General features: G+C 66.7%; 50 protein-coding genes (1 of these 50 running past the window's edge). 26 read left to right on the top strand and 24 right to left on the bottom strand.

Annotated elements, in window-relative coordinates:
• Both OHB12_RS29600 and OHB12_RS29595 read right to left on the bottom strand, forming a co-directional pair.
• Positions 1-297: the 5' portion of a GNAT family N-acetyltransferase gene (locus tag OHB12_RS29600; protein ID WP_327112774.1), read on the bottom strand. Its footprint begins 219 nt before the window's first position; only the first 297 of its 516 coding nucleotides appear in the window; it begins with the start codon at positions 295-297; its stop codon lies beyond the left edge, outside the window.
• Between the two features lie 59 nt (positions 298-356).
• Positions 357-1,718: a helix-turn-helix domain-containing protein gene (locus OHB12_RS29595; protein ID WP_327112772.1), complete on the bottom strand. Its 1,362-nt coding sequence runs from the start codon at positions 1,716-1,718 to the stop codon at positions 357-359.
• Positions 1,719-1,942: 224 nt separating this feature from the next.
• Here OHB12_RS29595 and OHB12_RS29590 point away from each other — a divergent pair, with 224 nt between their 5' ends.
• The 5 genes from OHB12_RS29590 to OHB12_RS29570 all read left to right on the top strand — a co-directional run bounded on the left by OHB12_RS29590 (position 1,943) and on the right by OHB12_RS29570 (position 4,656).
• Positions 1,943-2,443, top strand: coding sequence for a DNA-directed RNA polymerase subunit beta (locus OHB12_RS29590; RefSeq protein WP_327112770.1), 501 nt, complete (start codon positions 1,943-1,945; stop codon positions 2,441-2,443).
• Positions 2,436-2,681 carry a hypothetical protein gene (locus tag OHB12_RS29585; protein ID WP_327112768.1) on the top strand — a complete coding sequence of 82 codons (246 nt, stop codon included), beginning with the start codon at positions 2,436-2,438 and terminating at the stop codon, positions 2,679-2,681. Before OHB12_RS29590 ends, OHB12_RS29585 begins: the two co-directional genes overlap by 8 nt.
• A 232-nt stretch (positions 2,682-2,913) precedes the next feature.
• Positions 2,914-3,138, top strand: coding sequence for a hypothetical protein (locus OHB12_RS29580; RefSeq protein ID WP_327112766.1), 225 nt, complete (start codon positions 2,914-2,916; stop codon positions 3,136-3,138).
• A gap of 244 nt (positions 3,139-3,382) precedes the next feature.
• Positions 3,383-4,324: a hypothetical protein gene (locus tag OHB12_RS29575; RefSeq protein WP_327112764.1), complete on the top strand. Its 942-nt coding sequence runs from the start codon at positions 3,383-3,385 to the stop codon at positions 4,322-4,324.
• The gene (locus tag OHB12_RS29570; protein ID WP_327112762.1) at positions 4,321-4,656 is read left to right on the top strand and encodes an ArsR/SmtB family transcription factor; all 336 of its coding nucleotides are present in this window, start codon (positions 4,321-4,323) and stop codon (positions 4,654-4,656) included. The genes OHB12_RS29575 and OHB12_RS29570 overlap by 4 nt, the downstream gene beginning before the upstream one ends.
• 143 nt (positions 4,657-4,799) lie before the next feature.
• Here the strand turns inward: OHB12_RS29570 and OHB12_RS29565 are convergent, their stop codons facing one another.
• Positions 4,800-5,108: a DUF6802 family protein gene (locus OHB12_RS29565; protein ID WP_327112760.1), complete on the bottom strand. Its 309-nt coding sequence runs from the start codon at positions 5,106-5,108 to the stop codon at positions 4,800-4,802.
• 74 nt (positions 5,109-5,182) lie between these two features.
• Positions 5,183-5,374: a PspC domain-containing protein gene (locus OHB12_RS29560; RefSeq protein WP_327112758.1), complete on the bottom strand. Its 192-nt coding sequence runs from the start codon at positions 5,372-5,374 to the stop codon at positions 5,183-5,185.
• Between the two features lie 147 nt (positions 5,375-5,521).
• On the opposite strand from OHB12_RS29560, the gene OHB12_RS29555 reads away from it, so the two are divergent.
• Entirely contained in the window at positions 5,522-7,177 is a 1,656-nt protein-coding gene (locus tag OHB12_RS29555) for an ABC-F family ATP-binding cassette domain-containing protein (protein WP_327112756.1), read from the top strand.
• 120 nt (positions 7,178-7,297) lie between these two features.
• Here the strand turns inward: OHB12_RS29555 and OHB12_RS29550 are convergent, their stop codons facing one another.
• The gene (locus tag OHB12_RS29550) at positions 7,298-8,251 is read right to left on the bottom strand and encodes an AraC family transcriptional regulator (protein ID WP_327112754.1); all 954 of its coding nucleotides are present in this window, start codon (positions 8,249-8,251) and stop codon (positions 7,298-7,300) included.
• Positions 8,252-8,346: 95 nt separating this feature from the next.
• Here OHB12_RS29550 and OHB12_RS29545 point away from each other — a divergent pair, with 95 nt between their 5' ends.
• Genes OHB12_RS29545 through OHB12_RS29535 form a run of 3 tightly spaced genes read left to right on the top strand, consistent with a single transcriptional unit; the run spans position 8,347 to position 12,154 of the window.
• Positions 8,347-9,633 (top strand): SGNH/GDSL hydrolase family protein, encoded by a 1,287-nt coding sequence (locus OHB12_RS29545; RefSeq protein WP_327112752.1) that lies wholly within the window; start codon positions 8,347-8,349, stop codon positions 9,631-9,633.
• 54 nt (positions 9,634-9,687) lie between these two features.
• Entirely contained in the window at positions 9,688-10,686 is a 999-nt protein-coding gene (locus OHB12_RS29540; protein WP_327112750.1) for an alpha/beta fold hydrolase, read from the top strand.
• Positions 10,687-10,729: 43 nt separating this feature from the next.
• Complete coding sequence (locus OHB12_RS29535; protein WP_327112748.1) at positions 10,730-12,154, top strand: MFS transporter; 1,425 nt, start codon at positions 10,730-10,732, stop codon at positions 12,152-12,154.
• Between the two features lie 61 nt (positions 12,155-12,215).
• Here OHB12_RS29535 and glmM read toward each other — a convergent pair whose 3' ends face one another.
• The 5 genes from glmM to OHB12_RS29510 form a co-directional block, all read right to left on the bottom strand.
• Complete coding sequence (gene glmM, locus OHB12_RS29530; RefSeq protein WP_327112746.1) at positions 12,216-13,592, bottom strand: phosphoglucosamine mutase; 1,377 nt, start codon at positions 13,590-13,592, stop codon at positions 12,216-12,218.
• 276 nt (positions 13,593-13,868) lie between these two features.
• A complete protein-coding gene (gene rpsI, locus OHB12_RS29525; RefSeq protein ID WP_327112744.1) occupies positions 13,869-14,378 on the bottom strand; it encodes a 30S ribosomal protein S9 in 510 nt (169 codons plus the stop codon).
• Positions 14,375-14,818: a 50S ribosomal protein L13 gene (gene rplM, locus OHB12_RS29520; RefSeq protein ID WP_327112742.1), complete on the bottom strand. Its 444-nt coding sequence runs from the start codon at positions 14,816-14,818 to the stop codon at positions 14,375-14,377. Before rplM ends, rpsI begins: the two co-directional genes overlap by 4 nt.
• 179 nt (positions 14,819-14,997) lie before the next feature.
• Entirely contained in the window at positions 14,998-16,863 is a 1,866-nt protein-coding gene (locus OHB12_RS29515; RefSeq protein ID WP_327112740.1) for a hypothetical protein, read from the bottom strand.
• 106 nt (positions 16,864-16,969) lie between these two features.
• Complete coding sequence (locus tag OHB12_RS29510) at positions 16,970-19,444, bottom strand: FHA domain-containing protein (protein ID WP_327112738.1); 2,475 nt, start codon at positions 19,442-19,444, stop codon at positions 16,970-16,972.
• A 12-nt stretch (positions 19,445-19,456) separates the two neighbouring features.
• Between OHB12_RS29510 and OHB12_RS29505 the strand changes: the two genes are divergently transcribed.
• On the top strand, positions 19,457-20,992 hold the full coding sequence (locus OHB12_RS29505; protein ID WP_327121593.1) for a neutral zinc metallopeptidase: 1,536 nt from the start codon (positions 19,457-19,459) through the stop codon (positions 20,990-20,992).
• A gap of 99 nt (positions 20,993-21,091) precedes the next feature.
• Here OHB12_RS29505 and OHB12_RS29500 read toward each other — a convergent pair whose 3' ends face one another.
• Complete coding sequence (locus OHB12_RS29500) at positions 21,092-22,486, bottom strand: FHA domain-containing protein (protein ID WP_327112736.1); 1,395 nt, start codon at positions 22,484-22,486, stop codon at positions 21,092-21,094.
• A gap of 145 nt (positions 22,487-22,631) precedes the next feature.
• Here OHB12_RS29500 and OHB12_RS29495 point away from each other — a divergent pair, with 145 nt between their 5' ends.
• The 7 genes from OHB12_RS29495 to OHB12_RS29465 all read left to right on the top strand — a co-directional run bounded on the left by OHB12_RS29495 (position 22,632) and on the right by OHB12_RS29465 (position 30,297).
• Positions 22,632-23,837 carry a DUF7373 family lipoprotein gene (locus OHB12_RS29495; protein WP_327112734.1) on the top strand — a complete coding sequence of 402 codons (1,206 nt, stop codon included), beginning with the start codon at positions 22,632-22,634 and terminating at the stop codon, positions 23,835-23,837.
• Between the two features lie 118 nt (positions 23,838-23,955).
• Complete coding sequence (locus OHB12_RS29490; RefSeq protein ID WP_327112732.1) at positions 23,956-25,155, top strand: DUF7373 family lipoprotein; 1,200 nt, start codon at positions 23,956-23,958, stop codon at positions 25,153-25,155.
• A 10-nt stretch (positions 25,156-25,165) separates the two neighbouring features.
• A complete protein-coding gene (locus OHB12_RS29485) occupies positions 25,166-26,371 on the top strand; it encodes a DUF7373 family lipoprotein (RefSeq protein WP_327112730.1) in 1,206 nt (401 codons plus the stop codon).
• A gap of 6 nt (positions 26,372-26,377) precedes the next feature.
• Positions 26,378-27,574, top strand: coding sequence for a DUF7373 family lipoprotein (locus OHB12_RS29480; protein WP_327112728.1), 1,197 nt, complete (start codon positions 26,378-26,380; stop codon positions 27,572-27,574).
• Positions 27,575-27,673: 99 nt separating this feature from the next.
• Positions 27,674-29,209, top strand: a complete 1,536-nt coding sequence (locus OHB12_RS29475) for a serine/threonine-protein kinase (RefSeq protein WP_327112726.1) — start codon at positions 27,674-27,676, stop codon at positions 29,207-29,209.
• A 431-nt stretch (positions 29,210-29,640) separates the two neighbouring features.
• Positions 29,641-29,970, top strand: coding sequence for a WXG100 family type VII secretion target (locus OHB12_RS29470; RefSeq protein WP_327112724.1), 330 nt, complete (start codon positions 29,641-29,643; stop codon positions 29,968-29,970).
• Positions 29,971-30,000: 30 nt separating this feature from the next.
• Entirely contained in the window at positions 30,001-30,297 is a 297-nt protein-coding gene (locus OHB12_RS29465) for a WXG100 family type VII secretion target (RefSeq protein ID WP_327112722.1), read from the top strand.
• A 108-nt stretch (positions 30,298-30,405) separates the two neighbouring features.
• Here OHB12_RS29465 and OHB12_RS29460 read toward each other — a convergent pair whose 3' ends face one another.
• The gene (locus tag OHB12_RS29460; protein ID WP_327112720.1) at positions 30,406-31,845 is read right to left on the bottom strand and encodes a type VII secretion-associated protein; all 1,440 of its coding nucleotides are present in this window, start codon (positions 31,843-31,845) and stop codon (positions 30,406-30,408) included.
• On the bottom strand, positions 31,845-35,876 hold the full coding sequence (eccCa, locus tag OHB12_RS29455; RefSeq protein ID WP_327112718.1) for a type VII secretion protein EccCa: 4,032 nt from the start codon (positions 35,874-35,876) through the stop codon (positions 31,845-31,847). Before eccCa ends, OHB12_RS29460 begins: the two co-directional genes overlap by 1 nt.
• 171 nt (positions 35,877-36,047) lie before the next feature.
• On the opposite strand from eccCa, the gene eccD reads away from it, so the two are divergent.
• Positions 36,048-37,514, top strand: a complete 1,467-nt coding sequence (gene eccD / locus OHB12_RS29450; protein ID WP_327112716.1) for a type VII secretion integral membrane protein EccD — start codon at positions 36,048-36,050, stop codon at positions 37,512-37,514.
• On the top strand, positions 37,511-38,923 hold the full coding sequence (mycP, locus tag OHB12_RS29445; RefSeq protein ID WP_327112715.1) for a type VII secretion-associated serine protease mycosin: 1,413 nt from the start codon (positions 37,511-37,513) through the stop codon (positions 38,921-38,923). Before eccD ends, mycP begins: the two co-directional genes overlap by 4 nt.
• A 74-nt stretch (positions 38,924-38,997) precedes the next feature.
• Here the strand turns inward: mycP and eccB are convergent, their stop codons facing one another.
• Entirely contained in the window at positions 38,998-40,485 is a 1,488-nt protein-coding gene (gene eccB, locus OHB12_RS29440; RefSeq protein ID WP_327112713.1) for a type VII secretion protein EccB, read from the bottom strand.
• A gap of 114 nt (positions 40,486-40,599) precedes the next feature.
• On the opposite strand from eccB, the gene eccE reads away from it, so the two are divergent.
• From eccE to OHB12_RS29425, 3 genes are all read left to right on the top strand, one after another.
• A complete protein-coding gene (gene eccE / locus OHB12_RS29435) occupies positions 40,600-42,243 on the top strand; it encodes a type VII secretion protein EccE (protein ID WP_327112711.1) in 1,644 nt (547 codons plus the stop codon).
• Positions 42,244-42,961: 718 nt separating this feature from the next.
• A complete protein-coding gene (locus OHB12_RS29430) occupies positions 42,962-44,188 on the top strand; it encodes an MFS transporter (RefSeq protein WP_327112709.1) in 1,227 nt (408 codons plus the stop codon).
• Between the two features lie 34 nt (positions 44,189-44,222).
• Positions 44,223-44,930: a DUF6875 domain-containing protein gene (locus OHB12_RS29425; protein ID WP_327112707.1), complete on the top strand. Its 708-nt coding sequence runs from the start codon at positions 44,223-44,225 to the stop codon at positions 44,928-44,930.
• Here OHB12_RS29425 and OHB12_RS29420 read toward each other — a convergent pair.
• Complete coding sequence (locus OHB12_RS29420; RefSeq protein ID WP_327112705.1) at positions 44,927-45,550, bottom strand: NADPH-dependent FMN reductase; 624 nt, start codon at positions 45,548-45,550, stop codon at positions 44,927-44,929. The two genes, OHB12_RS29425 and OHB12_RS29420, sit on opposite strands and share 4 nt — an antisense overlap.
• 224 nt (positions 45,551-45,774) lie before the next feature.
• Positions 45,775-46,704: a zinc-binding dehydrogenase gene (locus OHB12_RS29415; RefSeq protein WP_327112703.1), complete on the bottom strand. Its 930-nt coding sequence runs from the start codon at positions 46,702-46,704 to the stop codon at positions 45,775-45,777.
• 78 nt (positions 46,705-46,782) lie between these two features.
• On the opposite strand from OHB12_RS29415, the gene OHB12_RS29410 reads away from it, so the two are divergent.
• A complete protein-coding gene (locus OHB12_RS29410; protein WP_327112701.1) occupies positions 46,783-47,433 on the top strand; it encodes a TetR family transcriptional regulator in 651 nt (216 codons plus the stop codon).
• Between the two features lie 100 nt (positions 47,434-47,533).
• A complete protein-coding gene (locus OHB12_RS29405) occupies positions 47,534-48,364 on the top strand; it encodes an NAD(P)H-binding protein (protein ID WP_327112699.1) in 831 nt (276 codons plus the stop codon).
• A gap of 29 nt (positions 48,365-48,393) precedes the next feature.
• Here OHB12_RS29405 and OHB12_RS29400 read toward each other — a convergent pair whose 3' ends face one another.
• Positions 48,394-49,203, bottom strand: a complete 810-nt coding sequence (locus OHB12_RS29400; RefSeq protein WP_327112697.1) for an S-methyl-5'-thioadenosine phosphorylase — start codon at positions 49,201-49,203, stop codon at positions 48,394-48,396.
• Between the two features lie 243 nt (positions 49,204-49,446).
• Between OHB12_RS29400 and OHB12_RS29395 the strand changes: the two genes are divergently transcribed.
• Positions 49,447-49,755, top strand: coding sequence for a metal-sensitive transcriptional regulator (locus tag OHB12_RS29395; RefSeq protein ID WP_327112696.1), 309 nt, complete (start codon positions 49,447-49,449; stop codon positions 49,753-49,755).
• A 44-nt stretch (positions 49,756-49,799) separates the two neighbouring features.
• Here OHB12_RS29395 and OHB12_RS29390 read toward each other — a convergent pair whose 3' ends face one another.
• The 5 genes from OHB12_RS29390 to OHB12_RS29370 form a co-directional block, all read right to left on the bottom strand.
• Positions 49,800-50,777, bottom strand: coding sequence for a TAXI family TRAP transporter solute-binding subunit (locus tag OHB12_RS29390; RefSeq protein ID WP_327112694.1), 978 nt, complete (start codon positions 50,775-50,777; stop codon positions 49,800-49,802).
• Positions 50,774-52,195 (bottom strand): sensor histidine kinase, encoded by a 1,422-nt coding sequence (locus OHB12_RS29385; protein WP_327112692.1) that lies wholly within the window; start codon positions 52,193-52,195, stop codon positions 50,774-50,776. Before OHB12_RS29385 ends, OHB12_RS29390 begins: the two co-directional genes overlap by 4 nt.
• A gap of 37 nt (positions 52,196-52,232) precedes the next feature.
• Positions 52,233-52,892: a response regulator transcription factor gene (locus tag OHB12_RS29380; RefSeq protein WP_327112690.1), complete on the bottom strand. Its 660-nt coding sequence runs from the start codon at positions 52,890-52,892 to the stop codon at positions 52,233-52,235.
• 46 nt (positions 52,893-52,938) lie between these two features.
• Positions 52,939-54,351, bottom strand: coding sequence for an MFS transporter (locus OHB12_RS29375; RefSeq protein WP_327112688.1), 1,413 nt, complete (start codon positions 54,349-54,351; stop codon positions 52,939-52,941).
• Positions 54,352-54,545: 194 nt separating this feature from the next.
• On the bottom strand, positions 54,546-55,379 hold the full coding sequence (locus OHB12_RS29370) for an LLM class F420-dependent oxidoreductase (protein WP_327112686.1): 834 nt from the start codon (positions 55,377-55,379) through the stop codon (positions 54,546-54,548).
• A gap of 171 nt (positions 55,380-55,550) precedes the next feature.
• On the opposite strand from OHB12_RS29370, the gene OHB12_RS29365 reads away from it, so the two are divergent.
• Positions 55,551-56,003, top strand: a complete 453-nt coding sequence (locus OHB12_RS29365) for an Hsp20/alpha crystallin family protein (protein WP_327121591.1) — start codon at positions 55,551-55,553, stop codon at positions 56,001-56,003.
• A gap of 73 nt (positions 56,004-56,076) precedes the next feature.
• On the opposite strand, the gene truA is transcribed toward OHB12_RS29365, so the two are convergent.
• Positions 56,077-56,988: a tRNA pseudouridine(38-40) synthase TruA gene (truA, locus tag OHB12_RS29360; protein WP_442799880.1), complete on the bottom strand. Its 912-nt coding sequence runs from the start codon at positions 56,986-56,988 to the stop codon at positions 56,077-56,079.
• A 79-nt stretch (positions 56,989-57,067) separates the two neighbouring features.
• Complete coding sequence (gene rplQ, locus OHB12_RS29355; protein WP_327112684.1) at positions 57,068-57,589, bottom strand: 50S ribosomal protein L17; 522 nt, start codon at positions 57,587-57,589, stop codon at positions 57,068-57,070.
• Positions 57,590-57,671 lie beyond the last annotated feature (82 nt).

The following is a 57,671-nucleotide window of genomic DNA, read 5'->3' as shown; positions in this document are numbered from 1 at the left end:
CATGAGCTCGCTGAGTGCGAAGGTCCTTGTCCCGTTCTCGGAGGTGAACTCCTCCTGGGGCTGTCCAGGGTCCAGCACGAGCCCTGTCCACCATGTGGTGTCGACACCCAGCGGCCAGCCGAACGCTTGGCCGACGGGTTCTCCGTCAACAGTCGCGAGAACCATCGAAAAGCCTGGTATGGCCGAGTAGACCTCGAACCGCTCCATGAATGCTTCGGTGGACTCGAAGGGATTACCGGTTGCTATGGCATCGACATACCCGCGGGCCTGGACGTCCGCGATCGTATCGCCGATCATGCGTGCCGCATCACCAGAAAGTGACTGTAGGACAACATCTTTCGCCATCGACACCCACCTCATACTCGGACCGAGAATTGATCGTATCGTTCTTGGAAGTCTTCGTGGCGAGGATTGGTTGCGGCTGCGCGGACTGGTTCCAGCACGCGTAGCGTGCGGCTGGAGGAGATTCCGTCGGCGAGGTTGGCGATGACGTCGGTGGCCACGGTGATGGCGTCGTCGATGTCGCCGACTTCTGCCAGCGAGGATGCGAGCCAGGCGCGATAGGTGGCGGAGTTACGTTGCCCGGCGCGCTCAGTAGCAACTTGTTCGAATAGCTCGGTCGCCCTGGAAGCCTCACCGAGGTAGCTGTAGCCGCACGCTTCGTGGTACCGGACTTCGTTGTGGCACATGAATTTCAGCCAGTCAGGGCACCGTTCGAACGGTTCGTGGTCGTATGCCAGGTCCATCTCCCGCCATGCGGTAGCAACGGCCCGGGTGAAGGCCGACCGATCACCGAGGCACGCGTATGCAGTTGCCTGCCTTGACGCGATCAGTGCATGGATTCGGCCGGAGGATTGTCGTCGTGTGAGGTCGGCGGCCCGCAGCGTGGACCGTAAGGCGTATTGCGGGTGTGCTTCACCACGCCGGGCTTGGGCGATGGTCTGGAGGGCGACGTTCAGGCATGTGTGAGCGGCCAACTCGTCGTCCCCGACGTGGTTGGCCAACGCCATCGCGTCGCTGTAGCAGCGAGTGGCCGCACGTTGGTCGTCGGCATCGTAGAACAACCATCCAGCTGTGACCGCCATATTTCCAGCTGCCGAGGTAAACACCGGTGCCGCGACGCTGTCGATTTCGCTGGTCGCCAGCACCATCTTGGCGTGTTCGAGGTCGGTTCGGGCAGCTGTGGCCAGCGCACCACCCCCGACCTTCTGTTCAATGGTGACGTAGCCGTCTACTCTCTCCGCTAGGCGTTCGGCGTCGGACATGCCGATGCGGGCAGGAAAGTGTTGGTGGGCAAGTACGGTGAGACCGGCCGCGGTCCCACCGACGAGCAGTTGTCGCCGTTTCATGTCGTCGTCCTTCTCTGCTACATGTTCCCAGCCGACTTGGTGGGTGACGTCGGATTCGATGGCGCCCGGCCGATCCCGTTTCGTAACGGGCATTCCACCGTCGACGCCGCCAGTTGATCCCACGCCCAGCAGCGCCTCGATAACAGTGGCCTCGAAGCGAGCCAACTGCGCCGCGTCGAGGCTTGCCAGCTGGGTGTCCATCGCAGCTGCGGACTGCCCTCGGAGCGGGCGCGACGCAGGAGTGCGCTCCCACTTTCGGACCGTCGGAGGCTGAAAGCCCAAGACTTCGGCGAACTCTTCCTGGGTCATCCGACACGCGGCCGTGCGGAGGGCTCTGACCTCCACGCCTGTCCACTTGCTGACAATCATTGCCGCCCCTGTCCGTGCCTGCAATGCCGTATGCCGGAAGCGTATTACTTCCGTGCGGTTTTGTGCCTGGGATCGGACCAGCCGACCAGCGACTCTCAGAAGTGCACCCGACGCCGGGTTGATGCCGCCTCGCAGCGGCACACCGATGGCCGTGAGCGGTCCGTCGGTGGCGCTTGCTCCTCGGCGTCGGGTGCACCTCACACGACGAGCAAGGAGATACGGGGATGGGGTTGGACGACACACGGGTTTCGCCGCTGGTGCAGGCCGATACGCCGACGACGCGGTGCCGGTTCTATCGGCAGAGTTGTGGGCTACCGGCCATTGTTCAGCCGGAGCTGGGCGGGCGCATCATCGTGCCTGCGGGCAGTGTCGGCGCGATCACCATGCCGATGCGGCTCGGCGGTGCGGTGAAGAGCCGTATGCAGAGTCAGGGGGTGCGGTTGGGGCCGATTGTCTCGCATCCGCGTTCGAAACGGTGGACGTTCATCGTGGTGCCGGACGTACCCGACGAGACGACGTTGTTCGCCGAGTTGTTTCGGCTCAATGTCTCCGTCTCCCGCGTGGGCGCGCAGATCGCGTTGCCGTCGCCGGTCGCCCGCAGCGCCGGATTCCGGGTCTGGGTAACGCCACCTCGCGACGAGTTCCGCCCGTCGGGAATGGCGGTGGTCGAAGCGATTCGCAACTGCGACGGACCGGCATCCCGGAGAGCGGCAGTGCATGCCTGAGGCAGCGCCTGGGCCGTCGATTCGGTTGTCGGCCTGTGTGGGTGCGGTTTTCGACGCTGACGTCCTCGTCTTCGTTGGGTGCTCACGCTGCGTCGGTGTGGCTCCCGTAGCCGATGGCGTAATCGGCGAGCACACCGGACTGGCGGGCAACGGCTGCTCCTACACCGGCGCCCGTGTAATCGATGACCTGTTCAATCCCGGGCTGGCGACCGACGAGATCGGATGCGGTGATCGGTGATGGATGCCGATCCGGTGCTGGCATCTCTCGATGACTCACGGCGAGCGCAGGACGACCGACAGCGCCACGACAATCCGCATTGGCCGGTGCGGAGCCGACACGATGCCGTGGCCGCGATACACCAGCATCGGGAGTGCGCCGACAAGCCCGGCGAACAGATCGCATGCGCGACATTCGTGGCCGCTGTCATCGTGACACGCAACGACTTCGATTTCTTCCGAGATCGGGGCCGGTGAAGATCGTGAGCGTCGACGCATCCCCGCGGCCGGAAGAGCCGGACGTACACCTGAGCATTCATCTACATGGCGTGCGCATGGACTTCGTCGCTTGCCTGACCGCTGCATTCCGGTTCGCGCAGGACTGGCACATCCGCCAGGGTCACGGCGCGGTGACTGTGATTCCCGGCGATACGGATGGGCTTCGGCGCCTGCCGAATGAGCGGCTCTATCTGCTATGACCGGGACAGCGCAGCGTAGACCTCTTTGTCGGAGCCCTCGCGGATACCCCAGGTGCGCAGCAGGTGTCCGGCTTTGTCCCGGCGGGCGTAGCGGGAGGCGGACAGGGTTTTTCCGATTCCTGCTGCGCCGTAGCAGATTCCGATGGTGCGGTCGCGTTTGACGGTGTCGGCGAACTCGACGAACCGGCGGTGTTCCTTTGTGTGTCATGTATTCTTCCATTCAAATATTTGAATGGAGCAAAAAATGCGGGTTCTGATAGTTGGTGACGGCGCGCTCGGCCAGGTTTTCGGAATGCGGCTCGGGTTCGGTGGCGCGTCCATGAGTTATCTGGTCAAGCCCGGACGGACTGGATGGGCCAACACGGGCCGCACGCTGTATCAGCTGCGCAGGCTCGGAAAACCGGTCACCCAACAGCTCCGGCCCGAGGGGGTGCACGCCGAGATCCCGGACGGGACGTGGGATATGGTCTGGCTGTGCGTGTCCTCGACCGCGCTGCGCGGGTCGTGGTTGTCCGACCTGCGGAACGCGATCGGCGCCGCGACCGTGGTGAGCATCGGTCAAGATCTTCACGACCGCGCCGTACTGGAGGAAGTCTGGCCTGCTGAGCAGGTCGTGCAGGTCGTGCCGTCCATGCTCGCCTACTCCGCACCGTTGACCGCTGAGGTTCCGGCACCGGGAATCGCGTATTGGATGCCCCCCGGCTCGACTCTGAAGGTTCTCGGTGACCGGGCCGACCGGACCCGGGTCGAGGCGGTGGCGACCGCCCTGCGGGCCGGTGGCCTGCGTGCCCGGCCCTCCACTCAGGCCGGTGCCAGCGAGGGCATCGCTGCACTGACCATGCCCTACATCGCAGCCTTGGAAGTGGCGAGCTGGTCGCTTCCCGCTCTGCTCTCCGACGTCGGTCCGGCGGCCGAAGCCAGCGCTGAAGCGTCGGCGATCGTGGCCGCGCAGACCGGAGGACGCCAGAGCCGCGCGCCGAAATTGGTGGTGAAGATGGCGCTGCGGTTGTTGCCTGTTCTGACCCCGTTCGACCTGGCTCGGTACCTTGAAGCCCATTTCACCAAGGTGGCCGATCAGACCAGACTGATGCTCGCTGGCTGGATCGCCGAGGGCGAGGCTCATGCGTTGCCGGTGACCCGGCTGCGCGAGCTCCGAAGCAGTCTCTCGGATCGGGCGACGATGTGACCGCCGCCCAGGGCATTCTGGCCAAGTTCACCGAATGCCAGCCGTTGTTCACCGCACTCGGAGACGACCGACGCCAGGCGATCATCGCCCTGCTGCTGAAAGCCGGGGAAAAGTCCAGCGTGGGAGAGATCGCCGCGCAGCTCGCCCTCTCCCAACCAGCGGTCTCGCATCACCTGAAGATTCTGCGAGCAGCGCGACTGCTCACCGTCGAACGCCAAGGCACGCTTCGGCTGTACGCCCTGAACGGCGACGAACTCGCCGACATCCTGGCCCCGCTGCGCGAGCTCGTGGACCAGATCACCTCCTGCTCAGACACCGGTGCATGCGAGTGACTTCTTTTACGCTCAGCCGCTATTGGCGCGGTTCCACGACTCGATGACGTTGAGCCCTTCCTCGATCCGGATGGGCTTCGGCGCCTGCCGAATGAGCGGCTCTATCTGCTATGACCGGGACACGGCGCAGCGCGTGTGTCGGGTCAGTTGCCGATCTTGCCCTTGTCCGTGCGGAGCCACTCCGAGGTGCCGTCGGGGTGGCGGTGGAACTCCCAGGCGGCGTAGTCGCCGTCTTTCTCCACTACGGTGACGTGGTCGGCGAAGCCGTCGTGGTCGTAGTCGGTCCAGACCTGCATCGCCTCGTCACCGGTGGTGGTGACGGAATCGAGGGTGCCGTCACCGTCGATGTCCTGGGTGGGGTGGTGCAGTTCGACCGCACCCAGGCCGTCGAGTGGCGAGGACGCGTCGACGCCGGGTAGATCCAGACCGGGGAATTCGCCCGAGGTGACCAAGACTCCTCCTCAGCGGGACTCATGCGGTGCCGCGAGCGGCATCGCCCCATCCTGTCATCCCGCACAGGCTCGAGTCACTTTTTGGGCATCAGCAGCCACAGCACCAGGTAGATGACGAACTGCGGGCCGGGCAGCAGGCACGACACCACGAACAGCAGACGGACGACGTTGGCGTTCCAGCCGAGATAGTCGGCGATGCCACCGCAGACACCTGCGATCCACTTGTCGTGGGCGGAACGGACGAAACGACGGGTGGGGGCGGTCATTGGTCTTCCTTCTCTGGTGGTGATCGCTACGAACTCCACTCTGCCGGGCGACGCGCGCCGCGACATCGGCCCGGCGACCGATACCGACCCTGATTTCTCCAGGGCCCGCTCTCAGGGTTCAACCCCGAGCACGGCAGACTCGTCCAGGTGAGCACCACTCTGCATGCCCGCGGGCTGTCCGCGGGTCACGGCGAACGCACGCTGTTCGCCGACCTCGACCTCACCCTCGCGCCAGGTAATGTGATCGGTCTGGTCGGCGTGAACGGTGCGGGCAAGTCGACACTGCTGCGCATGCTCGCCGATCGACACGCGCCGACCGGCAGCATCACATTGAGCCCGCCGGACGCCACAGTGGGCTACCTGGCGCAGGAGCCGGAGCGGGTGCCGGGCGAGACAGTGCTCGAATTCCTCGGTCGCCGAACGGGAGTCACCGCGGCGCAACAGATAATGGACGCGGCCGCCGAACGACTCACCGAGGGCGGCGCGGACGAATACTCCCCCGCGCTGGAGCGCTGGCTCGCACTCGGCGGCGCGGACCTCGACCAGCGCGCCCACGAGGTGGCGGCCGATCTCGGCCTGGCCGACAGTCTGCCGAACGGCCTCGATACGCCGATGACCGGCCTGTCCGGTGGCCAGGCCGCCCGCGCCGGATTGGCGTCGGTCCTGCTGTCGCGCTTCGATATCCTGCTGCTGGACGAGCCGACCAACGATTTGGATCTGGACGGCCTCGCCCGGCTGGAACAGTTCGTCACCGGCGTGCGTGTTCCGCTGGTGGTGATAAGCCACGACCGGGAGTTCTTGGCGCGCACCGTCAATCGGATCGTGGAGCTGGACCTGGTGCAGCAGCAGGTGGGCATGTACGACGGCGGCTACGAGTCATACCTGATGGAGCGGGAGATCGCCCGTCAGCACACGCGGGAGACCTACGAAGAGTTCGCGGACACCAAGGCGGGCCTGGAGTCTCGCGCGCAGATGCAGCGCAACTGGCTCGAACACGGCGTTCGCAACGCCCGCCGCAAGGCGCGCGACCCCAGGAAGGTGGACTCGGACAAGGCAGGCCGCAAGATGCGCGCCGAATCCACCGAGAAACAGGCCGCCAAAGCCAGGCAGACCCAGCGCCGCATCGAACGGCTGGAGGTGGTGGAGGAACCGCGCAAGGAGTGGGAGTTGCGTATGAGCATCGCCGCCGCCCCGCGCAGCGGCTCGGTGGTGGCCACGCTCTCGAACGCGACCGTCACGCGCGGCGATTTCACCCTCGGGCCGATTACCACCCAGATCGACTGGGCCGATCGCATTGTGCTGACCGGCGCGAACGGCTCCGGCAAGTCCACGTTGCTCGCCTTGCTGCTCGGAAGGATTTCGCCGGACAGCGGTGCCGCGAGCCTCGGCTCCGGCGTCGAGATCGGCGAAGTCGACCAGGCGCGCGGCCTGTTCCGCGGGACCATCGCGCTGGCCGACACCTTCGGCGCCGAGATGCCGGACTGGCCGGACGCCGAGATCCGCACGCTACTGGCCAAATTCGGCCTGCGCGGCCCGCATGTACTGCGCCCCTGCGACACCCTTTCTCCCGGCGAACGCACCCGCGCCGCCCTCGCCCTGCTCCAGGCCCGCGGCGTCAACCTGCTCGTGCTCGACGAACCGACCAACCACCTCGACCTCCCCGCCATCGAACAACTGGAGCAGGCAGTCGAATCCTTCACCGGCACACTGCTGCTGGTCACCCACGACCGCCGCATGCTCGACACTATCCACGCGACCCGCCGTTGGCACATGGAAGCGGGCACCCTCACCGAGACGCTCTGATCGGAATCCGGCGCAGTCGGCGCAGGTAGGCGTCCCGTCGGGCGTCAGCCCATTATCTGTGGCAACCCTGGTTCTGTTGATCAGTGCTATCTGACGCGCGATTACGGCATGGGCGGATATTCATGTTGCCATGGTCTGTGGGATCCACCGTTGCGTTGCCGTGGCGGGACGCTGGCGGCGGTATTGGTTCGGGGGGATGCCGTATTCGCGCTTGAATGCTTTGGAGAAGGCGTATTCGGAACGGTATCCGCTGCGTTGGGCGATGGTGTGGATGGGGGTGTCGGTGTTGTGCAGTAGCCGGGCAGCGGTGGTCATCCGCCACCAGGTGAGGTAGGTCAGGGGTGGCTGGCCGACGGCGGCGGTGAAGCGTTTGGCGAAGGTGGCGCGGGAGATACCGGCTCGTTTGGCCAGTTCTTCGACGGTCCAAGGTTTTTCGAATTGGTGGTGGATGTGGTGCAGGGTGGTGGCGATCGCTGGGTCGGTGAGTGCGGTGGCCCATCCGGTGGTGTGGTCGGCGTGTTCGTCGAGCCAGGCCCGTAACACGTGAAGCAGCAGCATGTCGATGAGGGCGGGCAGGATGGCGTTGGTACCGGAGCGTGGTTGGTGTAGCTCGGTGCCGAGCATGTCGACGGTTGTGCGCAACGCGCTGTGGTTGCCGACTCGGGCGGGGAGGTGGATCTCCGGCGGCAGGGTGTCGAGCAGCGGGTGCGGCCGTGCAAGGTCGAAGGTGTAGCAGACGCACAGCATTTCGGTGGTGGCACCGCGGCCGGGGATGTTCAGTTCCACGACGGAGTAGCCGCTACCGCGGTTGGGCTGGAAGTCGACGGCCGGACTGTCGGGTTGGTCGGACAGCGTGTGAGCGTGTTGGGGCCCGGTGAACAGGATGTCTCCGACGCCCATAGGCACCGGGGCGCCGCCGGCCGGGATGAGGCTGCAGCCGCCTTGCAGGACGATGTGACAGCAGGCCGCGTCGCTAGCGGGGAACCGCACACCCCACGGGGCGCTGCAGGTACTGCGACCGGCGTACGGCTGGCCCGCCCGCATGGCGGCGAGCACGTCGCTGAGAACGTCCACGCAGATATCCTACCGTCGGCTTATCCAGACGATCAGACAAAAAATCAAGACGTCAGGCCATTCATCATCCGGTCTTTGGTTCATACGGTCATGTCATGGGTGAATCCAAGATCGTCGACGGCGGCGCGCGGTCGACCAGTCGAGGGGCACGATCGATCATCGCCACGGCCGATCCAGATCGGGCTGCGGTGTCAGTTGGTGTGGTGGCCGGGGATCGGTGGGCTGCGGCATGGGCGACGTCGTTGCAGCGGCCGAGTGCCGGCTTCGACCCGAATTGGTCCGAGGAGGGTTTCACTGATCAGACGCTGCGCCAGGTGCTACGGCTCAGCGTGGGCGGTGACAGGTTGCGTGTTCGATTGTCGAACGCCTTCGGTGGCACGCCGCTGGTGGTCACCGCGGCGACCGTTGCCGTCAGCCGTGGCGGCGGCGCGGTCGAGCCGGGCACCGTGCGGCACCTGAGCGTCGATGGGGCACCGAGGTTCGCGATCCCTGTTGGCACCGAAGTCGCGAGCGACCCGGTGGCTTTCCGGTCGGCGCCGCTGGATTCGATTGCCGTGACGATGTACCTGGCCGCGCCGACCGGCCGCGCCACCTTTCACGCTCAGGCCTTGGCTACCAGTTATCGCGCTGCGGGCGGCCACTGCGCCGACAGCGATGGCGGAGTGTTCACCGAGACCTCGCAGTCCTGGTATTACCTGAGCGGAGTGGACGTGGCCGGCGGTCCGGCTCGGTCTGCCGGCGTGGTGGTTTTCGGTGACTCCCTGACCGACGGAACGTTCAGCACCCCGGACGCCAACCGCCGGTTTCCGGACATGCTGGCCGAGCGTCTGGCGAACACAGGTCGGCCGCGCGCGGTGTTGAATCACGGCATCGGCGGCAATCGGCTCACCGTCGATTCCGCGTGGCTCGGTGCGAAGGCGACCTCCCGATTCCGCCGCGACGTCCTGTCACAGCCTGGCATCGGCACCGTCGTCATCCTGTTGGGTATCAACGACATCGGCCTCAGCGAGGTCTCCGAGACCGCCCCGCTGCCGATCTTCGAGCCGTACACCGCGGTGTCCTGCGACGAGGTCATCGCCGGACACCGCGATCTGATCCGCCAAGCCCGCGCCGCCGGCCTGCGGGTGGTCGCCGCCACGCTGTCGCCCGCGAAACCGTCGCCGTTGTCCACCGCTCGTAGCGAGGACAAACGCGCCGCGATCAATGCGTGGATCCGAACCTGCGGCGAGTACGACGCGATCATCGACCTCGACGCCGCCCTGCGCGGACCCACCGACCCGGACCGGCTGCATGCGGCTTACGACTCCGGAGACCACCTGCACCCCAACGACACCGGCTACCGGGCTATGGCCGCAGCGATCGACCCCGCCGCCTTCGATTGAGTCGGTTCGAAACCATCACTTTCCCAATTGAATTCGACCAGAAGGAACGAACTGATGACTGCCGTAAAACGTGAGCAAGTCGAAGTCGCCCACCGCACCGTCGACGTCGACGGACTTCGGATGCACATCGCAGAGGCCGGAACCGGGCCGCTGGTGCTGCTGCTGCACGGCTGGCCCGAGTCGTGGTATTCGTGGCGGCACCAGATTCCCGCGTTGGCCACAGCCGGCTATCACGTCGTCGCCCCCGACCAACGCGGCTACGGCGACACCGACGTGCCCGAGCGCGTGCAGGACTACACCATCAAGCATCTCGTCGGTGATGTCACCAGACTCATCGACGTGCTCGGCAAACAGCGGGCGACGGTGATCGGCCACGACTGGGGCGCCATCGTCGCCTGGGAGATGGCAAAGATGTATCCGCAGCGGGTAACCGGCGTGGCCGGGCTGAGCATTCCCGACCGGTTCGCCGAACCTCGAGGTGGCGCGGCCACACCCATTGCCGATGTGCGTGCCACTCTCGGTGAGGCCTTTTACATCGTGCACTTCCAGCAGCCCGGCGTCGCCGACGCGGCATTGGCATCGGCCCTGGAACACGACCCGGAGGGGTTGTTCCGGCGGATCTTCCGCACTGCCTCCGGTGACGGACCGGGGTGGAGCGGAATGGTTCCCGGCGGCGGCACGATCGTCGACTCCCTAGCCGATGAAACGCCGACACTACTGGACTGGGAGGGCGAGCAGGACGCGAAAACCTATGCGGCCCAATTCCAGAAGTCCGGTTTCACCGGCGGCATCAACTGGTACCGAAACCTCGACCGCAACTGGGAACTGTCCGCGGCGTGGCGGGACAACCGAGTCCACGCACCGGCGCTGTATCTCATCGGTGGCCGCGACGGCGCACTGGCTCTGCCCCAATCCCAGCAACTGATGTCGGGCGGCAGCGGCTTCCTCAACCTACGCGAGACCGTCGTGCTGCCAGGGGTCGGCCACGCCATTCAGCAAGAACGACCGGACCGGGTGAACGAGGTGCTCATCCGGTTCCTGCAGTCGTTGTGAACCTTCCGAAACTCGCCACTGATACCCGCAGAGGAAACCCCGGATGACCTCTCCCACGCAGCCACGGCACGCATTCACCCTTGTGCTGCTAGCTTTTGCCCAGTTCATCATCGCCATCGACTACAACATCGTCTACGTCGCCCTCCCCGGCATCGGCCACGACCTCGGCTTCTCCACCCAATCCCTGCAATGGGTGGTCAGCGCCTACGCCGTCGGACTCGGCGGACTGCTGCTGCTGGGCGGACGCGCGGTCGACCGGCTCGGCCGGCGCCGCCTGTTCATGCTCGGCCTGACCGTCTACGGCGCGTCCTCGCTGCTCGGCGGTCTGGCGGTCGCACCAGGCATGCTGATCGGCGCCCGCGCGATCCAGGGATTCGGCGGCGCACTGCTCACCCCGGCCACCCTTGCACTGATCGCCACCGTCTTCGCTGAAGGACCGCAACGCAACCGAGCGATGGCCGTCTGGGGTACGGCGGGCGGCGCCGGCCTCGCCGCCGGTTCCCTGCTGGGCGGTGTGCTCGCCGACACCCTGGGCTGGCAATGGGTGTTCTTCGTCAATATTCCATTGACGGCGGTCGCGGCGCTGGCGGCGCAGCGCCTGCTGCCCGCCGATCCGTCGCCACGTATCCGCGACGGATTCGACCTGCCCGGAGCCTTGGTCGCCACCCTCGGCGCCTCCCTGCTGGTCTTCGGGTTGGCAAGCGGGCCAGAGGCCGGCTGGACGAGCCCGCACGGTGCCGGGGCCATTGCCGCCGGCGCTGGTCTGCTGACGCTCTTCGTACTTATCGAGCGAAGGGCCCGCGATCCGTTGATGCCGCTGCAACTGCTGCGCATCCGCAGCCTCACTACGGCAATGGCGGTCATGTTCATCTTCATGGGCACACTCAGCGGCCAGTACTACGTCTTCACCGTCTACCTGCAAAACGTGCTCGGCTTCGACGCATTGCATGCGGGCCTGGCGTTCCTCCCTTTGACCCTGATCGCCATCGTATCCACCGAGCGATTGGTGGCCCCGCTGCTGCAACGCTGGGGCCTGCGCACCACGCTGTGGGTCGGCCTGCTTGTCAACGCGATCGGCATGCTCGCATTCACTGCCGCGATAAGCGCCGGCAGCTCCTACTGGGCACTGCTGCCGGGCATCGTCATCTGGGGCGCAGGCTCTTTCACCTACGCGACCATGTTCGTCGCCGCCGCAACCGACATCGTCCCCGCCCAACAGGGCATCGCCTCCGGACTCGCCAACACCACCCTGCAGATCGGCGGCGCCGTCGGCTTGGCCGTCCTGGTAGCCGTCACCAACACCACCAGCGACCCGGAAACCGCAGAAGGCATCACTGCAGGCCTGCGCGCTGCCGGATGGACAGCCGCGGCGGCCCTGCTGTGTGCGGCCGCGATCGCAGCCACGCTCGAACCATCGGTATCGGTGGCTCCGACACACAGCGATCAGCACGAACACGTTCAGCCATAGGACACGAAATTCGACACCTGTCGACGCCCGTTGCGGTTAGCCGGCAAGAGTGCGCTGCAAATCAAACAGAGCTGACTCGTTTGGCGAGGTCGTCCGCCAGTTGCCGTGCCTGCGCCAGGTCGGTGGCCTCCACCATCACTCGCACCAGTTCCTCGGTTCCGCTGGGCCGCAGCAGAACTCGCCCGGAATCGCCGAGAATCCGTTCCGCCTCCAGGACCGCGTCGCGCACCTCGGGTGCGGTGGCGACCACGGACTTGTCGCTCACCGACACGTTCACCAATATCTGCGGCACGGTCTGCAAAACGCCGGCCAGATCGGCGAGAGTGCGCGCGGTCTCCGTCATCCGGGCCATCAGACGCAGTCCGGTCAGGATTCCGTCCCCGGTGGTGCCGTAGCGGGGGAACACCACATGTCCCGACTGCTCGCCGCCCAGCGTGTACCCGCCGCGCCGCAGTTCCTCTAGCACGTAGCGGTCACCGACCGCGGTGGTGCGCACGGTGATTCCGGCCGAGCGCATGGCGATGTGCAGGCCGAGGTTGCTCATGACGGTGGCGACCAGGGTATTGGCCGCCAGCTCGCCCGCCTCGTGCATGGCCAGCGCCAAAATCGCCAGGATCGCGTCGCCGTCGACCACGTTGCCTTCGGCGTCGACGGCCAGACAGCGGTCGGCGTCACCGTCGTGTGCGAGGCCGAGATCGGCGCCGTGCGTCAGCACAGCCGCACGGACTTGGTCGAGGTGTGTCGAGCCGCAGCCGTCGTTGATGTTCAGCCCGTCGGGCTCGGCGTTGATGGCGATCACCGTCGCCCCGGCCTCGCGGTATGCGGCGGGCCCGACTTCCGCGGCGGCACCGTGTGCGCAGTCGACCACCACGGTCAGCCCGGACAGGTCCTGTCCGGTCGCCTCCACCAGGTGCTCGACGTAGCGCTCGTGCGTGCCCGCGACACTGTACAGATCCGGGATGACCAGCCCGTGGTCGCGCGCACCGGAGGCATTGCGCACCCGCCCGATACCATCGCCGGTCGGCCGGAACGGCGCGTTTTCGGTGATGAGCGCCTCGATCCGATCCTCGATCGCGTCGTCGAGTTTGTGCCCGCCCGCGGCGAAGATCTTGATCCCGTTGTCCGGCATGGGGTTGTGCGAGGCGGAGATCATGACGCCGAGGCAGGCGTCGTAGAGACCGGTGAGGTAGGCGACGGCGGGCGTTGGCAGCACCCCCAACGAGAGCACATCCACTCCCGCCGCGGTCAGTCCGGCGGTCACGGCGGCCTCCAGCATCTCCCCGCTGGCCCGCGGATCACGGCCGACCACCGCGAGAGCACGCTTCTTGCCGCGACTCAGAATCTGCGCGGCCGCGCCCGAAACGCGCAGCGCGAGTTCCGGACTCAGCGACTCATTGGCAAGCCCACGGACCCCGTCGGTGCCGAACAACCGTCCCATACCTCGCCCCTAATCGGTGGATCTGCGGCGTGAGCGACAGGCCCGGAGGCGGCAGCCCGTGTAACTACGAAGGGGCCCCGCGAACGCCGCAAGTACATACAGCAAGAGCAGGCAACCAGCCGTTCGCCGGAAGCCTGCTCTCGTACAGCTGCCACGTCGACCGTACCCAGCGTGAGCGGTCCTCATGGTTACGCAGGCTACCGCCTCCGGCCTGACCACTCCCGCAGACTCCGGCACCGCCAGGGTGGTGGATGCCGGAGGTCGACGACGCCGAAATCAGCGCTTCGAGTACTGCGGCGCCTTGCGCGCCTTCTTCAGACCGTACTTCTTGCGCTCGGTGGCACGCGGGTCACGGGTCAGGAAGCCTGCCCGCTTCAGCGCGGGACGATCGTCCGGGGTGACCTCGATCAGCGCGCGGGCGATGGCCAGACGCAGGGCGCCTGCCTGGCCCGACGGGCCGCCGCCGACCAGGCGGGCGTGCACGTCGAAGGACTCGGTGCGCTCGACGGTCACCAGCGGCGACTTGACCAGCTGCTGGTGCACTTTGTTCGGGAAGTAGTCCTCGATGGTGCGACCGTTGAGCACGAAGTTGCCGGAGCCGGGGAGTAGCCGGACGCGGACGACGGCCTCCTTGCGGCGGCCGACGGTCTGCACCGGACGGTCGATCACGATCGGAGCGAAGGTCGCCGAGACCTCAGAGTCCTCGTAGCCCGCGCCGTCCTCGACGGCCTCGACAGCGTCGAATTCCTCGACGGCGTCTTCGTTGAATTCCTCAGGAGCGGTCACTGGGCCACCTGCTTGATCTCGAACGGAATGGGCTGCTGGGCGGCGTGCGGATGCGTCGGGCCCGCGTAGACCTTCAGCTTGCCCGCGATCGCGTTGCCGAGCTTGTTCTTCGGGATCATGCCCTTGACGGCCTTCTCGACGAGCCGATCGGGACGGGCCTCCAACACCTGACCGACAGTGCGCGACTTGAGGCCGCCCGGGTGCCCGGAGTGGTGGTGGATCAGCTTGTCCTGCCGCTTGTTGCCACTGATGGCAACCTTGTCGGCGTTGATGATGATGACGAAATCGCCACCATCGACGTGCGGGGCGTAGGTCGGCTTCGTCTTGCCACGCAGCAGATTCGCTGCTTGGACGGCGAGACGGCCGAGCACTACGTCAGTGGCGTCGATGACGTACCACTTACGGGTCACGTCACCCGCCTTGGGGCTGTACGTAGGCACAGTGCTTCCCTGTCTGTCGTTGGTGTTGCCAGCCGAGCGTGTGGTCGAGATGTTTTTCCGGCGGCCGGTGGAGACCCGGGACTCGATGGACGACCGGACCGATCCGAACGCAATCGACCGAGCGTTCCACACGCCAACGAGCGACGATACCAGCGGTGCCCGGCCGGAAAGAAATCGCGTCAGATCTCGAACGGCGGACCGGGGTCGATGGCTCCGGGCGGGCCGGGCACCACGTAGCGCAGGGTGTCGATGCCGGGCCGTCCGCATTCCGGGACGCCGCTCTCGTCGGCCTGCGCTCCCGACTGGCTGCCCCTGGCGGTGGCGATCCCCGGCTTCGGCTGGTTGATGGCGTGCGGGGTCAGCTCGCACATGATCGGCTCCGTCCCGCCCGGCGCCACCTCGTTGTCCAGGGCGACTGAGCCCACATGGCCGGCTACTGCTCGCAGGTCGCTCGAGATAGCACCGCTGGCTTCCGCGGCAAGCTCGACCCGATCACCGCCGGAGGGCAACGCGATCATGGCGAGCGCCACCGCGCCGACCACGGTGTTGGCTCCGAACAAGTTGCCCTTCATCTTGTTCCAGCGCTTTCCCTTGCGGGACCGGTCCTCGTCGTCGGACTCCCTGCCGGGTTCCTGCTGGTGCCCGCCGCGCTGCTGCGCCTGCGCACCCTGGTACGGCTCCTGTGCTCCCTGGTACGGCAGTTGCTGGTCCGGCGCGCCCTGGTATGAGGGCCGCGGGCCGAGCGGCGGCACCGGGCCACCGGGAAGCGGCCCCTGCGGCGGGCCGCCGAGATCGCCTTGCCGGCGCCTCTGCTGCTCGTCGGGGTGCTGGCTCGGTGGACGTGTGAAGCGGCTGCCCAGCTCGGCGAGGTTGGGCGGGAGGCCGTGCGGCACCTGCTCGCGCCCGATCGGGGTGGTCGGGTCCTCCTGCTGGCTGGGATACCCGGGGCCGTACTGGACGCCGGGGACCGATCGGAACGGCGGCTGCTCCGTTCCGCGCTGCCCGGTGTCCGGCTGCTGCGGCGGCCGTTCCTCCGGCCGCCGCGATCCGGTCTCGGTTCGACGGTGCCCCGCGTCGGCTTGCTGCTGAGCGGCGGCTTGCTGCTGAGCGTATTCGGCCTGCTGCCTGGCGGTATCCACCGGGGACCCAGGGCCGGGCGCTGGTTCGGCCTGCCTGTCCGCCGACACCGGCTCACCCGACTCGGTGTCGGTCACCAGCAAGTGCGCGGCACCGAGCACGAGCGCGTGCATCGGATGGTCGGCCACCTGCAGCCGATGTCCGAGATGATTCTGGAAGGCCAGGCGCAGCGCGTCGTTGAAGCACACATTGCCGGACAGCAGGACCGTAGAGGTATCCGCGCCGATCGAGCGGGCCGCGGCCATCACCTCGATCACCACGTTGTCGGCCGATCGCGCGTCGCGCATGGCCTCGGCGTCGACCGGGACATCAACCGACTCGGTGGGCTGCTCGTCGTCGCCATGCACGGCGACCACCAGCATGGTCCTGCCGTCGGAGTACACGCCCGTCGCGCCGATGCCGTGCGGCCTGGCCTGGTCCGGCGGATGCACCAGCCCGAGCGCGCGCACGTAGCCCGACAGCGCGACGCTCTCCGGCAGCGGCTCGACGGTGACGTCGAGTTGTTCCACCAGCGTGGCGTAGACATCGACCTTGTCGTCCGGCCAGCCGTCCGGGAAGGGTAGCGCCACCAGGTCCGGCTTGCCACGCACGTGCTTGCCGATCTCCGCGAGCGGGTTGTACAACCGCGCGCGGAACACCAGCTCGGCGGGCCATGTCGCGCCCGCCACCACGATCTGCGGATGGCCGAGGATGTCGCGCACGTCGGCGATCGCCATCCCCAGATCAGGCCTCCTCCGTTCCGCACCCGCGGTGTACAACCGACCCGACGAATCCGCCAGCACATAAGCCGGCGGTGTCCACATACCCTCCACCTGCACCGGGCGGATGGGGGTGCCCCCACCGCCCGCGGCCACGGACACCACATCCCATCCGAGATGTACTGCCCCTACTCGCACCGTCACAGGCATAAGTGTGCCCGCTTCCCGGCCGAGATGCTGAACCTCGTGGTCAGCCCCGGTTCGTCGCCGCTTTCGCCCGGCGGAGCCGGGTCACTCGCTGTCGGTTCGGGAAGCGTCACGCCGCCGACTTCTTCAGTCGCAACCGGCGCCACGTGATGATCGCCAGCACCGCGGTGATCACCAGCAGGATCCCGACGTCCAGCGCCCAGATCTCCGGCTTCTGCTGCCACAGCGTGTCGGGCTGTGCGCTGAGGAACACCTCGCGGATATTCACCGTCGACGCACCGGATGCGTAACCCCAACGGGCCGGGAACAGCCAGGACACCTGCTCGAGCGCTACCCGGCCGGTGACCGGGATGAGACCGCCGGCCATCACCAGCTGGCACATGATCGCCACCACCAGCAGCGGCATCACCTGCTCGTTCGACTTCGCCAGCGAGGAGAGCAACAGACCGAGAACCACACAGCAGACCGCGGTCAACGCGATATCGATGTACAGCTCCGCGCTGCCGGAAGCCAGCACCGCACCCTCACCGGGCTGCTTCTTGCCCGCGAGCACGATCCCCACCAGCACCGCCGACTGCAGCAGCGCGGTGCAGCTGAACACCGCGATCTTCGCCATCAGATATGCCGAAGGCAGCAGGCCCACCGCGCGTTCCCGCTGGAAGATCGTCCGCTCGCCGACCAGGTCGCGCACCGTCAATGTGGAGCCCATGAAGCAGGCACCGAGGATCAGCACCACCAGCAGCTGTTGTGTCTCGCCGCCGCCTTCCGGCACGAACGTGCCGTCCGGTAGCGCCTTCAACGCACCGCGCTGGAAGCCGTTCTTACCGGGAACCACCAGGGAGAGCCCGCCGAGGATGAACGGCAGGACCACCAGGAACACCAGATAGCCGCGGTCGGCGAGGATCAGCCGGAACTGTCTGCGTGCCAGGGTCGAGAACTGCTTGCCACCGCTGGACTGTGGCGGACTGCCCGCCGACCCGTACGGCTGCGGCGGTGGCGGAGGCGACGGCGCGAACGCCTGCCGGGAGCGGTAGGCCGCGAACGCCTGATCCGGGTTTGCCGCGACGTTGGCGAAGATCTCCGCCCAGTCGCTGGTGCCGAGGGTCGCGCCGACTCCGGCCGGGTTGCCGCAATAGGCGGTCTTGCCGCCGGGCGCGAGCAGCAGCACCTGATCGCACATGTCCAGGTGCGCCACCGAGTGGGTCACCACGATCACCACGCGGCCCGCGTCGGCCAGCTCGCGCAGCATCACCATGACTTGCCGGTCCAGCGCCGGGTCCAGGCCCGACGTCGGCTCGTCCAGAATGAGCAGCGAAGGGCCTGTCAGCAATTCCAGCGCCACCGAGGCGCGCTTGCGCTGGCCGCCGGAGAGCCGGTCGACCCTGGTGTCGGCGTGCTCGGTGAGCGAAAGCTCCTTCAGCACACCGTCGATCACCGCCTGGCGGTCTTCCCTGCTGTTGTCCCGGGGCAGCCGCAGTTCGGCCGCGTAGCCGAGCGCCTGGCGCACGGTGAGCTGACGGTGCAGCACGTCGTCCTGCGGCACCATGCCGATGCGGGAACGCAGCGCCTCGTATTCGGCGTGCAGGTTGCGGCCCTCGAAGGTGACCACACCGCCGGACGGACGGGTGGTGCCGGCGATCAAGCGCGAGAGCGTCGACTTACCCGCGCCGGACGGGCCGATCAGCGCGGTCAGCGTCCCTCGGCTCGCCGACATGTTCACGTCGACGAGCAGCTGCTTGTTGCCCTCGACGGTGAACCCGACGCCGTGCACCGCGAGGCCCTGTTCGGCGACCGGCTTCTGTCGGTGCACCAGCGTGCCCTGCTGCACGACGAAGTCGACGTTGCCGATGGTGATGATGTCGCGCTCGCGCAGTACCGCGTGTTGCCTGCGGTGCCCGTTGACGAAGGTACCGTTCGCCGAACCGAGATCCTCGATGGTCAGCCCCTCGGCGGAGGCGACGAGGCGGGCGTGCTTGCGGGAGGCCAGCGGATCGTTGACGACGATCTGGTTGTCGGTGGTGCGGCCGATGGCCAGACCGCTCGGAGGAACGCGATCGGGGCGGGCGATCGGCGCGGTGGACACCCTCGCCCGGACCGGCGGAACGTTCGAGGTGCCTGCCCTTGTCGTCATGTTGATGTTCGGCGGCGGCGCGGACGCGGCCTGCGGAGGCTGATACTGCGGAGGCTGGAACTGGTGCGCGGAAGGCTGACCCGGATGCGGTTGCGGCGCGGGCTGGGGCGGCCGTATCGAAGGCCGCTGCGGGGGTTGGGGATTCGCGGGTAGCAGGTGTAGGAGCGGACCGCTGATCGCGTCACCGAGCCGCACCTGGGTGGGGCGATCGATCGACACCGGCTGAGTGAGTCTGCGCGCGTCCACGAACACGCCGTTCGTGCTCTGATTATCGGCCAACACCCAAGCGCTGCCCTGCCAGGCGAGCGTCGCGTGAACCCGCGAGACGAGCGGGCTGTCGACGAACAGCGTCACCTCCGGCGCCCGGCCCATCGTGACCTTCTGGCTCGAATCGAAAATCCGCTCGGTTCCATCATGGCGCACGGTGATGGTCTGCGCCCCCGGTGAAGACATGCAGCGGATACTATTCCATCACCCGGACACCGGCGGTGCCCCCGACGCGCCTTTTGCCCCGATCCGGGCGACCGACGTGAACGTGATAACGGCCGACCAGGGGGAGCCTTGCCGACATACAAAGCGACCGCGGTTATTACGGTGATACTGACCGTTCTGGTGCTGGTCGGAGGCTGCACCAGGCTCGTCGACGGCAGGGCTGTCTCCATCTACGACGACCCGTTCAAGGTCGCTGGGCTGCCCACGACCAGCGGTCCGAGCGGACCGCGCGACAGCGTCCCGGACAGCACACTGACCGCGACGAACGGCGACGGCGGCGCGATGGACAGGCTGGCGCTCAACGCCGTCGACGACATCCAGACCTACTGGCGCGACGAATTCGGCAAGGAATTCCAGGGTGAGTTCAAGCCGGTCGGCAAGCTGCTGTCCTGGAGCGCGAAGTCCCCGCGCACCGACGCGGTCGAGTTCTGCAAGGAGTCCACCTACCACCTGGTGAACGCCGCCTACTGCCGACTGGACAATTCCATCGGCTGGGATCGGTCGGTCCTACTTCCCACCATGGAGGAGACCTTCGGCAAGATGGCCGTGGTCATGGTGCTCGCGCACGAGTACGGGCACGCGGTGCAGACCATGGCCAAGATCGTCGGCACGAAGGACCCGGTGATCGTCAAGGAGCAGCAGGCCGACTGCTTCGCGGGCGCGTTCATGCGGCACGTCGCCGAGGGCAAGGCCGCGCACTTCACGATCAACACCTCCGACGGACTCAACTCGGTGCTCGCCGCCACCGTCGCCATCCGCGACTCCAACCCTGACGACCCGGAGAGCGTGCACGGCTCCGCCTTCGAACGGGTCACCGCCGTCCAGGTCGGCTTCACCGACGGACCGCGAGCATGCAAGGGCATCGACATCGACGAGATCAACCAACGCCGCGGCACTCTGCCGACGAGCTTCGACGGAGAGTCGGGCGAGTACGAGATCACCAAGAACAATCTGATCGAACTCAGCAAGGCGTTAGCCGCGATCCTTCCGATACCCGAGGAACCGACCTACGACTACAGCGGGGCGAAAGTCGACTGCCGCAGCGGCGTCACGACCGAACCCGTGTCCTATTGCGCGGCAAAGAACCTCATCGCCACGGACATTCCCGGACTTGCGCAACGCGGCACGGTGAACTCGGACCCGGATGAGCCGCTACCGGTCAAGGTGACCGGCGACTACAACGGCTACATGGTGTTCATCTCCCGATACACGCTGGCGGTACAGCGCAATCACAAGCAGCAACTCGTCGGTCCGAAGGCCGGACTGCGCGCGGCGTGCCTTTCCGGGGTGGTCACCGGAAAGCTCGCGGAGACCGGACGTCCCGTGAACCAGGGCGACATCAAGCTCGCCGCAGGTGATCTCGACGAGGCCGTCTCGGGCTTGCTCAGCGACGGACTGGCCGCCAGCGACGCCGAGGGCAAGACCGTGCCGAGCGGTTTCGCCAGGGTGGACGCGTTCCGGGCCGGCGTTCTCGGCGGGCAGAACACCTGTATGGCTCGCTACTCGTAGATTCAGAACTTCGTTCCGGGGGATTCAGAACTTCGTTCCGGGGGATTCAGAACTTCGTTCCGGGGGATTCAGAACTTCGTTCCGGGCTTCCCCCGCGTGTCAGCGGCCGAACGGTGGCGGGGCCGCGTGTTCGAAGCGGAGCACGCGGTTGCCGAGCATGATTTCAGTGCCGGGGATCAGCACCATGGACTGGTTCGGGGCCAAGCGCACCCAGTCGCGGTAACCGGGCAAGCGGGTGCGGGTGCCGTTGGTCGAACCGCGATCCACCACGGTCACGTCCCAGTTCACGAGTCGGATCTCGGCGTGCGCGCGCGACATGCCGCCGGAGGAGTCGTCCACCCGCAGCGGAACGAGTCCGTGCTCGGCCGCCGCGGAATGCTCCGGGTCGCGGCCGATCACCGCGTCCGCGGCCAGCAGGTAGGTCGTGCCGTCATCGAGAATCAGCATGCCCAGTGGCGGGCGGACCACTTCGATCAGCCCCTGCGTCTGGTCGACCGGCATGCCGCACACGGTGCAGAACGCGGCGCGCGGATCAGTGGGATGCGCTCGCGCGCACTTGAATCCCAGCACCTTGACGGTGAGCGCCGTGGTCCGCGCGGTCGCCTCCAGGCGGCGCTGCAGATCCGAGTCGGGCAGCGGAGCGGGGTTGGTGCCGCCGAGCTGGGTCGGCGCGTCGTGCGGATCGATCGGCTCCTGCTCGGCCTCGGAGTCGTGCATCGCGGTCGACGGCGCCGTCCGGTGCGGCTGGGGCGGCGGCATTTGTTGTGGCTCGGGCGCTTGCTGCGGTTCCGGCGGCTGCTCGGGCCGGTGTGCTTGCTGGGGTTCCAGCGACTGCCGAACCTCGGAGTCGGCGGGCGGCTCGTGCTCGATGCGGGCGGTCGGCAGCGGCGGCACCTCGGCGCGGCGATGCGTGCCCTCGCGGCGGGACGCCCGTCCGTTCGTGGGCGTTCCGGCACGCGCTCCGTCGGACCAGACGACGGCGCCGCCCGCCTGCGCGATACCTTCGACCAGCCAGCCGATGCCACGCTCCGGCGGCAGATCCGGAATGCGGCCCTTCGCATCGTCGACGAACAGGGCGACCGCCCGCGCGGGAACCTCCGCGGCCCGATCGATCGTGAACGCAGCACCGCTGCCGCGATACAGCTCGACCGTGCCGTCACCGGCCAGCACCGCCGTGACCGCACCGTGCAGGAAGATCGCCACGCCTCCGTTCTCGGTGGCGGAGAGAATGCCGAAGTCGATCGGCTCACCCGGGCTGATCTGCTCGGCGTGTTTCATGAGCCAGCGGGTCGCCTGCCGGGCCACCACGGCGCCCGGCCCCTTCGGCTCCTGATCGGTCGCCGCACGCACCAGTTCGGCCAACGATTCGAGGGCGATGACGGCCGGAGAATCCTGGGTCAACCTGGCCCGTCCGCGGTGCGCCACAACGATGACCGCGTCGACGACCCTGGCCACGGCATGGCTACCTACGACAACCTCGACCTGCCGATCCATCACCGGTATCGGCCTCCGCCGAAGGCACAGTGCAGGGTCGTCGTCACGCAGACAAGGGTATTGCAATCCGAGCGCTATCGGTCCCCCTCCCCTGCGTCCGTCCGGTAACTTCAGTGTCAGCAACGGGAGGAACGAGGGGCCTGTCATGGTTCGGACCAAACGCATTGCGCTCACCGCGTATTGCCTGGCATGGGCAGGACTGCTCACCGGCTGCGCCAGCGTGCACGGTACGCCCACCGCAGGGGAGATCGACGTGCGAAAGCTGGAGGTCGGCACCTATCCCGTGGACCGGCACCGGTACGACCAGGACTCCGCAGGCAAGGGCGCGCTGCTCGAAGGCATGCGGATGTCCGACGCGGTGGTCCCGACCGTACGCATCGATCCGGCACTGAAAGTCGGACGGGGCAGCACCGTGGTCGCCGACGCCGAGCAGGCGCTCGACTTCGTCGCCAAGGTCTCCAAGCCGGTTTTCGACAACCGCAAGCTGATCGTCGGTTACGCCGCCAGCGGCGCCGACCGCCCCGACCCCGCCGGCCAGACCAACCCGTCCCCCGACGCCACCGCGATCACCGACGCCGTGTTCCGCTTCCCCGACGAGGCCGACGCGAGGCTCACCGCTCGTGAACTCGAGGATGTGGACATCGCCGTGTCGCCGGAGAACCGCAAGCTCTCGTCGACCAAGTACCCCGACGCCTACATCCATTGGCGTCCCGGCGTTCCTACCGTCGGCACCTTCATGGCCTACAAGGAATTCGTCATCTCCTTGTTCATCCAACGACCCCGTGCCGACAGCACCGACCTGGTGAGCTGGATCGACAAGACCCTCGCCGCGCAGGTCGCGCAGCTGGACACGTTCACCCCGACCCCCGCGAACAAGCTCGACGCCCTGCAGGTCGACCCCGACGGACTGCTCGCGCGCGTCGCCGTCGCCGACCGCAAGAGCCGTACCCCCGATCCGGCGACCTTCGCCGTCTACGGCGCCGACCACACCGTCCATCGCGCCGACGACGAGGACGCACACCTGCGCCTGATCGAGGACGCGGGCGTCGACCACACCGCCATCGTCGACGACGACTACGTCGCCCGCACCCGTGACGCGGCCGCCGCACAGAAACTGGCCACCGGTCTGCTGGAAAGCGAAGGCGGGCATTACGACACCCTCGGCGCCCCCAAGGACGTCCCCGGTGCCAGGTGCCTCCAGCTCAACAGCAAGGGCGACCCGAACCGGGAGTACAAGTACCGCTGCTACGTCGCCTACAAACGGTACGTCGGCGTCGTCACCAGTGATAAGGAACCGGACGTGCGGCAGCAGGTCGCCGCGGAGTATGCGCTGTTGGCGAATAGTTTCTGACCCGCGCAGACCGATGTCCGCAGACCGTTCGGTCCGGGCTGGCGGGGACCGGTGAAGTACAATCCGCGGGACTACGCAAGGCTTTTGGGGAGGGACGTTGCAGTTTGCCGCGAGACCGATGCCGCTCCGAACCGCATATGCCCTGATCATGTCGGGAATGCTGGCCGTCGGTGTCGGCGCATGTGGTTCGACTGTGCCGGGCCGGGCCGAGCGGGTGCAGCCGGATCCGGCCACGTTGGATGTCGGGAACTATCAGACCAAGCCGCGCGAGATCGGCAACGCCAAGAACGAGAAACAGGCACGCGCGCGCGAATCGCAGCGGCTCGCCGACTTCGTGGCATTGCCGTTCGAGGCCGACCCCACCTACGTCGAAGATACCTGGTCGCTGCGGCCACACATCGTCTACAACCAGAGGTCGCTGGGGAAGCTGGTCATCAACGACACCTTCGACGAGGTCGCGAAGGATCTCGTCGCAGGCTGGGTCAACGCGTGGAGCACCGGGGGCCCGCGGGAGGCACCGAGGCGCACGCTCAGCCTGGCGGTCATGATGTTCCCTGACGCCGAGACCGCCATGACAGTCGGCCCGACGCTCGAGCACGACGACTTCACCTACAACCGCGACAACCAGCCGGTCGCGATCACGAAACACCCGAATACGACGGCACATTGGCGTCCGGACGTGTCGTCGCTCGGTTCCTGGACCGTCCACGACCGGTACGTCGTCTACATCAAGGTGGAGGACGACACCTCCGCGCCCGATCTCCCCGCTCTGACCGCCCAGGTCGAGAAGATGCTCGACGTACAGATCCCGCTGCTCGCCACGTTCCGGCCGACCCCCTCCGACGAACTCCCGCAGGTCCCACTGGACCCGGGAGGGCTGCTCGCGCGGACGATTCCGAGCAATCCGGAATCACCGATCCGCGCCGATCCCGACGGGGTATATGCCGGTCGTGGCGTGATGTCTCTGATGGACGGCACGCAGAACTCCCTGGCGACCCTCGAAAAGAGCGGAGTCGATCTCGTCTCGTTCGGCGACGCCGTGGTCTTCCGTAGCAAGACGCGACAGGGCGCTGATGATCTATGGGCAGCCTGGCAACCGTCGAAACAGCTGAAATCCGACCAGAAGCTGGTCGGGGCGCCGACCGGGCTCGGCGACCACGTCGAGTGCTACGCGGACATCGCGGCGAGCACTCAGGCAGTCGCTATGAACCTGTGCGTCTTCCAGGTCGATCGATACACGGTGCAGGCATTCGGAAAGCAGTTGCAGGACCTGCACCAGAAGGTCTCCGCACAGTACGCGCTGTTGACGAGTAAATGAGGGGGCCCGAGTGAGGTACAGACTTCGGACTTTCGCGATACTCGCCAGCTCGATCGTCTTGGCCGCGGGATGCTCCAGCACAGTCGACGGCAATCCACAGCCCGGTATGTCGCCAGTGGATCTGACGATCCTGAAAACCGGAGCGCTGGCCACCGAGCCCACCGCGTACAACCCGCGGATCACCTCCGCGAACGATGTCCGCTTCATCGAAGCCCGCCGGATGCTGAACTATCTGGTGCAGCCGTTCGACGTCGACAGCGATCTCACCGACGTGGGCTACGTCAAGCTGATCGCGACACCGCTGAGCATGGTCAACCCGGGGGCGTTCCCGGAGAAGTACCAGGTGGTAGGCGAGAAGTACAACGTGCTGGCAGGCGCCTATGTCTCGCGGACCAACGGAAATCTGCGCAGCACAAAGAAATTGATCATCTCGATACTTCGTTTTCCGACCGAGACCGACAGCAGGAACGCCGCGGATGAGTTCGACCGGATCACCAACGAGGAGCCGGGCAGACATCCCGTTCCGATCGATGGATATCCCGACGCCAGGTCGACCTCGGGAAACGACCTGGCCGCCATTGTGTTCCTCCAGCACGGCCCGTACGTCATCACGGCCAATGCCGGAGTACCCGAGCCGAACAAGGACGCGCTCGCGAGCGTCCTGAAGAAGACGATCGATCGGCAGATCGCCGAACTGGACAAGCAGCAGCCGGTTCCGCTCGACGACCTGCTCGACCTGCCCCTCGACCCGGACGGAATCATGCGCCGCGCCGCGCCCTCGGCGAAGGACTACAGCGACCCCTTCTTCGGCCGAGACGATTTCGGCCCTTATCAGCCCTCTGGAATTCTGCACTTCGAACGCAATCCGATCGAGGTGCGCACAGCGTTCGAAGAGGGCGGCGTCGACCTGATCGGCCGCCAGAGCGGAACGGTGTATCGGACGCGCGACCTTCCCTCCGCATTCCGCCTCCAGGCGGCTCTCGCCAAACCGGAGAAGAACGACGAGGTCGTCGATCCGCCGCCCGGCCTCGCCGACACACGGTGCCTGAAGTTGGACTTCCGGGATATCAACCGTTTGAACAAGGGTCTGTGCGTCATCGTGTACGACCGATACGTCGCCGTGGTGGTCTCCCAATTTCCCGATATCAGCCGGGTCGACCGGCAGTTGCTGGAACGGACCGCCGCTCAGTACTCGATTCTCGCGAAGAGTGGGTGATCATCGATGCGGATACGAAGCCTGACGTGCGCGGCGCTCATCGCGTGTGTCTTCGCGACCAGCGCCTGCGGGGGTGACACCACCGAGCAGGCCGACGTCCAGCGAGTCGATGTCACGAAATTGGATTCGGGCAGCTACCCGACGGCGCCGATCGACATCGAGCGGTTCAGGACCGACCAATCCGGAGCCGCGCGCGAAGCGATACGCATCGGTGCCGCAACACCACTCGTGTCGGACATCGACAACCGATACATCTACCAAAATCCATACCGCACGCACGCGACCACTCCGAAGTCGCCGCCCTCGCTGAAAGCGGTGGACCGCAGTGAATTCGATGCGGTCGCGCCCGGCCTGGTGACGGGGTGGTACACGCAAGGACAACGGAGGAAAGAATTCGGCATCGGCAGCGAGGTGCTCATCTACGTTCTCCGCTTCTCCGATGAAAGCCACGCCTCCGCGGCGGTCAAGGAGCTCATCGAGCGTGTTCCGGGTGACAGCATCTCCATTCCCGGCTATCCGGCGGCCAGAGCCAGGCACAATGCCCACACCGAGTTCGGCACCAATTTTCTGAGCACCGGGCTCGCGCACGGCGAGATGGCGCTGCTGGTCCAGATCAACGACCCGATCAGCCGCCCCTTCGCTCCCGGCCCTCCCGCCGATCTCACCGGGCGCTCGTTCGACAAGCTCATCGACATGCTCCGGCAGTACACACCGACACCGATCGACAAGATATCCGCACTACCGCTCGACGTGGACGGGATGCTCAGCCGGACAGTGCCGCTCGACGACAACAACAAGCCGGTCGACGGTTCCGACCCGTCGGGGGTGTATCCGGCGCAGGCACTGCTGCATTCGGAGCAGGACCCGAATTCGGCGCGCTCCGCGTACGCGGACGCCGGTGTCGACTATGCCGCGGCCGTCGGAGCGGTGGTCCTGCGGGCCAAGGATTCGGCGGGCACGACCCGGCTGCTGGCCGCGATCTCGGCACCGGTCTCGGCCGAGTACGACAAGTTGGACAGTCCGGCGAACCTGCCGGAAGCCAAATGCTTCAAGCCGAAAAAAGGACCGAGCAAGTCACCGTTGGACAAGCCGGTGTGCTACTTCGCCTTCGATCGCTATGTAGCCCAGGTGAGCAGCAACAACGTCCAAGACCTGCAGCAAAAGACCGCGGCGCAGTACAAGCTGTTGGCCTATGGGCGTTGAGCCCCGCGCCGGGTACAGGTCGAACCCCCGGCTTTCGCTTGCTAGATTTTCCCCGAAAGCTCGTCGGTGGGGGCGTTCGACATCGTTGAGGAGGACCGAATGGCGTTGCGGCCCGGCGCAGTTATCGGCGGATACCGGGTACTTCAGGTCCTCGGCAGCGGCGGCATGGGAACCGTCTACCTGGCGCAGAATCCGATCCTGCCCCGCCGGGATGCTCTGAAGGTTCTCAGCGCGGACCTGTCCACCGACGACGAGTTTCGCGCGCGGTTCGAGCGCGAGGCCAACCTTGCGGCAGGCCTCGACCATCCGAACATCGTCGCCGTGTACAACCGCGGCGAAGAAGCCGGCCTGCTGTGGATCGCCATGCAGTACGTCGACGGCACGGACGCCGCGGAGGAGGCGAGGAAGGGGCGGTCGGTCATGACTCCGAAGCGAGCACTGCGCACCGTCTCGGAGGTGGGCAAGGGCCTGGACTACGCCCATCGGCGCGGGCTGCTGCACCGCGACGTCAAGCCTGCCAACTTCCTGCTCTCCACTGCCGACGGAGACGACGAGGAACGGGTGCTGCTGACCGACTTCGGCGTTGCCAAATCCTCGGAGGACGGCCAAGATCTCACGGCCACAGGCAATTTCATGGCGACGGTGGCCTATGCTCCCCCCGAGCAGTTGGTCGGAAGCAGCCTCGACCCGCGGGCCGACATCTACAGTCTGGGCTGTTCGTTCTTCAAACTGCTCACCGGCCAGAACCCCTACCCCTCGACCATGCCCGCCGTAGTGATGATGGGCCATCTACACGAACCACCACCGAAGTTGAGCGCTGTCCGTCCGGACTTGCCCGCGGCGCTCGACGGTGTGATCGAGAAGGTGATGGCGAAGGACCCTGTTCACCGGTACAGCACCTGCCGTGAATTCATCCAGGCGGCCGAGGCGGCGTTGTACGGCGCCCCGCAGTTTCGCGCTCCCGAGACCACCTATTCGACGGACCCGCGGGCACCGATGACCGACCCCCGCACCGCGATCGCCGGGTATGGGCCGCCTCGCGAGAACACCGATCAGCGGTTGATCGAGACGATCCGAAGCGGCAGCGAGCGTTCCGCCGCCAGACGCGTTCTCGTACCCGCGATCATCGCCGTCGTCATAGCAGTGTCGATCGCCGCGGGCACGTTCTTCCTCACCAGGGGTGGGGCGAACTCTCCCGGCTCGGGAAGCAGCCTGGCCCAGGTGCGCGACAATCATCCGGAATTCGACGGAAAGACGATCACCGCATTCAATTTCGGTAATTCCACCCTGTCCGCCGTGCTGACGCCGAGTGATCAGTCGAAATTCCTGCAGGATATCGGCTTTCGATACAGCACCAAGTACAAGGCGGTCGGTGACGAGAAATCACCACGGGCGATGTCGGCGAACAGCTATACGACCGATATCGATTCCGAAGTGGTGATCGTACTCAGATCGGACAGCCAGGCCGGAAACGGCGGACTGCGCGGTCTCCCGAATGGCATCCTCTCCAGCTCGGCGAAGATCGTCGTCGTCGACGACCCTTCGGCTGTGCAGGCATTCCAGGTGTGGACCGGCCAGTCCGTGGATGCGCTGGTGGACAAGATGGTTCCCACCATCGCGAAGATCGTCAAATAGCCTCCGGCTCGGTACACCGGACCGGATGATTCGGACCGCGGCTCGTATACCCGTTCGCGCGCGAGCTCCGTTGCCGACCTTGGCATTCGGCGTTCGCTGCTAGCGCGACGGCACGCCGTTCGGTAGGGTGTTGCGCAGCCAGCCCACTCGCCGGTTCAGGTGGTAGCGAGCAGGGGGAAGGAGGGGAGCAGCGCGCTGGCAGCGACTAGACAGACGCGACGGCACCTGCGGTCGGACGTCCGGGGGGATCTCATCCAGGCCTTCCGCACCTCGGCGTAGCCAGTCGCCCACTTGGGAGGCGCGTTTCGATGCAAATCCGCCGATTCCGGTGAACCGGGTGGAACCGGTCGAGCGGCAGCCGCGTCCAACTACATGAAGAGGTCAGCTGGCACTTGCGACGTTGACCATCAACCGAAACAGGAGGAGCCACCATGGCAGGGTCTCTCTCAGCGGATAATGCACTCATCGGGCAGAAGGCGAAAGAGTTTCAGGAGCAGCACAACAACCTGATGCTCGCCATCCGACAGCTGAAGACGGATGAGGACAACGTGACGAACGGCGCCAACTGGCAGGGCCAGGCGCGCGACGCGTTCAACGCTTTTATGGAGCGTTACTACTTCCAGGCGGACAAGCTCAACGACAAGCTGATGGAGACGTCGGAGAAGCTCATCAAGGCCGGATCGACGTACGAGGACCAGGACACCGACTTCGCCCAGCAGGTGCAGGCTCAGGTCTCCAGCCTGGAACTTCCTCCGGTCTAACCAGAATCACGTAGCAAAGGAGCCTGAACAATGGCAGCTGGAAAGCCCATATCCGCTAATTTCTCGGGCGTTGAGGACGGAGCTCGGGCGATCATCGCCCGAGCCGAAGGGATCAGGAACGAGCTGGAGGCCTTTCACAAGAAGGTCGAAGAGTTCGTGACGACCAACTGGAAGGGTGACGCGAACGAAGCGTTCGCCGAGCTGCAGCGGTCGTGGAACGGCCATGTCGAGCAGCTGAACCAGACCCTGCACGGTGCCGCGAAGCTGGTCAGCTCGGGCAACTCCGAGCTGCAGAGCACGGACACCGCCCTCGCCGGCCTGTTCTGAGCATCGCCTCGAACCGATTCGTGCCCCCGGCAGATTGTTGCCGGGGGCACGAATCTTTGTGTAGATCACGCACTTCGAGCCGACTACGGCTGGCTCGTAATCGCGGATTCACTCGATCACATGAACAGAGCTACCGAATCTCTCGCAGGTATTCGATAGTTCCGGCCCGCTCTCACCGACATACTGACACCCCACGCTGACCTGTATCCCATGCTCCAGCAACACGTGCCAGCGAACCGTTGATCCGTCCAGGGGACGCTCGGTGTACGCGAGTCCGGAACGTCCGCCGAAGACCACCTCTCGCTTCACATCGCTCAGCGCACCGTTCGGGCGTTGCGCCACCTGAGCTTCGAGGTTGGCCGCGACCTGTTCATAGCCGGAGCCTGCGACCAGGGCTGTCTGCACGACGGTCATTCGATGCCGGGAGCCGTCCTCCGGGGTGAGATCGATGCGCGACTTTCCGTCGCCGGGCGCGGAGACAATACGCCATCCTTCGGGGAGCTGAAAGCTGATGCGACCGACCGCTTCCGGAGCGGAAGCGGTAGGAACCGACGGCGGAGTGAGGTCAGTCGGCTCCACCACGGCGGAGGTCATCGGCACCCCCGCCGTGGTGGCCGTGTCGCTCGAGCGGCCCAGCAGGATGACACCGGCGAATACGGCGACAGCGACTACAGCGACAGCGGCGACGTAACCCGCGGTCCGGTGGTGGCTCGGCCGCTGCGCGGCAGCACGATCGCGCAGCGGCCGCATCCATTCGGTCTGTGTCCGGGTTGGTGCGGCATCTTGCGGGTAGACCGGTTCCGGCCGACGACTACGGATCAAGTCGGGGCCTGCTACAGCGCGCACTTCGACCGCGGTGCCGGAGGCTTGTTGGACGGCTGCGCCGAGCAGTTCGAGCAGCACCGGATCGGATACGCCGACGACCTGAGCGAGATCGACGGGCCGGCCACCGAGCAGGCGGTCGATCAGCGCGCACAGGTCGTCGAACGCGCGCGATTCCGCGGCGATCTCAGCGAGAACGAGAGTTGGCTCGTGCTCGCAGGATTCGATGTGGACACCGTGGTGGTCGCGGATCACCGCGGACGCCGTTGTGGTCAGCGTGCCGAACTCCAGGACCAGAGTACGGCTGCTGTGGCTGGTGCCTTCGTCGACCACGACCGACCGCACCGCCATGTCCTCGAACGCAACATCGGCCGCGAATCCCCGTGCCGCCTGGTCGAGTACCGAGCGGCGCGGCGAACCCCAATCGGTCGGGCAGATGAGGATGATTCGCTCGCAGGGCCCCGCTGTGCCGAGGTTCTCGAACACAGCGGCGAAGACAGCGCTCAACCCGTCGACCACCGACGGTGCACGCGGCGTCAGCGCGATCACGTCCGCCGGGATGAACTGAACAGCCGAACTCACCGCAGTGGGCGGTGTCAGCGGTTGACCGACGATCAGGTCGAACCCGTTGCTGCTCAGGACGATCGAGGGCGGTACGTCCCAATGTGTGGTCGCGCCACGTGCCCAGACACGTGCCTCCGTGACCACCAGCTCCACGGTGGACATCAGGGCAACGGCATCCAGGCCGACTGCACCAATCCCTCACCGTTGCGCGTGATGAGGGTGCCACGCCCCGGCGGCATGAGGCTCGGCCGCGTACTGCCCATGAGCACACCCTCGTCGCGGCTACAGCTCATAATCAGACCCGCCGAGCCGAGGTCTTTCATCCTGGCCAACGTAGCCTCGTACATCGCCCTGCTCGCTCCACCCGAGCGGCGGGCGATGACCAGGTGGAATCCAAGGTCACGGGCGTGCGGCAGGTGTTCCACCAGCGCCTGCACCGGGTTACCCGCCGAGGTGGACACCAGGTCGTAGTCGTCGACGATGACATACAGTTCCGGGCCGGTCCACCAGGATCGTTCCCGCAACTGTTGGGGTGTGACGTCCGGGCCCGGGGTGCGCTTGCTGACGTAGGCGGCCAGATCATTCATGTTCTGAGTGAACTGCGGCGCCGTCGAGCCGTAGCCCGCGAGGTAGCCCTCGGGGACCAGACCGAGCATGGAGCGCCGGTAGTCGCCGAGGATGAAGCGCGCCTGATCCGGGGTGTTCGACGCGGCGATGCCCTCGATCAGCGAACTCAGCAGCGTCGTCTTACCCGATTCGGTGTCGCCGATGATGATGAAGTGCGGGCTCTCGGCGAAATCGATGTGGACCGGCGCCAGCTCGGACTCGTTGATGCCGAACGGGATTCGCGTGCACTTGGTGTTCGGGTCGACCTGCGACGGCCAGTCCCCCGCCAGTAACAGCAACTGCTCCCGCGGGAGCTGCTCGGGCAGCATGCGGACCTGCGGCGCCGGACGGCCCGGCGTCAGCCTGGCGATTGCGGCGACCGTCTCGCCGACCGCTTGACCCAGGTTGTCGGGGTTCGCGCTGCCGTCGATGCGCGGCAGGCTGGTCAGCATGTGCAGGCACTCCGGCGTCATACCGCGGCCTGGTCGGCCCTGCGGGACCAGCGAGGCGAACTTGCGGCCCAAATCGGAATCCATCGGATCGCCCAGGCGCAGTTCGATTCTGGTGCCGATCTGGTCCTTGAGCGCCGGGCGCGCCTCGGCCCACCTGGCGAGGGCGATGACCACGTGCACACCGTAGGACAGGCCCTGCACCGCGAGGTTCATGATGGTCTGCTCGAGCATCTCGAAGTCCTGGCGGATCGAACCGAAGCCGTCGATCACCAGGAATACGTCGCCGAACGGATCTTCGTGCGCGCCGGCCGCGGCCGGGCTGCCAGCCGGATCCATCGAACGCAGACGGCGGAACTCCGTCATCGACTCGATGCCGAGATGGCGGAACCGCGCCTCGCGCTGCCGAACGATAGTCATCATCTCGGCGATGGTGCGCCGGACCTGATCCTCGTCCAACCGGCTCGCGACCGAGCCGACGTGCGGCAATCCGAGCAGGCTGGCGAGCGTGCCGCCACCGAAGTCCAGACAGTAGAACTGCACCTGTTCGGCGGTGTGCGTCAACGACATCGCCATGATCAGGGAGCGCAGCGCGGTCGACTTGCCGGACTGCGGACCGCCGACGACGGCGACGTTGCCGCGGGCGCCGGACAGGTCGACGACCATCGGGTCGCGGCGCTGGTCGTAGGGGCGGTCGACGATGCCGATCGGGGCGCGCAGGGTGGCCACCGCCGAGTGCTCGCCGGTGAGTATGGAGCGAGGGATGAGCTGGTCGAGCGTGGGGGCCTCGTCCAGCGGCGGCAGCCAGATCTCGTGGGCCGGGCGGCCGTGCCCGCGGATCCGGGAGACCAGCATGTTCACGTTGGACAGCTGCTCGCCGTCCTCGTCGTGCTGGGGTTCCAGACTCGGCTCGGGTGGCAGCGGAACGCGGTCCGCGGCGCGGAAGCCGACCTGTGTCGCGGTGAACGGCCGTGCCTTGATGTCGATTTCGCCGGACTGGGTGGCGATGGTGATGTCGCGCGGCGAGCCGCCGCCGACGTACGGGCCGGAGACATAGGAGGCCTGGAAGCGCTGGATCTCGCCCGAGTCCGCCTTCAGATAGCCGCCGCCGGGGTGGTTCGGCAGGTTGTAGGCATCGGGCACGCCGAGGACCTGGCGGGATTCGTTGGCGGAGAACGTCTTCAGACCGATCCGATAGGACAGGTGGCTCTCCAGGCCCTTGAGCTTGCCTTCCTCCAGGCGCTGCGAGGCGAGCAGCAGATGCACGTGCAGTGAGCGGCCGAGGCGGCCGATCATGACGAACAGCTCCGCGAAATCCGGGTGTTGGGTGAGCAGTTCGGAGAACTCGTCGAGCACGACGAACAGGGCGGGCAGCGGGTCGAGGTCTGCGCCCGCGGCGCGCGCCTTCTCATACTCGGAGACGTTCGCGAAGTTGCCCGCCGCGCGCAGCACCCCCTGGCGGCGGTTCATCTCGCCCTCCAGGGCATCCTTCATGCGGTCGACGAGGTCGGCTTCCTCCTCCAAGTTGGTGATGACGGCGGCGACGTGCGGCACACCGTCGAGACCGAGGAAGGTCGCACCGCCCTTGAAGTCGACGAGCACCAGGTTCAGCTGGTCCGGCGAGTGGGTGGCGAGCAGGCTGAGCACAAGGGTGCGCAGAAACTCCGACTTACCGGAACCGGTGGCGCCGATGCACAATCCGTGCGGGCCCATGCCGTTCTCGGCGGCCTCCTTGATGTCCAATTCGACCGGAAGGCCGTCGGCACCGACGCCGAACGGAACGCGTAGGCGTTCCCGGCCGTAACGCGGACGCCAGGCGTGCTCCGGGTTGAACGCGCCGATGTCGCCGAGGCCCACCAGCTGGCTCCAGGTCGAGATCACCTCGGAGTCATCGGTTTCCATGTCACTGCTGCGCTGGGTCGCCGCGCGATATGGCGCGAGTCTGCGCGCCACCTGCTGGGCCTGCTGCGGGCTGATCCGGTCGATGAGCGCGAAGCGTTCCTGATTGCCGGTCGCGCCGCGGCCGACGCACTCGCCGTTCTCCACGATCATCTTGATGCCGCGGGACACCGCGAGGCGCGGCGCGTAGCCACAGAGATCGATGATCGTGACGCCCTCGTAGCCGGATTCGCGCAGCTGATCGTCCTCGGCCTCGAGCAGACCCCCGTCGACGACGATCGCGATGTGCACCATGTTCGCATTGGCGGGCTGGTTCCTGGAGTACCGAACCCGATTGCCGAGCAATGGATGCAGGCCAGCCATGGCTTCCCGGATCGAGCCGTAGAACATGCGCTGGGTGCCGATGCCGTCCTGTGCGTCCGGATGCTGGGTGTGCGGGAGCCACTTGGTCCACTCCCACTCCCGCGCGGTGTCCGCTCCGCAGACGACGGCGACGAGCACTTGGTCCGGTGCCTGGAACATGCACAGCTGCACCAACATCGCTCGGGTCATGTCCCGCGCCTCGCCGCGGTCGCCGTCCAGCGCGATGGTGGCGAAGCCCTTGACCGCGATCGCGGTCGGCAGGTCGGGCACTGTCGAGTGGGCGCGCACGAAGCGGCGCAGTGAGACCGCTGCGATCGGCTCGAGCTCTTCGACCGGGCCGGTCTCCGGCGCGACCAGCCGGGTGGCCAGGCGCTGACCACCGATACCGATGCGGGCGTGGCAGAAATCCTTGTCGCCCGCGCGGCGCTCCCACATACGGCTGGTGCCCGCGAGCATCCAGATCAATCCCGGTTCGGAATGGCTCCATTCGACCGACGCGCGCTGCTGCCGCGCGGTCTCGTCGACGTCCCTGCGGACCTGGTCGAGATAACGCAGGTAGTCCTTGCGGTCCTCGTTGGCCTCCGCGGCCTTCTGCCCCTTACCCCCGCCCTGGCCCGCGAACATGGTGACCATGGAGAACAGCATCATGACCGGGAACATCATGCCCATCGGGTTCGACGCGATGCCGCCGCCCTGGGTGAACATCAGGGCCATCATGCCGACCATGCCGATCACCATCACGACCGGCATCAGCTTCATCACCAGGTTTCCCGGTGTCACCCGGGGGATTTCGGGCGGCGGCTGCAGCGTGACCTCGCCACCGGGCAAACGCGGCATCTCGCGGCGCGCACGGCGCTGGAAGCGGACAGTGCTCATCGACGATGAATCCCCCTTAGGCAAGCTGTGATTCGGGCTCAGTGTAGAGGTCACAGCCGACATGTCGTAGAGTTCGACCAGCATTCTGCTGCCCGAACCGTGGGTGCGCAAGCTCGCCCACGGCCGACGAGTTCGCGGAATCACGAGGTAGAAGACCGAGTTGGGGGAAGCTTGACGCACGCGCGCCTTGACCACATCGACGAAGAAACCTCGCGCGGTATCGTCCGCGCGCCCGACCTCGCCAGGGTGACGATTCTGGCCAAGCACACCCAGGTCGACATGGCGATCCCGGTCGATGTGCCGGTCGCGCTGGTGATTCCGAGCGTCGTCGACATGGTCGCCCAGCACAGCAGGACGAACGACTTCGACAACGAGGGTGAGCGTTTCGAGCCCGCCGAATGGGTGCTCGCCCGCATCGGCCATCCCCCGTTCTCCAACTCGCTCAGCCTGGGTGAGCACGGCGTCCGCGACGGCGAACTGCTGATGCTGGAGAGCGCCTCGCACACGGCACCGACGCCGCTGTTCGACGACATCATGTACAACGTCGCGATCGCCGACACCGACCACTACCGCAGCTGGACCCCGAAGATCGCGCGGATCACCGGCTCGGTGCTCGCGGCGATCACCATGACCGTCGGCTGCCTCGGCTTGCTGCTGTCTCCCGGCGCACTGCCGATCGCGCTGGGCGGCTCGGTCGCGCTGGTCGTCGCGATCCTGCTCGTGGTCGCGGCGATGGTACTGAGCCGGATGTACGGCGACACCGCCACCGCACTGGTGCTCGGCGGCTGCGCGCTGCCCGCCGCGTTCACCGCGGGCATGCTCTACGTGCCCGACCACTACGGCTGGGCGCATATTCTGCTCGGCTCGGTGGTGCTGGGCGCGACCGCGATCCTGGCCTGGCGCGTCACCGGTGTCGGCCTCGCCCTGTTCATCGGCGCGGCCACCCTCGCGACCTACGCGGTGCCCGCCGCGCTGGTCGGCCTGCTCGTCGACCAGCCAGAGCGCGTGATCGGCGCAGGTGCGGCGGCACTCGGGCTCGGCGGGCTCTCGCTGGCGCCGCGGGTGTCCATGCTGCTCGCGAAACTGCCACTGCCGCCGGTCCCTTCGCCCGGCACTCCGATCGACCCGAGCGAGGACGATCCGGACGACCACCGGGCGCTGCCGACCATGGATGTACTGCGGGTGAAGTCGGAACGTGCCCGCATGTACCTCGCGGGCTTGGTCGCGGCGACCACGCTGGTCACCGCCATCGGCGCGCTGACGGCCACCGACCCGACGGCCGAGGACCCCCACTGGCCGGGCGTGGCGCTCGCGCTGGTCTGCGCGGTGGTGCTGATGTTCCGCAGCCGTACCTACGCGGGTGCCGAGCAGGCCGTGGTGCTCACCGCGGGCGGGTCGTCGATTGTGCTGATCATGTTGGTGGGGGCCGGTTTCGCGCTGCACCAGCCGCTCGCGGTGTTCGGCGCGGCCATGGTGGCACTGATCGCGGCGCTGATCCTCGGCATCATCGTTCCGAATCAGTCGGCCACCCCGCCGATGCGCCGTGCCGTCGAACTGCTCGAGTACGGATTCGTCGCCGCCGTGCTGCCGCTGGCATTCTGGGTCGCCGACCTCTACTCGCTCGTCCGCGGGCTGTGAACCGGATCCTGTGCACCGGCGCAGCCGCGACGGTGCTGGCACTGAGCCTCCCGTTCGGGTGGGGCGCGAGCCAGGGTGTCGCGTACGCGGACCGGCCGCCGCTGGTCGATCCCGGACTGCTGCCCGCGGGTGATCCGGCTCGACCTCCCGACAAGACCGAGCGACCGGCCAACGCCGAGTGTTACTCCACCCAGCAGGGTGGAGAAGGCCCTGCCGAGCCTGCTCCGCAGCGCGCGCTCGACCTACGCCGGGCCTGGGATTTCTCCCGAGGCGCCGGCCAGCTCGTCGCGGTGATCGACACGGGCGTCGCCCGTCATCCCCGCCTACCCGATCTGGAAGCGGGCGGCGACTACGTGGCGGAACCCGGTGATGGCATCAGCGAGGACTGCGACGCGCACGGAACCGTCGTCGCGGGCATCATCGCCGCGAAACCCCTAGGTGGACAAGGGTTTTCCGGTGTCGCACCGGAGGCGCAAATCCTGTCGATTCGCCAGACCAGTGCGTTGTACGAGGTCCCCGGCCGACAGGACAAGCGACCCGAAGACCCACCGAAAGGGTACGGCAGGGTCGAAGCGCTGGCCTCCGCGATCCGGCGGGCCGCCGACCGTGGCGCTTCGGTCATCAACATCTCGCTGGTCCTGTGCGTACCGGCAGCCCAGAACTTGAACGATGGTATGGTCGGCGCCGCAGTACGTTACGCCGCCCTGGAGAGAAATGCCGTCGTAGTGGTCGCGGCAGGCAATACCGATGGGAACTGCAAACCGAGCAATCCGGGTATCGACCCGCTGCATCCCGCAGGCGATTTGTGGGACAGCTTGACCACGAACGTCACGCCCGCCCGTTTCGACGACTACGTCATCACCGTCGGGTCGATCGATCAGAACGGCGCACCATCGAAATTCACCGTTCCCGGGCCTTGGGTCGGCGTGGCCGCACCCGGCGAGAACATCGTCTCGCTCGATCCGCGCGGAACCGGCACCATCACGGGCAAATACGAAGGCCAGAGCATGGCCCCCCTCAGCGGCACCAGCTTTGCGGCACCCTACGTGTCCGGTGTGGTCGCCTTGGTCCGCGCTCGCTTCCCCGAGCTGAGCGCCGTCGATGTCATCAGACGCATTCAGGCCACCGCACACGCACCGGCCGAAGGCTGGAACCCCTACATCGGTTACGGCGCAATCGATCCGGTTGCCGCGTTGACCGCCGAGGTACCGAAACAACTCCCGCCGAAGCGACCGAGCCCGGCCAAAAGTGTCGGACTGCCCGTTCCGGCGCCACCTCCGGCACCGGACCACCGCGCTCGCAACGTGGCTCTGATCGGCAGCGGCTCAGTCGCCGCGCTACTCATCCTCGGCATGCTCGCATCGTTCCCGATCCGCCGCAGGTTCGGAGTGTCCGGCGACGACATGTAGTTGCCAGGTGGCCGAGCCCTGCCCAATCGCCGCCATATCACTACGCTCGCCGCGCGGGAAGCTGCTGGCACCAGTTAATTCTGGCTTTTCACCAGGTCTTTCGCGGGGTTCGGATCCGGGGCTACTCCATCGTGGGCGACCATTGCGTCCTGGCGGCCGAGGCTCGGGCCGGTGGCGAGCAGGCCGACGATGTTCCATGGAGCCGGTTCCGGCTGTTTCACTCCCGAATCCGAACTCATACCAAGCGCTTTGACCGACTCGACATCCTTGACTCCGTAGCGCACGCCGGTGTCGGAGACATAGAAGAAGCTGTCGCGGCGCCGGCTGTCCGGCTCGATGCCGGTGGTCTGCACGAACGCGCCGGAACCCGGCTTGAAGTACACCGAGTCGACCGCCGGTCCGTTGTCGTCGGCCTGCGCGAGCGGCACCAGCCGCACGTCGCTCGGCATCGGGAGGTCGACGCCGGTGATGATCGCGAGTTCGGCAAGGTTGCCACCGCCCGCGTCACGGGAGGTCGCTGTAATCGGCTTCCAGGAAAGGCAGCTGACCCGCCGGTCCTTGGCCTGAACCAGGGTCGGCGCGGTCTCCGGGTAGTCCTGCACCGGCAGCCTGGAGGCCACATTGGCCGCGGTGCGCTCGTACGGTTCGATCTTCGGGTTGCGCGTCGCGCCCGGATTCGCATTGCGGATGATGGCGGCGGTCAGCGGCGAAATGGGCTGCAGGACGTCCAGCAACACCACGTAGTGCTGCTGGGTGCCGGTCTCCTGGACGACCTCGCCGACCTTATGGTCGCCGATCGGATAGCTCGGGGTGGCGCCGGGATCATCGATGCGCGGTGGCTCGATCGGCTGCACCTCGGGGATCGCGTTGATCAGCCCGTCGCTGATCGGGCGCGGCGTCGCGCCGCGAATGCCGAGAGCGTCCGTCACGGCGTTGGTCCGGGTGTCGACGCGGGCGCGCTTGTTGTCATAGATCAGATAGGTGGCGGACCTGCTCTGCACCAGCATCGCCCGGTCACGCGGCATCGCCGCCGCCTTGTCGCCGAGATCGAGATCGCCGATGAGCACCGAGGTGGTGGCCTTGTTGGTGCCGTCCAACTGGAGGGTGTCGCATACGGTCCAGGCTCGACCCTTGCCATCCTTGTCGAAGTGCAGCGAACCGGGAGCGCCTGGGATGCCGATCAATTGACCGCGCGCCTTCTTCCCCAGCTCCGATTCCTTCACGATCGCGGGTTTGGCCGCGTCCCCCGCGGCGAGGCGGGCCGAGGCGATGTTGAGCGCCGGATGCACCACGTCGTCGATCACCACGTAGACGGCGCCGGAATCCTTGCCGATCAGGATCTTGTTGTTGCCGATCTTGTCCTGGGGGCGCAGCAGCGCGAGCACGCCGCAGCCCGCGAGCACCACGCAGGCCAGGACCAGCCCGACGGCGTAGGCGCGGGACTGGGAACGCATGGGGTCGTGCAGCATTCGCACGTCCCGGCGCACCAAGGCGTGCTCCATCCGCCGGACCAGAAAGCGGTAGCCGCTCACCTGCCAGCGTGTGGTGGGTTTCGAAGCCATTATTCCTCCCCCGAACAGTGCTCGCGTTCGCCGAACACAGTACAGTTCCCGAGGACTCTTGTTCAGCTCGGCCACTGCGAACCGGCCGACACCGGGTGTACTTGGGGGACGACGATGGCGGAACCGGCCGGAGCGGCACCACAGCCACTCCTCGGACGCGTCTCGATGCGAAATCTGCTGATCGCACAGATCATTGGCCTGATCACCGGGTTGATCGCGCTGTTCGTCGGTCTTCCGGCACTACCCGCGCTCGGCGCGGCGGTGGTAGCGATGCTGATCCCGCTCGTCTCGGTCGGCAAACGCACGCTGCTGGACTGGATCGCCACCTGGTGGCGCTATTCCACCCGCCGGGACTACCAGCTCGGCGACACCGTCGACTTCCGCGGCGCGGACGGACGGTCGCTCGGCCTGTACTGGGACGGTACCCGCGTGGTCGCGGTCGTCGAGGTACTTCCCCCGCCCGGCGGGCTGACCAGGATCGCCCGCACCACGGTGCACGCCTCGCACCTGCTTCCGCTGCCGGAACTGGCGAATTGCCTGAACCAGCACGACATCCTGCTCAGCGGCATCGACATCATCAGCCACGGGCATCGCAGCCGCTCCGGCACACCCGCGGGTCAGATCTACGAATCGCTGCTCGGCCCGCTGCCCGCCACCGCGCACCGCACGGTGTGGCTCGCGATCAGTTTCGACGCGGTGGCCTGTCCAGAGGCCGCGGCGCGGCGCGGTGGCGGAGCCGAAGGCGCCTCGCGCGCCGTCAATATCGCCACCCAGCGCATCATGCGCACGCTCGAGGACGCCGATTGCAATGCCCGCATCCTGACCGCGCCCGAGATCCGTAAAGCGGTCCTGCAGATCACCGGCGACTTCGCTCCGCGCACGCTCGAACATCGTTGGCGCTACGCGGAGATCGGCAACAGCGTGAACATCGGCAGCGCGGTCGACCCGAAGCATCTCGACTCCGACCTGCTCGCCCAGCTGTGGGTGGCCCCGTCGCGCAACACCACGGTGGCGGTGCGGCTGCGCCCCGGCAACTCGGCCGAGTCGGTAAGCATCGGCGCCGCATGGCGATTGACCGCACGCGAGCTGCCGGAACCGACCGAGCTGGCGGGCATGGTCTCGATGAACGGACGGCACCGCGACGGACTGCTCGCCCATCTGCCGATCGCCGTCCCAGGCCTGGACGACACCGTCCCGATGATCGAGTACCCGATCGACGTTATCGACGCACTGCACCTGCCCTCCTCCGGCTGCGGCCAGCTGATCGGCTCGGACGAGGAAGGACAGGGCGTCGCGGTCCGCATCGTGGGCGCGGGCATCTCGACGGTGTATGTCGCCGGTGAGTTGTACTTGGCACAGCAGCTGGTGTTCCGCGCGCTCGCGGTCGGCGAGCGGATCCTGATCCGCACCGACCGGGCGCAGGCATGGGAGAACCTGGTCACCACGATAAGCAACCCGGAGCGGATGACCATCGCCGTCGAAACCCACCAATCCGATGCGGGATTCACCGCGACGGTGGTCGACGGGGTGCTGGCGCCCGCCCCGCACGCGGGCGTCACCACCATCTACCTGACGGGCGACCCGATGGGCTGGCCCGCCACCGGTCCCGACCTGGCCATCCACCAGCCCGGCGCGATCGGCAACCACGTCGTCTTGCGCACCGGCACGGCCCAGGTCGACCTGACGCTGGTGTCTATCCCGCGCGAAGCCACCTACATCGGGCAGCCGCGCAGCCGTCGTGCCATGGCGAACCAATAGAAGAACGTCAAACACGACCGCATCGGCAAGATCGGCGTCACCAGCAAGAAGGACCTGAAGAAGAAGGCCACCAACGCCCTGCGGCGACCGCGGAAACTGCCCGCCACGGTGCGCGGATTCTTCGCCGACCCGAGTCGGACCTCCATCACCGCCTGACTCGACCTATTTTCGAACTGCTTAGGTACTTTCGAACTGCTTAGCAACTGTGGATATAGCGCCCTTACGCGATGGTCGCGAACTACTGGCTCGAGCCGGCGTACTGCCACCTAAGAGTCCACCGCACCACCCTGTCCGTCGTTCTCATCGAGAAGGACATCGAACAGGTGCGTTCCCTGTTCATCGACATCCTGCGAAGCCGGACCGAAGAAAAGGTGCCGTAGACAAGAATCGGCCGAAGCATTGACAGACCTACATCCGATCGTTATCGTCATTGTTGGTTACAATCCGTAAGGTAAAGCGAGACGAGGAGTGTTCGACATCGACCGGGAACGCTTTTCATAGCTCCCCGAGCATCTAACTTCCCGAGCATCGCGGCCCATCCGCGCTCGATGCTGCGCGAACGTCGACAATAGCTTGTTCGCGTTCTCATACTTTCCCTTCCTGCTTCAACGATAACAATATTTTCCTTCAGCTCCCTCTGGTTGAGCAAAGACAAATCGGGAGCGTATATGTCGGCCCAGGCGTCGGCGGTTCTGAACAAAGAAATGCGGGACGGCCGATGACCGCAACGGCAGTCGACAACAAGGCGAGTTCGAGATCGCTTCCCGCCGAAATATGGATTGTTTCCGTCGCCGCATTCCTCAATCGCACGGCAGGGTTCCTGGCGCTCTTTTCTGCAGTCTTTTACAAATCGATGGATCTTAGTGCATCAGCGATATCACTGGCACTGTTCGCGGTAGGGGTTTCCGGTGTGCTCGGCTCGCTTGCCGGCGGCTGGTCCGCGGCACGGTTCGGGCCGGTGAATGTTCTGATCGTCGGTTCCGGCCTCAACACACCACTGTTGCTCTTGCTCGGACTCGCGTCGACGAAACCCACGGTGACCATCGTCCTCGCCTCGCTGAGCGTAGCGGTGACGCAATCATTCACCGGTCCGGCCGCGACCATCGTGACAGAGTCGACGTATGCAGGCAGCACGGTAACGGCATTCGCCTTTTATCGAATATTTTTCAACGTCGGAACAACAGTCGTCCCTGCCGTTACCGGAATTATCGGCACCGGCAATTTCCCACAGCTTTTCTTCCTGTCGTCGACATTCTCTTTGGCGACAGCAGTCATATTGTCGAGTGAACGGTCTCGAATAACCAGGGTGACCGAGTCCACCGAACTCGAGCCGAGTAGCAAGTCGAACTCGACACCCGAGAAAGACCGGTCGTACGATACCTATCGTCGAGTACGACTCTGGGCCGTTGTCGTCGTATTCGGAATCGCGATGCTTATTCATGCCACAAGCCTGAGCAGCATTCCACTATCCGTTCAGCGATTGAACCAGGGCGACCGACTATATACCGTATTGTTTCTGATCAATCCGGCTGTCATAATCTTTCTGGAACTTCCGCTCAGTTTCTTGGTAGCCAAAGTCAGATGGAATTACTCCTTCGGGCTGGGAGTTTTCATCAACGGCGCGGGGCTAACCCTATGTGGCGTCGGGACCGACTGGACCGTTTGCATTGTCGGATTCGTTATTTTTTCCATTGGTGAAGCTGTTTTCGTCCCACTGGTGAATGCATCCGTTGCGGATATTTCATCCGGCTCCGAAAACCCGCGTTTCCAAGGGTATCTATCGGCTGCGCAGGCGATCGGTTTCGCAACGGGACCGGGCATCGGCGCCTTCGGCGTCCTGCACAATCCCTCCCTTTTCTGGCTCGTGATTGTGCTGTTTTCACTGGTCGCCGGGGTGGCGGCAACAGTATCGGGAATCAAGATGCGGAGAATCCATGTCGAGTAACGCGACTGCAAGTGACAGCTCCCCGGCTGCCATCATGAATGCACGGTCCCGTACCGGACAGCGGTCGGGGGTCAACTGGGTCAGCCTGTTCGACGACCCCGGCGAATGCGCCCACCGTTTTCCCGATGTTGCAGTTCTCATCCGGTGGATCGACGACTATCTGATCCGCCCCAACCAGAATCTCGGCCGCACCGGCGCGGTATGCCCATTCGTCAAGCAGGCTGTCAAGGGACACACCATCTGGACCGCCTTCATACCCGGCGACCCCGAGCCGACCGTGGATGCCATGCAGGACATGGTCGATGACGCCATGGACATCTACACCGATCTGATCGACACCGAAACCGACACTCCGCTGCACACTGTGGTGACGATATTTCCGGACCTGACCGACTGCCGCCCGATAGATGCGGTGCAGTCCGCCCGCAAGTCACAGTTCGTCGAGCGCGGACTCATGCTTGGCCAGTTCTATCCGGGATGCCGGCAAACCGGGTTGTGGAACAAGGATTTTTACCCCTTGGACTCGCCCATGCCAATGTTGGTGGTCCGGAAGATGATGAAATCAGACTTCCCGTTTTTGGTCAGCAACCGAGAGTGGCTGTTCGCCTATCTGTCGCAATACGCCCCGGATCTCCCGGTCCGACTGCGCCGCTCGATCGCCGAACGGCTACAGGTGCACGGCCAGCTGTCCGAGGCCTTTGCCGAACTCCGTGTCCACGACACCAACCAGCGACTCGACTAGTGCGTTTCTCCCACGTCATCCACGCCCGTATCGGGGCCAGCGATTTTGGGAGATACGGGCTGAGTCGGGTACGGGTCGGCGTTGCGGGCGGCCCGCAATGTGCGTGCCCACCACGCCAACTGGCGCAGCAAGCGTTCTGCGGCGTCGATCGCGGCGCCATCCCTGGTGTCACCCGTGTCGTCGAATTGCTTTGGGGCCTGATGGAAGCTGACCGTCTCGCGGACCGAGACCATGTGGATCTCGGCGACCACCTGCCGCAGCTGCTCCACCGCACGCAAGCCACCGGAGAGGCCCCCGTAGGAGACGAAAGCGATGGGCTTGGCCCGCCATTCGTGTTTGGCGGTGTCGAATGCGGTCTTCAGCGATGCCGGGTAACCGTGGTTGTACTCGGAGGTGACGGTGACGAAGGCGTCGGCCGCGGCCAGCCGCGCACGGTAGGCCGCGGTCTCTTCGGTCTCGGTGAGGTCGACCGGCAGCGGGGTGTACGCGAGATCGATGACGCCTGTGTCGAATTCGGGGTGCGCACGCACTGTACGCAGAAACCAGTCGGCGACCACCGGCGCGAACCTCTTCGGACGCACGCTGGCCACGATGACCTCTAGTCGCAACGGGGTATCCACCGCGCGAGCCTAACCTCCTGTGTTTCGCCCGCCGCACACGGACTCAGCCACGGACCGCCGCGATTGTTCGGCCCGCCGAAGGTCGGAAGGGCAGGGCCGAAAAGCAGTGGCGGCCGATACACTCTGTTCGAAAGCGCGACCATGGCGAAGCTGACGCCGCTGCGGTGGGCAGGCCGACCGATACCGCCCCTGACCCGACGATCGCGGCGGTGCCTCGTTCTCGCTCAGTCGATGTCGAGGACGGCCTTGCCGTGCAATCGCCGTTCCCGCAGCGCGTCAACAGCGGTGGCCGCGTCGTTCCACGACCCACGCCAGGAGATTTGTGCGTCGACCCGCCCGACGGCGATCGCGTCGGCCAGCCAGGTGAGGTCCGGCGCCAGGTTGCGACAGCCGAGCAGGAAGAATGTCACGATCGACCGGTTGTGTCTGCCTTGATCGCCGAAAAACGCGCCGTAGGGGAAGTTCTCGCCGTCACCGGACGCGTGGCCGACGGCCACCAGGGTGCCGCCTTCGGCCAGCCGCTCATAGGCGTCCACCAGCTGCCCGCCGCCGACCAGGTCCACGACGCCGTCCACGACGCCGGTGAGACCGCGTGGCTCCGCCACGATTTCGTCCGCGCCGAGCGCACTCAGGCTCGGGCCGTGCGCGTCCGGGTCGCCGGTCGCGGCGACCACGGACGCACCACCCTGATGCGCGAGCTGCACCGCGTACCGCCCGACGCCGCCGGTCGCACCGGTCACGAGTATCCGCTTGCCGAGTATCGGTCCGATCCGGTGCAGTGCCCGCAGCGCGCTGCCGCCGGCGACGGGGATGGTCGCGATGGCGCCGAGGTCGGTGCCATCGGGTGCGCGACCGATCAGATCGGTGTCGACGGCGCGCAATTCGGCCCACCCGCCGTCGGGCGCCAGCGTGACCACCGGCGTGCCTGCGGCCGGACCTGATCCGTCCGCCGCGGCGCGCTCGACGACGCCTGCGGCGTCCCAGCCGAGCACCGTGCCCTCCGGCGTGTTCGCAACCCCGAACGCCACCTCGCCGTGGTTGAGCGAGGTCGCGGTCACCCGGATCAGCGCCTGGTGCGGCGCGGGTTCCGGATCTGCCACCGCCCCCAGGCGCAAGCCACCGGGCACGGAACGGTCGACGAGCAAGGCACGCATGATCTCCCACTTTCTACTAACTGCTACCCAGTGGCACATTACTACCAGTGGCATTAGCCGCCAAGGTACGGTGGGAACATGAGCATGGCATTTCCTGACGAGTTGTCCCTGCGGGACCGCAAGAAGCTGCGCACCCGTCAGGCACTGATCGACACCGCGCTGGACTGGTTCACCGAGAAGGGTTTCGAGGCGACCACCCTCGACGAGCTATGCGCAGCGGTAGAGATCTCCAAACGCACGTTCTTCCGCTATTTCACGAGCAAGGAAGACGTCGCGATGGCACCGACGCAGGACCTGTGGGCAGCCTTTCTCACCGAGTTGGAGACCCCGGCGCCCGGCCGGGACCGGCCGCTGATCGACCTACTCCACGACACCCTGCGCACCGCCCTTGACCGCATGCCGGCGGACGGGTGGGCCGACCGCGCGCTGCGCAGCCGCCGACTTGCCGCCCGGGTGCCGTCGATGAACGCGCACGGTCTGGAATTCTGCGATCGCACCACGCGTGCCGCGCTGTCGACGCTCGGCGAGGTCTTCGAGCTCGATCCCCACGACCTGCGACCACGACTCGCACTCGACATCATGATCGCCGCCTTCCACTGCGCATTGGAGGAATGGACGCTGCGACCGGGACCGGCCGACCGCGACGCGCTCGCCGCCTGCCTGAGCGAGGCCTACGCCGCGGCCCGCGCCAGCACCGCGCTCATCATGACGCGACGGGCCCGGCCATAACGCGACTTCCCGCCGTCGGTGGGCGAATTCTTACCTGAACGCGCTGCATGTCGCTATGTTCGGCACGACACGCACAGTGCAGGTCACGGGAGGAGACGAAATGATCCTGGTCGCAGGAGCCACCGGCAATATCGGTGCCGAACTGGTGCGGACGCTGAGCAAGCAAGGTGTGCCGGTGCGGGCGCTGGTGCGTGACCAGGCGAAGGCCACCCTGCCATCCGGCGTCGAGGCGGTCACCGGTGATCTGAACCGGCCGGAGACACTGAGCGAGGCGCTCGACGGCGTGCACGGCATGTTCTTGCTCTCCGGCTACAACGACCTTCCCGACCTGCTGAAACGGGCGAAAAAGGCCGGGGTGCAACGGGTCGCGCTGCTCTCGGGCGGCTCGGCCGCACTGCAGGACCTGAACAATGCCGTGTCCCGCTACATGACGCTGTCCGAGCGCGCGGTGCGCGCATCCGAGCTGGCCTGGACATTTCTGCGGCCCAGGTCGTTCATGTCGAACTCGCTGCGCTGGCTGCCCCAGCTCGCGGTCGGCGACGTCGTCCGCGTGCAGTTCCCCGACGTCCGGGTCGGGGCGATCGATCCCGCCGATATCGCGGCGGTCGCGGCGACGGCGCTCACCGACGGCGGGCTGGACGGGCAGGTCCTCGAGCTGACCGGTCCGCAGGCGCTGCTGCCCGCCGACCAGATCGCGGTGCTCGCCGCCGTGCTCGACCGCCCGCTCGTCGCGCACGCGCTCAGCAACGAGGAGACGAAGGCCGAGTTGGTAGCCACCATGCCGCAGGAGTACGTCGACGCCTTCCTCGGCTTCTTCGCCGACGGCACGCTGGACGAGGCGACGCTCTACTCCACCGTCGAGCAGGTGATCGGACGGCCACCGAGCACTTTCGCGCAGTGGGCGACGGCGCACGCCGACGCGTTCAAGTGAAACGGCCTGAGTGACCCCCACATTTCGGGTCACGGTAGTTCGAACGGCAGCGATACTCCCGCGTGCACACGACACCGCTCACAGGTGTCGGTGCCGTCGATCGCGCCCACCGCTCGGCGGATGAGTTCCTTGAACGGCGCGAGATTTCGCTTGAACTCGGCGAAGACGTCGACAGCGTGCACGCCACCGCCCTCCTCCAGCCCCGCATCCAGATCGGTCACCAAAGCGACTGCCGCATAGCACATTTCGAGTTCGCGGGCGAGCACGGCTTCGGGATGGCCGGTCATGTTCACCAGCTCCCAGCCCTGCGTGGCAAACCATCGGCTCTCGGCGCGCGTGGAGAAGCGCGGTCCCTCGACCACCACCATGGTGCCCGAGTGCATCATCGGCAGCGCGTCGGTCTCGGCCTTGATGGCGGCGGCACGCAGTTCGTCGCAGTACGGGTCCGCGAACGAGACGTGGATGCCGCCGCCATCGAAGTAGGTCTGCGGACGGCCGAAGGTCCGGTCGACCAGCTGGTCCGGTACCGCGATGGTGCCGGGGCCCCAGTCCGCGCGCAGGCTGCCGACCGCGCACGGCGCGAAGATCCGCCGCACACCGAGCGCGCGCAGTGCCCACAGGTTGGCCCGGTACGGCAGGGTGTGCGGTGCGTACTCATGGTTCTTGCCGTGCCTGGGCAGGAAGGCCACCGGCCTGCCCTCCACCTCGCCGACCGCGATGGCCGCGCTCGGCGACCCGTACGGGGTCTCGACCTCGACGGTCGTTGCCTCGTTGTCGAAGAAATCGTAGAAACCACTACCGCCGATGACGGCGAGCGCAGGCCGAGAGTGCGAACTCATATCGCAATTGTCCCGTCTCGCCTCGGCCGCCGCATCGCGGGGCGGCGCGACCGCGCCTGCGCGGCGTCAGGCATGATCACCGGAGGAATCGTTCGACGTGCAATAGGGCGTGCCGGGTGCGCGCGTCGGCCTGGGGCGACCCGGCGTGCGGGGCGCTGACCTGACAATTCACCCCGACGGATGTACCCTAGGGGGGTATTGATCCGGTCCACCCGCAGACCGGCAGGCAGCGAGGAGACACCGGTGGCAGCCACCCCCAACGATCACGCGCCGCACGGCTACATCACCGCCAAGGACGACTACCTCAAGCGGCTACGCCGCATCGAGGGTCAGGCGCGCGGTCTGCAGCGGATGGTGGAGGAAGAAAAGTACTGCATCGACATCCTGACCCAGGTGTCCGCCATGACCAAGGCCCTGCAAGCGGTCGCGATGGGCCTGCTCGAGGACCACATCAGCCACTGCGTGGTGGACGCGGCGGTCGCGGGCGGCCCCCAGGCCGAAGCCAAGCTCAAAGAAGCCACCGACGCCATCGCCCGCCTGGTCCGTTCCTGACCGGTCACGCCCGCACATCGCCGGTGCCAGGAACAGGACGCCGATCAGCCGTGCCAGCGGCGATAGACCTCGGCCGCGCCGGGATGCAGCGGGATGGAACCGGTGCTGATCAGCGAGCGACCGTCGAGGAACTGGGCGCCGGCCGCCTCGGTGGGCACCAGTGAATCCGCCTGCCACACCAGGAGCTCCACAATCGAGGCGGCCACCTCGTTCGGCATGACGGCGGCGGCGAGCAGGAGGTTCGCCACCCCGATCGTGTGCACCGCGACGCCACCGGGGTAGGCGTCGGCGGGGATCGCCACCCGGTCGTATACCGGCCCGAACCGCTCCCGCATCGGCGCGGCCAGTTCGCCCATGTCCACCAGCCGCATCCGGCTCGGCACCTCGAGCAACGCCGTCGGCACACCGCCCGCCCACAGCAACGCGTCCGCGTCACCATCGCCCAACGCGGCTACCGCCTCAGGCAACGACCGATGCGAAATCGCCACATCGACGGCGGGATCCAACCCCGCGACCCGCAGGATCCGCTCACCGGTCAGCGCCGCACCGGACCCTTCCGCCCCTAGACTCACCCGCGCCCCACGCAGATCCGCGACCGCACCGACCGAACTATCTGAACGCACGACCAGTTGCAGGTAGTTCTCGTACACCCGCCCCAGGGCCGACAGCGTCGCGTAGTGACTCGATGAGGGGTGGTGGTCGGGCGACGGGTGGGCCACCCGGTCGGCGCCGTCCCGCACCGAGTCCGAGAGCGCGAGTGCGGCATCCACCTCGCCGCGCGCGAGCAGCGTCAGATTGGCCTGAGAACCCGCCGTGGTGACCCGTTCGATCCGCACATCCCCGTCCTTCGCCGCTGCGGCACCGAGCAACCCCGCGAACGCGTGATAGAAGCCGCCGACCTCGCCGGAGGCCAGCCGCACCGTGGCCCCTGCGCCGCGCGGACCGCACCCCGCGATTCCGGCCGCGACAGCGAGGGCGAGGAATCCGCGCCGACCGACGCCACCCGGTTCGCGCCGCGTCATCGGTCCACCGCCGCGGGCAGTCGGACACCGATCGCGAGGCCATGCGGATGGATCGCTTCGACCGTGAGGGTGCCGCCGCGCGCCTGCGTCAGCGCCGCGGCGATCGGCAGGCCGAGCCCGGAGCCGCCGGCCGGTGCCGACGAGCCGCGGAAGAAACGGGTGGTCAACTTGTCGATCTCGCCGGGCCGTACCCCCGCGCCGTCGTCGCGAACGGTCACCGCTACCCAGCCGGGCTCCGTCGCGACGGCCAGCTCGGTGTGTGCGCCGCGACCCGCGTAGCGCGACGAATTGCTCAGCGGGACATCGAGAATCTGGGCGAGCACGTCAGCGGCGACCGCGACGTCGGCATGCGCGGGCGACGGCGCGACGCGCAGTTCCTGGTCGGCCGCCGCGAATGCCGAGCACCAGGCGTCGAAGCGGTCGGCGACCACTTGCACGGCATCACAGTACCTGTCGTCGGCGGCGCTTCGCACGGCGTCGAACGCGGCGGGCGTCTCGGCGACAGCGAGACTGAGCAGGCCGTCGAGCAGCGCGGTCAGGCGGTCTACCTCGGCGCCCGCGCCGCGGAAGGTGCTCGCGGCACTCTCCGGAATCGCGGGCTCCAAGGAGTCGAGTCGAATTGTCAAGGCGGCCAGCGGATTACGCATCGCGTGTGCGGTGTCGGCGACGAGCTGGCGTTGCGCGTCCGCGGAATCGGCGACGGCGAAAGCCATGGCGTCGAACGATCCGGCAAGCGCCCGCATCTCCGGCGGCCCGCCGTGGCGACCCGCGATCGATACCGGAGCGACGGTGTCCGCGCGCGGCTTAGGCAGCGCCGCGGTCAGCTCCTCGACCGCGTGCGACAGCGCCGCGAGCGGCCGCAACACCCAGCGGCTGAGCGTGACCGCCAGCAGCATGAACAACGTCATGGCCACCACGCCACCGACCACGATCACCACCCAGGCCCGTCCGATGTCGGCGCGGGCTCGGGCTGTGGACGCCTCGATCACGACGGCACCGTTCACCTGCACGCCGGTGCCGACGGGCCGCGCGACGAGCATGGTCGGCGCGCCCCACGGCGTCAGCTTGTCCACCGCGTGCGGACGCTGGTTGCGGCGTGCGGCCGCCACCGCCGCGACGACCCCGGGATCGGTCACGTCAGCGCCCGCGTTCACCGCCGGGGTGCCCCTGGCATCGACCACGAGCACGTTCTCGCCGTACAGCTCGTGATAGCGGCTCACCTCGTCGGCCAGCGCGCGGCTGTCCCCCGCGGTGACGGCGTCGTCGGCGAGGTTCGCGAACCGGTCAGCATCCCCGGAGCGCGCCAGTACCAGCTGCTGGGTGCGGCTGGTCGCGATGGTCAGCGACAGCGGAACCGCGAACGCCAGCACCGCGATGGCCGCGAAAACCGTCAGCGCGACCAGCAGGCGACGCCGCATCGCACACCTCCGGCCCGCCCGGGGGCGGGCATCGCGCTCACTGCCCCCACCGATATCCGTAGCCGCGAATGGTGGTGATGAGGCCCGGCCGATTCAGCTTGGCTCGCAAGCCGGTCATGTGCACGTCCAGCGAGCGCGACACCGCGACGAAAGCATCGCCCCAGATCCGGTCCATCAGCTGCTGGCGGCTCACGGCGGCGCCCGGCCGTTCCACCAACGCCTCGACCAACTCGAATTCCTTCTGCGTCAACGTCACCGGCGCGCCGGCCACCTCGACCACGCGGGCGCCGAGGTCGACCCGCACGTCACCGGTGACCACCACCGACTGCGCCTGCTGCGCCGCGGCGGCCGCGCGCCGGGTCACCGTCTCCAGCCGCGCCACCAGCTCCGCGATCCGCGGCGGCTTCACCAGGTAGTCGTCGGCGCCGCCGCGCAGGCCGCGCACGATGGAGCGTTCGTCGCTGCGCGCGGTCAGGATCAGCACCGGCGCCGTGCTCACCTCGCGCAGTCGGCGTAGCACCTGCAGGCCGTCACCGTCGGGCAGTCCGAGGTCGAGGATCACCGCGTCGTAGTCGCGGTGGGCGATCAGCAGATCCGCCCCGCGGCGCAGGCGTTCGGCGCGGTAACCACGGGCGTTGAGCGCCTCTACCAGCGCGTCTCCCACGCCGTCGTCGTCCTCGACCACCGCAAGCCGCACGCGCCGATCCTCCCATAGCGGGTGGATCGGCGCGTGTGCCGGGCGGTCAGTCACGCACGGTGACGAACGGTCGTCCCGGCTCGGCCGCCGCGACGTCGGACCCGGTATCGGCGTCGGTGGTCGGCTCGGCCGCGTCGATCGTCGACGCCGTCGAGGTCTCCCGCATGAAGTAGTAGGTGACCAGCGAGACGGCGATGCATCCCGCGACGTACCAGAAATACAGCGACTCGTGGCCGCCCTTCTTCAGCGCCAGCGCGATCGTCTCCGCCGTGCCGCCGAAGATGGCGACGGTCAGGGCGTACGGCAGGCCGACACCCAGCGCGCGGATCTTGGTCGGGAACAGCTCGGCCTTCACGATGGCGTTGATCGAGGTGTATCCCGTGATGATCACCAGGGCACCCATCATCAGCGCCCATGCCGCGACCGGATCGGTGGTGTGCGCGAGTACGGTCATGATCGGCACGGTCAGCACGGTGCCCGCGACGCCGAAGAAGATCAGCAATTTGCGCCTGCCGACCCGATCCGACAGCGCGCCGGCCAGCGGCTGCAGCACGACGAAGACCAGCAGCGCGACGAAGTTGATCCACGCGACGGTCGACTTGGAGATGCCAGAGGTGTTGATCATGAACTTCTGCATGTAGGTCGTGTACGTGTAGAAAGCGACGGTTCCACCCAGCGTCAGCCCGATAACCAGCAGACATTCGCGCGGATACTGCAACAGGATGCGCAGCGAACCGCGCGACTTCTGCACACCCGCGGATCCGGCCGACACGGCTTCGGCTGTGCTGTTCGCCCGCGCGGATTCGGCACGGAATTGCTCGGACTCGTCCATGCCGCGCCGCAGCCACATCACGATCAGCGCACCGGCCGCGCCGATCACGAACGGAATCCGCCAACCCCAGTTGTTCATCTGGGCGGTGTCGAGGAACTGCTGCAGCACGATCTGCACCCCGAGCGCGACGAGCTGGCCAGCGACCAGGGTCACGTACTGGAAGCTGGAGTAGAACCCGCGCTTGCCCGCAGAGGCCACCTCGGACAGATAGGTCGCGCTGGTGGCGTACTCACCGCCGACCGAGAGACCTTGCAGCAGCCGGGCCACAAGCAGTAAGGCGGGCGCGGCCAGGCCGATTGTCTGATATCCAGGCGTCACCGCGATCATCAACGAGCCCGCGGCCATTACGGTCACCGACAGGGTCAGCGCCGAGCGACGACCGAACCTGTCCGCGTACCGGCCCAGCGCCCAGCCACCGATCGGACGCATCAGGAAGCCGACGGCGAACACGGCGGCGGTGGACAACAGCTGCGCCGTCGGATCATCCTTGGGGAAGAACGTCTTCGCGAAGTACACGCTGAATGCGGCGTAAACGTACCAGTCGTACCACTCGACGAGGTTGCCGATGGATCCGCGCAGAACGTTCGCGACCACCCGGCGCTCGCCTACTGGCTGTGTCGTAGTCACAAGATCTCCTCACTCCGACGCCTCATCGCGTCGTCGAAGATCAGTGTGTCGGCAGTCACAGGCCCGACGGAATGGCTCTGTTCGCTTCCTAACAGTCCCTTAGGACGATCGTGGCAAAGCCCCTGTGTGTGAAAACGGGTTCGGCCCCCGGCTGACGCGGAGGACCGAACGAGTTCGTGTGCTCGAGGGGAAGCTCAGGACCTTTCGGCGAGCAACGGCGCGAGTATGCGCAGCGCCGCGAGGTAGTCGTCGCCGAGGATCTGCGGGGCCACGTGGTTCGCGCCCGCGTCGAGGTGTTCGATCAATCGGGCGGCGACCTGTTCCGGCGTGCCGTGCGCGACGACGGCGTCGAACACCCGATCGCCGGGTGGAGTGGTGAGGTCGGCGTCGGTGAAGCCGAACCGGCGAAGGTTCGACACGTAGTTCGTCAGGCCGAGGTAGAACCCGATCGTCCCATCGGCTATCGCGTGCGCCTTGCTCGGATCGTCGGTCAGCGCGACCTTGTGCTCGGTCGCCAGCAGGGCATCAGGGCCGATCGTGCGGCGGGCCTGCGCGGTGTGCTCCGGCGGCACGAAATACGGCAGCGCGCCCGCGGACCGCTCGGCGGCCAGTTTCAGCACGCGCGGGCCGAGCGCGGCCACCGCGCGGCGCTCGACGGGCACACCAGCGGCGTCGAGTTCGTCGAGGTACTCGACCAGCGCGTCGTAGGGCTTGCGGTATTCACCGGTGTGTTCGGGGTGCCCGGCGCCGACGCCGAGCAGGAACCGGCCGGGGAAACGCGCCTCGATCCGGTGGAACGATTCGGCGGCCTCCTTCGCCGACGACGCCCAGATGTTCACGATGCTGGTGGCCACGGTGATCGTCTCGGTCGCCTCCAACAACGGCTCGACCGAAGCGAGATCCGCGGGCGGTGAGGCGCCCAACCACAGCGTGCCGTAGCCCAGCTGCTCCAACTCCCGCGCGTCCTCCGGGCTGAACCCGTTGTACGCCCGCCACACTCCGAACCGTCCGAGACTGTCGAATGCCATGTCCCGAGCCAACACAGGCGCGCATACGGCTATTCCATGCCCGTCGTCAACAGGGCATTTGGACCTGATAGGTCGATAGCCAACGCACATGGAGGGTAACGTTGCAGGTGCACAGCTATCGGCGCCCGCCGCCGTGGCAGGCGTCACCACTAGGAAATGGAGGTGATTGGTGTGCTGAGATTCGATCCATTCCATGACATCGATACCGTCGCTCGCCAGCTGCTCGGTGAAACCGCCGGGACCGCTCGCGCACCGAGATTCATGCCGATGGATCTGTTCAAAGCGGGAGATCACTACGTTCTGAACGCCGACCTGCCAGGTGTCGACCCGGGCACGATCGACGTCAGTGTCGACAACGGCAACCTCACTCTGCGCGCGCAGCGCACCGTACCCAGCGAGGAAGGCGTCCAGTGGATCGCCTCGGAACGCTTCGCGGGCACTTTTATGCGTCAGCTGTCCCTCGGCGACAACGTCGATGCCGACAAGATCAGCGCGACCTACAACAATGGCGTGCTGTCGGTGACGATCCCCATCGCGGAACGGGCGAAGCCGCGCCGCATCGAAATTTCCGGTGGGTCCCAGCCGAAGACGATCGAAGCGCAATCAGGGCAGTCGTCGAAGTGACCGCCTCGTTTCCCCGCACCTCTCCGCGGGTGCGGGGAAACCTTGTGTCCGAATACTTTGCTCGCGTAACGCCTCAGTCGCCGCAACATCTCCCGTCCCGGACCGGGACGGACCGCATCTCGCGCGTCTGCGCATTGCGGGCGGCGAGTTCCCCGTCAGCGGGATAATCGACGCCGATGAGGCTCAGGCCGTGCGCAGGTGCGACGGTGACCGCGCTGGAACGCTCGGTCTCGTGCAGCAGCTCCCCGACCCACTCCGGAGTGCGGCGGCCCTCCCCGACCGCGAGCACCGCGCCGACCAGGCTCCGAACCATGGACCAGCAGAACGCGTCCGCGCTGACGTAGGCGGTCAGCAAGTCACCGTCCCGCACCCAGTCGAAGCGCTGCAGCTCGCGGACGGTGGTCGCGCCCTCCCTCCTGCGACAGAACGCGGCGAAATTGTGCAGCCCCAACAGCTTTCGCGAAGCCGCACGCATGTCCTCGACGTCGACGTCGGTCCGGCAGGCGACCACGCTGCGCGCATGTAACGGCTCGGCGCCGTATGGGGCAGTGGTCAACCGATAGGCGTAGTGGCGGCGGATCGCGGAGAACCTCGCATCGAAATCCGGCGGTGCGAGTCGTGCATCCTTGATCCGCACGTCCTTCGGCAGGAACCGCGCCATCCGATGCACCAACTTGCCCGCGTCCAGCTCGGCGGTCGTGTCGAAATGCGCTACCTGTTCCTCGGCGTGCACGCCTGCGTCCGTGCGCCCCGCCACGGTCAGCTGGATCGGCTCACGGAACACCTTGCTCAGCGACTCCTCCAGCACCCCCTGCACGGTTCGCAGTCCCGGCTGACGCGCCCAGCCGAGGAAATCGGTGCCGTCGTAAGCGATATCGAGCCGGACACGCACCCCCGGTGCATCGGCCGCGCCGCTCTCGGGTGCCCGCGCCGCAACGGGTCGCGGCTCGGCCGACGTCGATCCCACCGAATCCTCCACGGTCACACGGTCTCCTAGTCGAAACGAACAAGCCCGCCGACCCAGTGCGGGCGGCGGGCTCGTTCGAGAACTGCGACGCGAGGCGTCAGGCGTCCTTCTTGTACTCGGCGGCCCCGTCGACAGACGGAGCTTCGGCGGTCTCGGCGACGGCCTCGTCGGCCTTCTCCTCGACGACCTCGGCGGCCGGGGCCTCCTCGACCTTCTGCGATGCGGCAACGCGGCGGGCGCGATCGGCCTCGTTGGTCACGGTCTTCTCCCGGACCAGCTCGATGATCGCCATCGGCGCGTTGTCACCCTTGCGGGGCAGGGTCTTGGTGATGCGGGTGTAGCCACCCGCGCGCCCCTCGAACGACGGGCCGATCTCCGCGAAGAGGTCGTGCACGACGTCCTTGTTGCGGATGACCTTGAGCACCTCGCGACGGTCGGCAAGGGTGCCGCCCTTCGCCCTGGTGATCAGCTTCTCCGCGTACGGGCGCACGGCCTTGGCTTTGGCCTCGGTGGTGGTAATCCGGCCGTGCTCGAAGAGCGCCGTGGCCAGATTGGCGAAGATCGCCTTCTGGTGCGACGCCGACCCGCCGAAGCGGGCACCCTTCTTGGGCTTGGGCATTGTGGTTCTCCTTGTTGTATTCCGGCGCTCCCAGGGCCCTCCGTGGTCACGCTCCGCTACCGCCTACGGGCCCGTCGCTCGC

The sequence above is a fragment of the Nocardia sp. NBC_01730 genome (assembly GCF_035920445.1).
Lineage (GTDB): Bacteria > Actinomycetota > Actinomycetes > Mycobacteriales > Mycobacteriaceae > Nocardia.
Note: the sequence above shows the minus strand (reverse complement) of the source record. Positions and strands in the feature narration are given on the sequence as shown.

Bases quoted from the DNA above. Each gene is read 5' to 3' on its own strand.
- OHB12_RS29595 (WP_327112772.1), bottom strand. From the start codon at position 1,718: ATGATTGTCAGCAAGTGGACAGGCGTGGAGGTCAGAGCCCTCCGCACG.
- OHB12_RS29590 (WP_327112770.1), top strand. From the start codon at position 1,943: ATGGGGTTGGACGACACACGGGTTTCGCCGCTGGTGCAGGCCGATACG.
- OHB12_RS29585 (WP_327112768.1), top strand. From the start codon at position 2,436: ATGCCTGAGGCAGCGCCTGGGCCGTCGATTCGGTTGTCGGCCTGTGTG.
- OHB12_RS29575 (WP_327112764.1), top strand. From the start codon at position 3,383: ATGCGGGTTCTGATAGTTGGTGACGGCGCGCTCGGCCAGGTTTTCGGA.
- OHB12_RS29560 (WP_327112758.1), bottom strand. From the start codon at position 5,374: ATGACCGCCCCCACCCGTCGTTTCGTCCGTTCCGCCCACGACAAGTGG.
- OHB12_RS29545 (WP_327112752.1), top strand. From the start codon at position 8,347: ATGGGTGAATCCAAGATCGTCGACGGCGGCGCGCGGTCGACCAGTCGA.
- OHB12_RS29540 (WP_327112750.1), top strand. From the start codon at position 9,688: ATGACTGCCGTAAAACGTGAGCAAGTCGAAGTCGCCCACCGCACCGTC.
- OHB12_RS29535 (WP_327112748.1), top strand. From the start codon at position 10,730: ATGACCTCTCCCACGCAGCCACGGCACGCATTCACCCTTGTGCTGCTA.
- glmM (WP_327112746.1), bottom strand. From the start codon at position 13,592: ATGGGACGGTTGTTCGGCACCGACGGGGTCCGTGGGCTTGCCAATGAG.
- OHB12_RS29515 (WP_327112740.1), bottom strand. From the start codon at position 16,863: ATGCCTGTGACGGTGCGAGTAGGGGCAGTACATCTCGGATGGGATGTG.
- OHB12_RS29510 (WP_327112738.1), bottom strand. From the start codon at position 19,444: ATGTCTTCACCGGGGGCGCAGACCATCACCGTGCGCCATGATGGAACC.
- OHB12_RS29500 (WP_327112736.1), bottom strand. From the start codon at position 22,486: ATGGATCGGCAGGTCGAGGTTGTCGTAGGTAGCCATGCCGTGGCCAGG.
- OHB12_RS29495 (WP_327112734.1), top strand. From the start codon at position 22,632: ATGGTTCGGACCAAACGCATTGCGCTCACCGCGTATTGCCTGGCATGG.
- OHB12_RS29490 (WP_327112732.1), top strand. From the start codon at position 23,956: ATGCCGCTCCGAACCGCATATGCCCTGATCATGTCGGGAATGCTGGCC.
- OHB12_RS29480 (WP_327112728.1), top strand. From the start codon at position 26,378: ATGCGGATACGAAGCCTGACGTGCGCGGCGCTCATCGCGTGTGTCTTC.
- OHB12_RS29475 (WP_327112726.1), top strand. From the start codon at position 27,674: ATGGCGTTGCGGCCCGGCGCAGTTATCGGCGGATACCGGGTACTTCAG.
- OHB12_RS29470 (WP_327112724.1), top strand. From the start codon at position 29,641: ATGGCAGGGTCTCTCTCAGCGGATAATGCACTCATCGGGCAGAAGGCG.
- OHB12_RS29465 (WP_327112722.1), top strand. From the start codon at position 30,001: ATGGCAGCTGGAAAGCCCATATCCGCTAATTTCTCGGGCGTTGAGGAC.
- OHB12_RS29460 (WP_327112720.1), bottom strand. From the start codon at position 31,845: ATGTCCACCGTGGAGCTGGTGGTCACGGAGGCACGTGTCTGGGCACGT.
- eccCa (WP_327112718.1), bottom strand. From the start codon at position 35,876: ATGAGCACTGTCCGCTTCCAGCGCCGTGCGCGCCGCGAGATGCCGCGT.
- eccB (WP_327112713.1), bottom strand. From the start codon at position 40,485: ATGGCTTCGAAACCCACCACACGCTGGCAGGTGAGCGGCTACCGCTTT.
- eccE (WP_327112711.1), top strand. From the start codon at position 40,600: ATGGCGGAACCGGCCGGAGCGGCACCACAGCCACTCCTCGGACGCGTC.
- OHB12_RS29430 (WP_327112709.1), top strand. From the start codon at position 42,962: ATGACCGCAACGGCAGTCGACAACAAGGCGAGTTCGAGATCGCTTCCC.
- OHB12_RS29425 (WP_327112707.1), top strand. From the start codon at position 44,223: ATGAATGCACGGTCCCGTACCGGACAGCGGTCGGGGGTCAACTGGGTC.
- OHB12_RS29415 (WP_327112703.1), bottom strand. From the start codon at position 46,704: ATGCGTGCCTTGCTCGTCGACCGTTCCGTGCCCGGTGGCTTGCGCCTG.
- OHB12_RS29410 (WP_327112701.1), top strand. From the start codon at position 46,783: ATGAGCATGGCATTTCCTGACGAGTTGTCCCTGCGGGACCGCAAGAAG.
- OHB12_RS29405 (WP_327112699.1), top strand. From the start codon at position 47,534: ATGATCCTGGTCGCAGGAGCCACCGGCAATATCGGTGCCGAACTGGTG.
- OHB12_RS29400 (WP_327112697.1), bottom strand. From the start codon at position 49,203: ATGAGTTCGCACTCTCGGCCTGCGCTCGCCGTCATCGGCGGTAGTGGT.
- OHB12_RS29390 (WP_327112694.1), bottom strand. From the start codon at position 50,777: ATGACGCGGCGCGAACCGGGTGGCGTCGGTCGGCGCGGATTCCTCGCC.
- OHB12_RS29385 (WP_327112692.1), bottom strand. From the start codon at position 52,195: ATGCGGCGTCGCCTGCTGGTCGCGCTGACGGTTTTCGCGGCCATCGCG.
- OHB12_RS29370 (WP_327112686.1), bottom strand. From the start codon at position 55,379: ATGGCATTCGACAGTCTCGGACGGTTCGGAGTGTGGCGGGCGTACAAC.
- rplQ (WP_327112684.1), bottom strand. From the start codon at position 57,589: ATGCCCAAGCCCAAGAAGGGTGCCCGCTTCGGCGGGTCGGCGTCGCAC.